This window comes from Algibacter pectinivorans, from assembly GCF_900112595.1.
Taxonomy (GTDB): domain Bacteria; phylum Bacteroidota; class Bacteroidia; order Flavobacteriales; family Flavobacteriaceae; genus Algibacter_B; species Algibacter_B pectinivorans.
Window position 1 is genome coordinate 71,749 of record NZ_FOMI01000007.1, and the last position, 57,671, is coordinate 129,419.

The 57,671-nt window shown below is 32.4% G+C and carries 37 protein-coding genes, 2 tRNA genes and 1 other RNA gene (2 of these 40 only partly in view); 15 read left to right on the forward strand and 25 right to left on the reverse strand.

Going from position 1 to position 57,671, the window contains the following annotated elements; genetic code table 11:
• From BMY96_RS11235 to lacZ, 9 genes are all read right to left on the reverse strand, one after another.
• Positions 1-1,646: the 5' portion of a SusC/RagA family TonB-linked outer membrane protein gene (locus tag BMY96_RS11235; protein ID WP_092852197.1), read on the reverse strand. The gene continues 1,555 nt to the left of window position 1, outside the view; only the first 1,646 of its 3,201 coding nucleotides appear in the window; the start codon lies at positions 1,644-1,646; its stop codon lies off the left edge, out of view.
• Between the two features lie 667 nt (positions 1,647-2,313).
• The gene (locus tag BMY96_RS11240; RefSeq protein WP_092852199.1) at positions 2,314-3,399 is read right to left on the reverse strand and encodes a T9SS type A sorting domain-containing protein; all 1,086 of its coding nucleotides are present in this window, start codon (positions 3,397-3,399) and stop codon (positions 2,314-2,316) included.
• A gap of 79 nt (positions 3,400-3,478) precedes the next feature.
• Positions 3,479-5,212 (reverse strand): RagB/SusD family nutrient uptake outer membrane protein, encoded by a 1,734-nt coding sequence (locus BMY96_RS11245; protein WP_092852201.1) that lies wholly within the window; start codon positions 5,210-5,212, stop codon positions 3,479-3,481.
• Positions 5,213-5,224: 12 nt separating this feature from the next.
• On the reverse strand, positions 5,225-8,305 hold the full coding sequence (locus tag BMY96_RS11250; protein ID WP_092852203.1) for a SusC/RagA family TonB-linked outer membrane protein: 3,081 nt from the start codon (positions 8,303-8,305) through the stop codon (positions 5,225-5,227).
• A 395-nt stretch (positions 8,306-8,700) separates the two neighbouring features.
• Complete coding sequence (locus tag BMY96_RS11255; RefSeq protein WP_092852205.1) at positions 8,701-12,708, reverse strand: hybrid sensor histidine kinase/response regulator transcription factor; 4,008 nt, start codon at positions 12,706-12,708, stop codon at positions 8,701-8,703.
• Between the two features lie 132 nt (positions 12,709-12,840).
• The gene (locus BMY96_RS11260; protein WP_092852207.1) at positions 12,841-14,679 is read right to left on the reverse strand and encodes a prenyltransferase/squalene oxidase repeat-containing protein; all 1,839 of its coding nucleotides are present in this window, start codon (positions 14,677-14,679) and stop codon (positions 12,841-12,843) included.
• Between the two features lie 16 nt (positions 14,680-14,695).
• A complete protein-coding gene (locus tag BMY96_RS11265) occupies positions 14,696-16,117 on the reverse strand; it encodes an arylsulfatase (protein WP_092852468.1) in 1,422 nt (473 codons plus the stop codon).
• A 101-nt stretch (positions 16,118-16,218) separates the two neighbouring features.
• Positions 16,219-17,694 (reverse strand): sulfatase family protein, encoded by a 1,476-nt coding sequence (locus BMY96_RS11270; protein WP_139205249.1) that lies wholly within the window; start codon positions 17,692-17,694, stop codon positions 16,219-16,221.
• A 28-nt stretch (positions 17,695-17,722) separates the two neighbouring features.
• On the reverse strand, positions 17,723-20,863 hold the full coding sequence (gene lacZ / locus BMY96_RS11275) for a beta-galactosidase, LacZ type (protein WP_092852211.1): 3,141 nt from the start codon (positions 20,861-20,863) through the stop codon (positions 17,723-17,725).
• A gap of 1,040 nt (positions 20,864-21,903) precedes the next feature.
• On the opposite strand from lacZ, the gene BMY96_RS11280 reads away from it, so the two are divergent.
• The 5 genes from BMY96_RS11280 to BMY96_RS11300 all read left to right on the forward strand — a co-directional run bounded on the left by BMY96_RS11280 (position 21,904) and on the right by BMY96_RS11300 (position 26,932).
• Positions 21,904-23,397 (forward strand): ankyrin repeat domain-containing protein, encoded by a 1,494-nt coding sequence (locus BMY96_RS11280; protein ID WP_092852213.1) that lies wholly within the window; start codon positions 21,904-21,906, stop codon positions 23,395-23,397.
• Positions 23,398-23,403: 6 nt separating this feature from the next.
• Positions 23,404-23,898 carry a DUF2271 domain-containing protein gene (locus BMY96_RS11285; protein WP_092852215.1) on the forward strand — a complete coding sequence of 165 codons (495 nt, stop codon included), beginning with the start codon at positions 23,404-23,406 and terminating at the stop codon, positions 23,896-23,898.
• A gap of 118 nt (positions 23,899-24,016) precedes the next feature.
• Positions 24,017-26,200, forward strand: a complete 2,184-nt coding sequence (locus BMY96_RS11290; protein ID WP_092852217.1) for a PepSY domain-containing protein — start codon at positions 24,017-24,019, stop codon at positions 26,198-26,200.
• A 10-nt stretch (positions 26,201-26,210) separates the two neighbouring features.
• Positions 26,211-26,567 (forward strand): DUF6686 family protein, encoded by a 357-nt coding sequence (locus BMY96_RS11295; RefSeq protein WP_092852219.1) that lies wholly within the window; start codon positions 26,211-26,213, stop codon positions 26,565-26,567.
• A 2-nt stretch (positions 26,568-26,569) separates the two neighbouring features.
• Complete coding sequence (locus BMY96_RS11300; protein WP_092852221.1) at positions 26,570-26,932, forward strand: hypothetical protein; 363 nt, start codon at positions 26,570-26,572, stop codon at positions 26,930-26,932.
• A 137-nt stretch (positions 26,933-27,069) separates the two neighbouring features.
• On the opposite strand, the gene BMY96_RS11305 is transcribed toward BMY96_RS11300, so the two are convergent.
• The 3 genes from BMY96_RS11305 to BMY96_RS11315 form a co-directional block, all read right to left on the reverse strand.
• A tRNA-Pro gene (locus tag BMY96_RS11305) sits at positions 27,070-27,144 on the reverse strand.
• A gap of 33 nt (positions 27,145-27,177) precedes the next feature.
• Positions 27,178-27,266, reverse strand: a tRNA-Ser gene (locus BMY96_RS11310).
• Positions 27,267-27,365: 99 nt separating this feature from the next.
• Positions 27,366-29,420, reverse strand: a complete 2,055-nt coding sequence (locus BMY96_RS11315; RefSeq protein ID WP_092852223.1) for an HD family phosphohydrolase — start codon at positions 29,418-29,420, stop codon at positions 27,366-27,368.
• A 380-nt stretch (positions 29,421-29,800) separates the two neighbouring features.
• Here BMY96_RS11315 and BMY96_RS11320 point away from each other — a divergent pair, with 380 nt between their 5' ends.
• On the forward strand, positions 29,801-30,979 hold the full coding sequence (locus BMY96_RS11320) for an acetyl-CoA C-acyltransferase (RefSeq protein WP_092852225.1): 1,179 nt from the start codon (positions 29,801-29,803) through the stop codon (positions 30,977-30,979).
• 90 nt (positions 30,980-31,069) lie between these two features.
• The gene (locus BMY96_RS11325; RefSeq protein WP_092852226.1) at positions 31,070-31,819 is read left to right on the forward strand and encodes a C40 family peptidase; all 750 of its coding nucleotides are present in this window, start codon (positions 31,070-31,072) and stop codon (positions 31,817-31,819) included.
• Positions 31,820-31,881: 62 nt separating this feature from the next.
• On the opposite strand, the gene BMY96_RS11330 is transcribed toward BMY96_RS11325, so the two are convergent.
• Positions 31,882-33,132, reverse strand: coding sequence for a tetratricopeptide repeat protein (locus BMY96_RS11330; protein WP_092852228.1), 1,251 nt, complete (start codon positions 33,130-33,132; stop codon positions 31,882-31,884).
• Positions 33,133-33,149: 17 nt separating this feature from the next.
• Positions 33,150-35,714, reverse strand: a complete 2,565-nt coding sequence (gyrA, locus tag BMY96_RS11335) for a DNA gyrase subunit A (protein ID WP_092852230.1) — start codon at positions 35,712-35,714, stop codon at positions 33,150-33,152.
• A gap of 411 nt (positions 35,715-36,125) precedes the next feature.
• Between gyrA and BMY96_RS11340 the strand changes: the two genes are divergently transcribed.
• Positions 36,126-38,672, forward strand: a complete 2,547-nt coding sequence (locus tag BMY96_RS11340) for an ATP-dependent Clp protease ATP-binding subunit (protein WP_092852232.1) — start codon at positions 36,126-36,128, stop codon at positions 38,670-38,672.
• Between the two features lie 157 nt (positions 38,673-38,829).
• Here BMY96_RS11340 and BMY96_RS11345 read toward each other — a convergent pair whose 3' ends face one another.
• The 3 genes from BMY96_RS11345 to BMY96_RS11355 form a co-directional block, all read right to left on the reverse strand.
• The gene (locus tag BMY96_RS11345; protein ID WP_092852234.1) at positions 38,830-39,723 is read right to left on the reverse strand and encodes a YihY/virulence factor BrkB family protein; all 894 of its coding nucleotides are present in this window, start codon (positions 39,721-39,723) and stop codon (positions 38,830-38,832) included.
• A 10-nt stretch (positions 39,724-39,733) separates the two neighbouring features.
• Positions 39,734-41,089, reverse strand: a complete 1,356-nt coding sequence (locus BMY96_RS11350; RefSeq protein WP_092852236.1) for an MFS transporter — start codon at positions 41,087-41,089, stop codon at positions 39,734-39,736.
• Between the two features lie 67 nt (positions 41,090-41,156).
• A complete protein-coding gene (locus BMY96_RS11355; protein WP_175473561.1) occupies positions 41,157-41,975 on the reverse strand; it encodes a M48 family metallopeptidase in 819 nt (272 codons plus the stop codon).
• 160 nt (positions 41,976-42,135) lie between these two features.
• On the opposite strand from BMY96_RS11355, the gene msrB reads away from it, so the two are divergent.
• Both msrB and BMY96_RS11365 read left to right on the forward strand, forming a co-directional pair.
• Positions 42,136-42,618, forward strand: coding sequence for a peptide-methionine (R)-S-oxide reductase MsrB (msrB, locus tag BMY96_RS11360; RefSeq protein ID WP_092852238.1), 483 nt, complete (start codon positions 42,136-42,138; stop codon positions 42,616-42,618).
• A gap of 89 nt (positions 42,619-42,707) precedes the next feature.
• On the forward strand, positions 42,708-43,259 hold the full coding sequence (locus BMY96_RS11365) for a DUF1572 family protein (protein ID WP_092852240.1): 552 nt from the start codon (positions 42,708-42,710) through the stop codon (positions 43,257-43,259).
• Positions 43,260-43,662: 403 nt separating this feature from the next.
• Here BMY96_RS11365 and BMY96_RS11370 read toward each other — a convergent pair whose 3' ends face one another.
• On the reverse strand, positions 43,663-44,946 hold the full coding sequence (locus BMY96_RS11370) for an NAD(P)/FAD-dependent oxidoreductase (protein WP_092852242.1): 1,284 nt from the start codon (positions 44,944-44,946) through the stop codon (positions 43,663-43,665).
• Positions 44,947-45,125: 179 nt separating this feature from the next.
• Here BMY96_RS11370 and lpdA point away from each other — a divergent pair, with 179 nt between their 5' ends.
• Positions 45,126-46,502, forward strand: a complete 1,377-nt coding sequence (gene lpdA / locus BMY96_RS11375; RefSeq protein ID WP_092852244.1) for a dihydrolipoyl dehydrogenase — start codon at positions 45,126-45,128, stop codon at positions 46,500-46,502.
• Between the two features lie 158 nt (positions 46,503-46,660).
• Here the strand turns inward: lpdA and aroQ are convergent, their stop codons facing one another.
• Positions 46,661-47,074, reverse strand: a complete 414-nt coding sequence (gene aroQ, locus BMY96_RS11380; protein WP_092852246.1) for a type II 3-dehydroquinate dehydratase — start codon at positions 47,072-47,074, stop codon at positions 46,661-46,663.
• An 83-nt stretch (positions 47,075-47,157) separates the two neighbouring features.
• Positions 47,158-47,778: an outer membrane beta-barrel protein gene (locus tag BMY96_RS11385; RefSeq protein ID WP_092852248.1), complete on the reverse strand. Its 621-nt coding sequence runs from the start codon at positions 47,776-47,778 to the stop codon at positions 47,158-47,160.
• 219 nt (positions 47,779-47,997) lie between these two features.
• Here BMY96_RS11385 and xerD point away from each other — a divergent pair, with 219 nt between their 5' ends.
• Positions 47,998-48,894 carry a site-specific tyrosine recombinase XerD gene (gene xerD / locus BMY96_RS11390; protein ID WP_092852250.1) on the forward strand — a complete coding sequence of 299 codons (897 nt, stop codon included), beginning with the start codon at positions 47,998-48,000 and terminating at the stop codon, positions 48,892-48,894.
• A gap of 144 nt (positions 48,895-49,038) precedes the next feature.
• A complete protein-coding gene (locus BMY96_RS11395; RefSeq protein ID WP_245750616.1) occupies positions 49,039-50,181 on the forward strand; it encodes a sensor histidine kinase in 1,143 nt (380 codons plus the stop codon).
• Positions 50,182-50,224: 43 nt separating this feature from the next.
• On the opposite strand, the gene rny is transcribed toward BMY96_RS11395, so the two are convergent.
• The 4 genes from rny to BMY96_RS11415 form a co-directional block, all read right to left on the reverse strand.
• Entirely contained in the window at positions 50,225-51,799 is a 1,575-nt protein-coding gene (gene rny, locus BMY96_RS11400; RefSeq protein ID WP_092852254.1) for a ribonuclease Y, read from the reverse strand.
• 102 nt (positions 51,800-51,901) lie between these two features.
• Positions 51,902-52,032: non-coding RNA, 6S RNA (gene ssrS, locus BMY96_RS11405), on the reverse strand.
• Between the two features lie 63 nt (positions 52,033-52,095).
• A complete protein-coding gene (locus BMY96_RS11410) occupies positions 52,096-52,383 on the reverse strand; it encodes a cell division protein ZapA (protein WP_092852256.1) in 288 nt (95 codons plus the stop codon).
• Positions 52,384-52,398: 15 nt separating this feature from the next.
• On the reverse strand, positions 52,399-52,689 hold the full coding sequence (locus BMY96_RS11415; RefSeq protein ID WP_092852258.1) for a hypothetical protein: 291 nt from the start codon (positions 52,687-52,689) through the stop codon (positions 52,399-52,401).
• 177 nt (positions 52,690-52,866) lie between these two features.
• Here BMY96_RS11415 and BMY96_RS11420 point away from each other — a divergent pair, with 177 nt between their 5' ends.
• Both BMY96_RS11420 and BMY96_RS11425 read left to right on the forward strand, forming a co-directional pair.
• The gene (locus BMY96_RS11420) at positions 52,867-54,552 is read left to right on the forward strand and encodes a M23 family metallopeptidase (protein ID WP_092852260.1); all 1,686 of its coding nucleotides are present in this window, start codon (positions 52,867-52,869) and stop codon (positions 54,550-54,552) included.
• Positions 54,553-54,563: 11 nt separating this feature from the next.
• A complete protein-coding gene (locus tag BMY96_RS11425) occupies positions 54,564-57,023 on the forward strand; it encodes a TonB-dependent receptor (RefSeq protein ID WP_245750618.1) in 2,460 nt (819 codons plus the stop codon).
• A gap of 4 nt (positions 57,024-57,027) precedes the next feature.
• Here BMY96_RS11425 and BMY96_RS11430 read toward each other — a convergent pair whose 3' ends face one another.
• Positions 57,028-57,671: the final stretch of a phage tail-like protein gene (locus tag BMY96_RS11430; RefSeq protein WP_092852262.1), read on the reverse strand. Its footprint extends 790 nt past the window's final position; the window shows 644 of its 1,434 coding nt (coding positions 791-1,434); the start codon falls outside the window, past its right edge; its stop codon occupies positions 57,028-57,030.

A 57,671-nucleotide genomic window follows, 5' to 3' on the forward strand; every position in this document is an offset into this window, starting at 1 on the left:
ACTCGGTATCGTTCGTTTTGAGATTTTTCAAAAGAGGTTCCTAATAAAACATTAAAATTATGTTTACCTATTTGCTTTTTGTAATTTAAAAACTGCTCTGAAGTAAGTTTTGAATAAGTAACATCTGTTAATCTTAAAGACGTTATATTATCTGGATCTGAGATTAAATTCCCATCTGTATCAAAAACATCAAATCTAGGAATTTGTCTTTCTTCTTTTGTATCTGAGAAGGTAGCTCCAAATCTTGAAGTAAATTTTAACGTTGTAATAGGTTCAAATTCTATTTGGATATTACCGGTTTGAGAATTTAAAAACCTTTCGTCTGTGGTTTTAAAAGAACGTGCTTGACTTGCAATACGTCTGGCTTCGTTTAAAAAGAAATCTTGATTTGGGTTATCTACACTAGTAGCTGCATTTTCTAAAGAATTGGTATCTAGATTTAATTGAGGAGTAAATGGCCTTAAACGATAAATCCTATTTGTTAAACCACTTAAAGGCACCAATTTTTCGTCCCTTCTAAGGTTTAAGCCCGTAATAATTTTCCATTTATTCTTTTTAAACTCTACATTAGACCTAATGTTAAATCTTTTAAAATCTGAATTATAAAAAATTCCTTCTTGCCCAAAATAATTAGCATTAAAATTATACGTTAACCCCTCTTTACCTCCTGAAACATTAATAGAATGATTTTGGATAGGTGCTAAATCATTCAATAATAAATTATCTAAAGTACTATTATTGGTAAAGTTATTAGGGTTTCTATGAATATGGCCATCTACGGTTCCCTTTGTTTTAACTTGGTTTATACTTAAGCCTGTTAATTGTACGTAGGTATACTGTTCTTTGGTCATTAGGTCGAAAGTTGGATTAATATCTTGAAACCCATACTCTGAATTTACCCGAATATCCATTTGACCAATTTTACCTTTCTTCGTGGTTATTAAGATAACTCCTCCGGCCGCACGTGTACCATAAATTGAAGCTGAAGCAGCGTCCTTTAATACATCTATAGATTCGATTTCGCTAATACTTAAACCTGGATCTTGATCGAAAGGGATACCATCTACAACATATAATGGTCCGTTTTGACCATCTATTAAAGAACTAAAACCACGAATTAATATATTGGCTTCTTCTCCTGGAGCACCCGATGAAGATGAAATATTTACACCCGCTATTTGGCCTTGTAAAGCTGTTCCTATATCCGAGGTTGTAACTTTTTCTAGTTCTTCTGCTTTTACCTGACCTACAGAACCAGTAACCTCCTTTTTTAGTTGTGTTCCATAACCAACTATTACAACTTCTTCTAGTGTAGAAAGATCTTCTTCCATAACCACGTTAATATTAAATTGGTCGCCTACCACAATAGTTTGGTTAATAAATCCTAAATAAGAAAACACTAAAGTTTGTTCTGCATTAGCACTAATAGAATAGTTACCGTCAAAATCTGTAACTACTCCATTATTAGTTCCTTTTACCACAACACTTGCTCCTGCTAATGGTAATCCGGCCCCAGTTACAACACCTGTTACATTTTTTGTTTGTGCTTGAATTACATTTGTCCATAGCAAGATTAAAAACGCAATCAAACAAGACTTTATACCCTTGGTTGAAAAAAGCTTAGTTTCACAAATTTTAATTTTCATATGTTGGTTGTTTTAGTGTTTTTAATTATTGTTGCAAATATTAATATTATTTATAAAGAGTAAAGTGCGTGTTTGTTTCCTTAATAGTTTGTTAATCTTTTATTGATACTAAATTGTTATATCCAATTATTAATGTGTTACAATTCTTGCAGTATTATTTAATCTCAAATTTTATAATGTTAGAGCTAACTAGTATTATATTTTTAATTTACTTTCTTAAAAAGTTTATTATGCCAAATCTATAACTACAATTATTTTTTTATCGGGTCAAATAATTCATTTTATAGGTTAAGTAAGTCCTTTTCCTTGTTTTTTAAGGGAAAATGCTACTTAATCATTATTGTTAATAAGTCTGCTTTGGAAATTATAATTTTTAGGAAATATCTACTTGCTATAACTTAAAACATTCTCCAATTTTGATAAATACTTATTACGGATATAATAAATAATGCTAAATACAGACTAGAGTTATAATGATGGATTATATACTAGCTTGCAAAAATTAACTTAAAAAAAACTGCTATTGGTTAATTTAAATTAACCAATAGCAGTTTTTATAGTGTTCTGATATTATTTAAACACAACAATTTGTAAATAAAAAACTAAACAATGCTTGTTCTTACAACATTAAACACACTGTTTAATTTTTGAAGACAAAATATGTAATCTATTTAATAATTAACTTTATACTCCTTACCTGACCAGCAAAATATACTTTAACAAAATAAAATCCGTTATTTAATTTAGCTGCTTCTGGGTAAATATGTACATTATCTGATATATTAAATTTATCTATAACTTTTCCGTGAATATCAAAAATTTGGCATTCTGCAGATTTTAATCCATTTGGTAGCCTTATTGTTAAACTACCTCCTTGGTTTATAGGATTTTTAATTATTAAATTGTCTACTTTACTTATGGAATTTACATTTAAAACGCAACTTGGATATTGCTCCACATCTGCTGGAGGTGGTACTTCTCCGTTTACAGCCGCTGGCATTCCAGGAACTCTGTGCCATCTTCTAAACGGGAGTGCTTGAAGTATTTTAAAGTCTGGTTCCTTAATTTTAATTGCATATTTAGGAATTGAAGTGTTTTTATCTTCTCGTGTCAAGGTTGCTGTTTCAAAGCCCACGGTTTTAATCAAATCAAATGCTTTTTGCATTTTATCTAAAGCATTGTCTCCTCTATCATCTATTATTCTTCCTCCTCGAAAACCTTCGGTATAAACAACCCCCATCATCCAAGATAAAATCTTGCTTCTAGTATCTACTACCTCTGCTGGGGCTGGGATAATAGGAGATGTACTTTTGGTATGGGTTGGATCAAAATCTTTAAAAGGGCCATCTGGATGCACCCAAAAAATGATATTATTTAATCTTTTTACTATTGCTGTTCTTTCTGCCGATGTTGGAGGCGGTGTAGTATTTAATTCATTTTTAATATCTTCATATCGTTCTAAATCCCAATAGATTCCTTCTATTCCATATCCATCACCAAAAGCTTCTACTACTTCATCTCTATACTCCTTTATGGCCCAAATTTTACCTCCATGATAGGTAACCCCATCTACTACTTTGCTATTTTCAAATCTGGTTTCGCCATCTCCAAACCATAAGCCTGTAAACAATGCTGTTTTGTTATAATCAAAACATTCTTCTTGATTTTGGGCTAACATATAATTACTAAATAATAAAAGCTGTAAAGTGACGAACACATATATTATTTGGGGTGGTAAGATACTTTTTTTCATAATTTAAATAAATTAAAGCTAATACTAAGGCGAATTTTATGCCTTATTTTAAGGTGTTATAAATAATAATTTTATGTTTTTAATTATAACCTGGGTTTTCTTTTAAGTTAGGATTATCATTAATTCTATTTACTGTAATTGGCAAATAATAATGTCTGTCTTGAAAAACTCGAGGACCTGTAGATTCGCCCCTTCTAATATCGACTTTATATTTACCCGTTGTTCCATTATAGGTGTATTTTAACCCTTTTAACTCAACTCCATCCAATATATCTTTTGCGATTCGCCATCTGCGTAAATCCCAATAAGCTTGGTCTTCGGCAAATAGTTCAACACGACGTTCTTGCTGAATGTTTTCTAATGTTAAATCCTTTCTTGCTGGCATACCTGCACGCTCTCTAATTATATTTATATTTGTTAACGCCTCATCCTCTTTACCTGGTAAGTGAAATGCAGCTTCTGCTAGATTTAGGTACATTTCACCTAAACGAAATACTATATAGTCTGTATCATCTGCTCCGGCATCTGGATTTATCTCACTTTCATCAATTCGTTTTCTAACTAGAAAACCTGTGCCATTACTAAGGTTTCTATTTTTTGCAGGCGCCCTATTTTCCCAGCCTTCTGGAGCATCTTCAGTATTAATTGTATTATCATGAAAGTATACATTACTACCCATCCAAGCTGAACCCGGATAAAAAATAGATGCTATAAACCTAGGGTCTCTAGTTCCAAAAAAGACATTGCTATCAATTTCTTTACCATCTATACTACTTCTATCTACTTTTCCTGAGGTTCCATCTACGAAATCGAATAACTCAACAGTATCATAGAACACGAAAAAATTAGATGCCCAACCAGAATCGAAAGGTTGAGGGATGGCTATAAAGCTCCAATTATGTGAATTTAATGTAGAGTCGTAAGCTTCTGAAAAAATAACTTCAGGGTTACCTTCTTCTTCAATAAATAACTGTTGGAAATTTTTTACTTTATCAGGATACTTAGTAAATAATGCATGCTCACTTTGATTGATAATTTCCTTAGAGGCATTATAAGCAATCTCCCAATATCTATCCGGATTATTAATTCCTAATACACCATCCAATTGTATTGAGCCATACTCTCCAATAGCACCAGCATATAATGCTGCTCTACTTTTGAGTGCCAAAGCTGCCCATTTTGAAGGTCTTCCTTGACTTGGGCTTAATGGGAGCACTTTAGAAATAGCTTCTGTTTCGCTAATAATAAAATCGTAAACTTCTTGTTCTGTATTTCTTGAAACAAAAAGCACTTCGTTTGAGTCATTAAGAGATTGGGGCTCCGTTATTATTGGCACACCTCCATATCGCTTTACCATTTGAAAAAACAGATAGGCTCTTAAAAAGCGTGTTTCAGCAATTTTTGAAGCTTTAAAAGTTTCATCTAATTGAGATATAGTCTCTAAATTAAAAATAATAGTATTCATATCTCTTAATGAATTATAACTCCAATATTGAAGCACTCCAGCCGGATCACCTGTTTGATCTATAACTCCCGTGGCAGCTCTAACAGGGGCTTGCCATCCTGCAAAATTTTTAAATTCGCCAGCCATATTGCCATCCAAACCAGCATTAAATCCACGATTTCCCGTATTATTTAAAAACAAAGATTCTTTATAGGCTTCATTTAATTTTAGATTTACTAAATTTTCATCTTGCCATACACTATCATCAGAAATCAATCCTAATGGTTGTTTATCAAGGACATCATCACTACAACTAAAAGTTAGTACGACTGCACCTAAAACTAAAATAATATTTAAAACTTTTTTCATGATTTTATTTTTTTATAATGTTACTTTAAGACCTAATGTTAATGTTTTCATTATAGGATAATTATTCCCGTCTTGATTCGCTGGCCCTTCTGGGTCGAAAGTATCTTTATAAATCCCAAATTTGTTAAAACTAAACAAATTGGATGCAGATGCGTAAATATCAAAACTGCTAAACCCTAACCTTTTTATAAGATCTTTATTTAATGAATAGTTTAAGTTTATTGATTTTAATCTTAAATAAGTTCCATCTAACAACCAAAAATCCGATGATTTTGAGTTATTGTTAGATGTACCCGTTTCTGTTATTCTTGGGAGTCTTACATCTGGATTTATATTAGTTCCTGGATTATCGTAATCCGGTCTCCATGAATATTTATATTGGTAATCATACGGTATAGAACCATTGTTAAATGCTCCACGTGCACCACCACCAATTTCTGTGCTAAATAAACTAGCGCCTTGAAATAATGCGGCTATTGAAAAATTCTTGTATGTAGCACTCAGGTTAAGACCATAAGATATATCTGGTGTAGCACCATAACCAATATCATCTCTATCTCTATCGTCTAAAACTCCATCTTTATTTAAATCTATATACCTAATATCTCCCGGTACTAAAGTTGTATTTCCATTACCATCTTGATCGAAAGTTAATGCATCAATATCTGCTTGAGTCATAAATAAGCCATCGCTAAGATACCCTATGTTTCTATTGGTATAATTACCTTCTCTTTTTCTCAACCTAATATCATCTGGGTCTGTAAATTCTGTTTCAGAAAATTTCACCCACTTTTGGCGAGCCCAACCTACATTTGCAGAAACGCTATAACTAAAATCTGAACCTATTCTATTTCTGTGATTAAGCACTAAATCAAAACCTCTATCATCTCTACTATTAATATTTTCTTGAGGTAGGTTCCCTCCAAAAGTACTTGGTACATCTCTTTGGTTTGTACCAAAAATTCCTTCTGTTAGTCTATAAAACACATCAAATTCAAAGCTTAATTTACCATTCCAAAAATTACCATCAACACCAATGTTGTAAAGTGTATTATCCAACCAAGTTACTCCGGGGTTTGGCAGTCCATTACTTCTAATTATTTGTCCTGCCCCACTATCAATTAAGTATACACTATCTAAAATATTATAACCTGTTAGATACCTAAAATCTCCCACGTTATCGAGTCCTGTTTGACTATAGGATAGCCTTAGTTTTAAATTGTTAATTGCTGAAAAATCTTCAAGAAAATTTTCTTCAGATATTCTCCAAGATCCCGAAACACTAGGAAAGTAGCCCCATCTACTATCTGGACTAAATTTTTCTCCTGTAGCATCTGCTCTCATAGTGGCTTCTAAATAATATTTGTCTTTATAGTTATAATTTAATCTACCTACATAACTTTTTCTACCCGACTCTCTGGCATTTGAGTTATTTTCCTGTGTGTCTTGACTTCCTGAACTTAAATAAGGAATATCTGTGGAAACTAAATCGAATCGGCTTGCTTGAATTTCATCATTAGAAAAGTCAATAGTTTCAACCAAAGCAAGCGCATCAAAACTATGGTTGCCAACTTTTTTATTATATTCTAGTGCTAAAAGCGGATACATTTGAATTCGTTTTCTATAAGTTTCGCTTATACTACTTCTAGAATTTTGTATTCCTAAATCTGTATAACTATCTGTATCATAATCATAACTATATACGTTATATGATTTTCTTAATGATTTTTCAGAATCGTTTAACGTTTCGTAATTGAAAATAGCTTTTGCAGATAGTCCAAAGTCGAATTTATATTTTAATTCAAACTTGCCTATTAAACGCTCACTAATAATCTCATCAAATCCTGCAAATTTCTTTTGGGTTGCGGCATATGGACTTCTAGTACCAAAACCGGAAAAGGCGGCTCTATTTTGGTCCGGTAAAAATGCAGAATATACTGGTTGGGCCGTTTTAAGCGCCTGATATATTGAACTTAAATCTGTCCCAGGGGACTCCCTGTTTTCTCTTCTATATGAAATATCAACACCAATTGATAATTTTTCATTAATCTGTACATCAACATTAGACCTAGCATTGTACCTTGAAAAATTTAAATCACCAGAACGAAAAGCACTTTCTTGATCTAATAATCCAATTGATGTAAAATATTTTGCATTTTCAGTACCACCACGAACACTAAGGTTGTGCTGCATCATTGGTGTCCAATTTTTAAAAACCGCGGCATCCCAGTCTTGATTTACGTAATTAGGGTTGTTTCCTGCACGAAAGTTCTCTACATCCTCTTGAGTATATGTATCATCCAAACTACCACCTCCGTTAAGATCGGATTCTCTAACTAATGTCGCATAGTCCCAAGAGTCTACTGTGTTACGTGATTGTGTAGGTTGTTGAAAACTGGTACTTGTATGAAAAGAAATTTTAGGTTTTCCTACTTTACCACGTTTTGTAGTAATTAATACAACTCCATTACCTGCTCTAGATCCATAAACCGCAGCAGCACCGTCTTTTAGTACCGAAATGGTTTCTATGTCGTTAGGGTCGATTCTATCCATAGGAGTTTGTAAACCATCTACTAAAATTAAGGCATTTCCAAACCCCCTAATATTAATAGCTGTAGCATCTGCCCCAGGAACTCCTGTAGTCTGTTTAGTAATAAGCCCAGGAATACGACCTGCTAATAACTCGGTAGCCGTACTTGTAGGAGCTTGCGTAAGCTCTTTGGACTGTACAGACGATACTGCGCCTGTAATAGAAGATTTCTTTTTAGATCCATAACCAACAATAACTATTTCGTCAAGTTTAGCAGTATCTTCCTTTAAAGTTATTAGGTAGTTGTTTTTAGAAGTCACGGTAACTGTGGTTTTTAAAAACCCTAAATATGAAATTTCTAGCACATCTCCTGGCGAGGCATTTATTGTAAAAACACCATCAAAATCGGTATACGTCCCTGTTGTTGTATTTGTTATAGCTACAGATGCAGAAGGCACTGGTTGCAAATTTTCATCTGTTACCTTACCAGTAATTGCATTTTGCGAAAATGCAACTTGCCCTAAAGATATTAGAATGATAAAATAAAATAGAAGTGTTTTCATTGCTTTGGTTTTAAAATTTAGTTAAAATTATAGTTACACAAACTAAAAGGTTTTGAAGAGAAAACATCAGGGTAAATAGAGCAAGAAAGGGTAGAAATAATTCAATTTCTTAAAAAGAGAATAGTTACAATTGTTAATAACTTATATCCGTTTAAGCTTTGTTGGTTTATTAATATTGTTAATAACTATTTGCGCTTATATAAAAATAAGAATACCAGCACGTTATATTTTAAAAAAGCTGTTTTTAGAATTGTATAATTATATTCTATTAAGAAGGAATAAAGCAAATTTATGCTTTTAAAACACTTGCTTAAAGGCAAAAATTTTAAATTGACGATACTAAATTTACTAGAATAACAGATAAATTTTTAACCCTATAATGTGTTATTAAAAAACTAAATTGTTTCCTCGTTTTGCGACTGAACAATTGATTTGTATTTAGAAGGTAAGCACCCAAACTGCTTTTTAAAAGACACCTTAAAATATTTATAGTCATTAAAACCTACCCGCATGGCAACATCTGCCATTTTAAGGTTTTCGGTAAGAATTAATTCTGCCGATTTTTTAAGCCGAATTGAACGTATAAACCCTGTTAATGAGAGACCTGTAAGTGATTTTATTTTTCTATACAGGGTAGATTGACTCATATGACAGATATCCATTAAACTATTAATACCAAAATCTTCATTTAACAGATTATTTTCCACAGCAGTAATTACCTTATTAATAAAAACACTTTCAAAATCGTCTGTATCTACTTTTGATACTGTGGGCTCAAAACGAACTTTATTTAAAAAGTACTCTCTCATTTTTGATCGGTTTTGTAATAAAGTGGCTATTCTAGCCTTTACAATTTGTGGATCAAAAGGTTTTGTTATAAAATCGTCTGCACCAGTTTTAAGTCCTTTAATTTCGTACATATTAGATGATCTTGCGGTAAGTAAAATTACAGGAATGTGAGAGGTACTTATATTTGTTTTTAAATTTTTACAAGCCGTTAAGCCATCCATAACAGGCATCATAATATCGCAAAGTATTAAATCGCAATTTTCTTTAGAGGCTATTTTTATGCCTTGTTTCCCGTTTTTAGCCTCTAAAACATTATAAATTGGAGAAAGAAACTGACTTAAATATTTTCGAATGTCTTTATTATCGTCTACAATCAAAATTGTATTTTTCTTTTGTTCTAATTCAAGGTTTTTAATGTTTAATTCCTTTAAATCTAACTTTTCATAAATTTCAATTTTATCAGTGTTCTTAAAATCGGAATCAATATGTCTCTCATTATAACTTATAGACAATGGAAATTTAATTATAATTTCGGTTCCCTTATTTACTGCGCTAACCACCTCTATTATACCATGATGAAGCTCTACAATTTTTTTAGTAAAACTTAAACCAATACCGCTACCAATAAATTGAGATGTGTTAGTTGATTGAATTTGAAAGAAACGATTAAATATTTTATCCTGAAACTCTTTGCTCATACCTGCTCCATTATCTTGAAGCCTTAATACACAAAAGTTATCTTCTGTATCGACACTTAATTTTATATTTCCACCCTTTGAAGTAAACTTAAATGCATTAGAAATTATGTTGCATAACACAATTTCTACCTTATTTCTATCAAAAGGAAAAACTATTTCATTTTTTTCCTTTTTATAGGTGTATTCTATATTATTTTCATCAGCTTGATCTTTAAAGTATAGAAATACTTCTTCTGTAAATCTCACAAAATTACCATCGCTAACATTTAGTTTTAGTAGTCCATGGTCTGCTTTTCTAAAATCCAGTAATTGATTAATTAGATTAAGTAAACGTGTTGCATTTTTATCGACAGTAATTAATTTTTCAGCAATATCGGTTTTTAAATCTTTTATGGACATAAGTTCCTTAATTGGCCCCGTTATTAGCGTAAGTGGAGTTCTAAACTCATGAGAAATGTTAGTAAAAAAAGTAAATTTGGCTTCACTTAGCTCCTGTTCTTTCTTTAATTTGTTACGTAATTTGGAGTGCCTTAATAAAACATAATAGAAGCTAGTTATTACCAAACAGAACACCAAAACATATAAGACAAATGCCCACGGACTTAGCCAAGGCGCGTAATGTATTTTTATATTTAATGATTTTGGCTCAGACCAGTTTTGTGAATCAATAGAGGAGCTTAAAAGCAGCTTATAGTTTCCGGGAGGTAAACCTACAAAATGAACTTCATTCTGTAATTTTAAATTTACCCAGTCGTTTTGGTAGCCTTCTAGTTTATAGCGATAATTATGCACTTTGTGTGAAAAATTTGAACTTGTAAAACCAATAGCGAAAGATTTTTCTTTATGAGTAAACTCTATATCTTTAACGTAACTAAAATCTTTATTTAGGTTAACAAATTCATCTTTTGGATTGTTAGGTGTTACAATTTGATTATTTACATACAAATGCGTTAACAAAATTTCACTATTAATCTCTGTTGCTTTTTTTATTTTATTTGGATGAAAATATGTTAAATTACCCAGTCCGCCGGCATAAATCCATGAACTATTATCTTTAAACAAACTTCTTATATAAAATTGCGAAGTGTAAACACCATCATTTCTACCATATTCTACAAAAGAATAATCCTTAATGTTTAATTGAACCAAATTAGTTGTTGTAGTTAACCAAAGTGTCTCATCAAAACTTGTAATACCAGAAATAAAATCGTTATAAAGGCCATCTTGCTTAGAAGTTCTTTTTATTAATTTTAAGGAGTTGTTTAAATATTTTAATTGAAAAAGCCCATCTGGAGTACCTAGCCATAAATAATCTTTATAAACATATACCAGATTTATAATTGCTGGTAAAGCCGTATTAAATAATTCTTCATGATGTACAAATTTTTTATTAGCATAATCGTATAAATAAATACCATTATAAGTACCAAGCCAAAGGTTGTTAAGGCTATCGCGAACTATAGAGGTTATACGGGTACTTCCCAGTGCATTTTTCTCATCTTTATACGTAAATCTATCCTTTATTACAGGCGCTTTAGGATTGGAAATATCTAAGAGCAATAAGCCTTCTTGTTGGGTGCCTACCCACATTAAATTGTCATTTTCTATTAAATAAGAAGTAGCTAAAGGAATTTTAATGGAGCTTATTTTTTTGCCAGACTCACTCATTAAAAAACACTCATCTGAGGTTCCTACGTAATAAATTGAGTTATTCTCATAAATAGATAATACTTTTTTATTTCCTATATCCTTAACTTGTTTAAGGCCTGATAAAGAGTCTCCTATAAACAAGCCATTACGTAAAGTTCCTAACCAAAATTTTTTCTTTTTAAAAACAGAAAGTATAACGAGGTTATCCTTTAAAACTAAATTTTGTACAACTGCATCTATGTTTTTAAAGCCTTTGCCCTCTGTTAGTTTTATTATACCTCCTAAACCAGTGGCAATCCAGAGTACATTATCTTTATCACTATGAATATTAATTATAATATCATAATTAACAGTTTTTTTTTCATTAGGGGGATAAACCAAATTAATTTTTTCAAATTCACCTAAAACATCATTATGCCTATATAAACCTTTACCCCAAGTACCAACCCATAATTTATTTGTTTTATCAAGAAAAAGTGTAGAAAAAAAATCTGTATCGATTGAAGTGTTAATTTTTTGAATATTTTGATTATCGAAATTAAGTTGAAAAATGGGCTTGTTATTTATTATTTCATCAGAAAAAGTACTAACCCATAAACAATTACGTTTAGTATCTTCAACAATACCTGTTATTATAGAAAGTTCTTCATTGAGTTTAAATGATAATACCCTCTTTTCCGAAGGATCATATTTTTTTAAAGTGTTTTTGGATCCAAACCACATATTTCCATAAGTATCTCTTATAATACTTATTACTTGTTTAAAAAGGTAATGTTCTAATAACTTATCGTAAGTATTATTTATAACAAATAGGCCATTTTCGCTAGTACCAACCCAAATATTACCATTAGAATCCTCGTTAATTGCTCTAACTCTTAATGATACTTTTTCATTACCGCTTAATATTGTATTAAAATTATCTAATTCGCCTGTTTCTAATTTTATGCGAGACAAACCTCCACTTTTAGTACCAATCCATAAATTATTCTTACTATCTATAAAAAGAGTTTCGATATTTTCGTTATGAAGCCCCGGATATTCTGGTCCAGGCTTAATGGTTGTATAATTATGTCCATCAAATTTAATAAGTCCGTTTTCTGAAGCTATCCATTTAAAATTTAATGAATCACTAACCACTTGAGAAACATAGTTATGTGAAAGACCTTGCTCTGTTGAAATATAGTCTAATAGATACTCTTGTTTAAACTCTTGAGAATATCCAATAAGCGAGCAAAAAAATAAAAAAGTCAAGATCACTTTATTCATAAATAAAAATATTTTAATTCAGAGACGGTTAACTCTGGTCGTTTTAGTTAGGTTGTTTAAAAATGCTTCCATAATCACCAATTTTTGTTTTAATTAGAATAAAACTAAGATTTTATTAAGAACTAAGCACCATTAATTAGTCCACCACTCCCACTGCGATTGGTGTTTTTTTAAATAATTAATTGCCGCTTTGCTACCATAATATCTTAAAGTTCCAGAAGGCATGCGTATTACACATACCGACCTTCCATTTAAAGAAGCCTCTATATACGATTTAAAATGGTAATCTTTGGCTATAAATATATTTCTAAATTGTAGTATGTGTTCTTGCCATTTATTAATATTACCATGTGCGTCACCGTCTGCAATAATTGGTAAAACACCTTCCCACCTTTCTTTATAAGGGAAGTGCCTAACCCAATCTATATTACCAAAATGTGCTCCTGGCACAGCATTATAACCATAACCAAAATCCAAACCTTCATCGTATACTTGGTAAGCATTAATCATAGAATAATCAAGCTCTGGATAAAAAAGTGTTTCTTTACTTAATTTCCTTATTGGCCGAATAACATTTGTTTTAAAACCAATCCAACTAAGACCTTCTTTTCCTGCATTAAATGCCTTGTTATATATTTGCGCCTGTTTATAAGATAAATTTGGTGGCACTAAAAAATTAGAGATATGGTCTGCCTTTTGATTGTTATTCCAGGTTAATTTATGGCTGTAATTTTCAGGCAATTCCAAAACTTCCAATTTATAGTTTTTTTGTTTTACATAACTTTTATTTTTAGTTACTTGAGCGCTAATTCCGTTTTTAAAATCGATATGCTTTGTATTTGTTTTTACGCCTATTAAATTTATATTCATTTTAACAATAGAATCAATCATACCATTACCTCCTACAGGGCTTTTATGGAATGCCTGATAAATAGAGTATTTACCTTCAGGTATATATTTATTTTTATTTACTCTTTTCTTTTGAGTAATTGCTGAATTTGCATTTCCTGTTAGATAATGTAATGAAGAAACAGCATAATATGTGCTGTAGATTCTAGATTTCCAACCTGGTCTATCTGCAAAACCACCATCGTAATTTTGCAAAGAATTTAACCATTTAGCACATTTTTTAGAATCTTTTGGCTTAGCCCCTAATACTTGTAAAGCCTGAAGTGCACACCAGGTATACCATACATCTGGTTTATTACTAATCTCTTTGTTATCTGGATTATATTTAAACCCGCCATTACTGGTCTGACAGGCTTGAAGCCATTGTATACATTTTTCTGAATTGGGAATATCCTTTCCTAGACTCTTTAAAACTAATATAGCATAACTGGTAATTACTAAATTAGCATCTTTATTTGTTGGGGTGGGTATTGCACTAACATCATCGACAAAAGCACCATTGTTAGCCTGACGACTTAGTAAATAGTTTTCAATACTACCCTTATTGGAAACATGGCCGTCTAATAAACTTATAGCTCCCAACATATGCCACAGGGAGGCTATATTAAAAAAAAAGCCCTTCTTATATTCACTAAATTCTAAATAACCTTTGCGAGGTTTAAATTTAATTTCCCAAGTTTGATTACGCTTAACACCACTTTCAAAATTTATATCAGATACATTATATAAATGATACAAATTTGCTTTTTGATAGAAGGACCAATACCAAGGCCCATTTTTTCGAGAATTTATTTCAATCCAAGACTTATTTCCATTTTTAAAGGCCTCTTTTTCTCGCGGTATATTAGCTCCTAAAATTTTTAACGTATAAATGGCTGGGTAATTCCATGCCAAATCAGTATATTCTTTATTTTGAGGTCCAAAGGCACCGTTTTCCTTTTGATGGTCTAATAAATAAGATACAACAGAAGAAGCGTCGACCCTTTTTTGCTGAGCAAAATTAAAAAAACCAAGAAGAAAAACAGATATAAATAGCGAACTTTTAAAAAACTTAAACCTCATAAATAATTTAATTAAATTACTCCATAACAAAGTACTCTACGTCAAAACGTGTTTTATGCATTAACTGCTCAATCTTCTTTACTATTTCTGGATACATCTTGGCTACATTATTTGTCTCTCCTTTATCTACAGTTAGATCATAAAGTTCTAATCTAGCTTTTGGATTTTTAGCTATACCTTGTCTTACTGCTTTCCACTTACCCATTCTAAGAGCCTGACTTTCAAAGGCGTTTCTTTTTTTAGGGTCGTCTCCCACTTTCCATCCATAATTATATTTAAAAAATTCCCAATAAAGAAAATCATGTTCTTTTTGCTCTTTCCCTTGTAACTCATTTACAAAAGATATACCATCTATATTTTTAGGAGTTTCTATACCGGCAATATCGCAAGCAGTAGGTAAAAAATCTGAAAAATCGGACACTAAATTACTTGTTGTACCAGGCTTAATATTACTTGGCCAACGCACAATCATTGGTGCTTTTATTCCGCCCTCGTAAAGGTCCCTTTTAAACCCTTTAGATGGTCCATTACTATCGTAATACTTATTTACATTTGGAGTAGGCCCATTGTCACTTGAAAATATTATTATAGTATTTTCATCTATATTATAAGCTTTAAGCTGGTTAATAATTTTTCCAATATCACTATCCATCCTTGTAATCATTGCTGCATAATTTTTAATAGGTTGCGGCATGTCCAAATCTGTATAAGGTGCATCATCTGGTACTTGATACTTTCCATGCGGAATGGTGTATGGCAAGTATAAAAAGAAGGGGGATTCTTTATGTTCTTTAATAAAGTTTAAGGCTTTTCCCGTAAAAAGATCATGACTATATTGTAATTCTTGATTGTTAGCATTTTTTTCTAACACGTATTTTTCTTCATTTTCCCATAAATAATTTGGATAATATTCATGTGCATTTCGTTGATCTAGATAACAAAAGGAATAATCAAAACCTTGGCTATTTGGGCCTCCTACCGATTTTGGACCTCCTAATCCCCATTTACCAATTACTCCCGTATTATACCCCCCTTTATTAAGTAATTTTGCTACGGTTATAGTGTTTTCTGGAATAGCTAAATTCCCCTCTTCTTGTATTGAAAAATTACCTCTAATATATGCATGAGCGGTATTTAACCCAGTCATTAATACGCCTCTTGATGGTGCACATACCGTACTACCAGAATAATGTTCTGTAAAACGTATGCCTTCGCTTGCCATCCTATCTAAAACAGGAGTTTTAATAATTTTTTGTCCATAAGACCCCAAATCTCCATATCCCATATCGTCGGCAAGGATATAAATAATATTTGGTTTACTTAGTGCTTGCTTATTATCCTTTTCAGAGGTAGTCATCTTACAAGACTGGCAAAAAACAACCATTAAAACTAAGATTGCATTTATGCTTTTTGTTTTATTTTTTATGTAAATATTCATTTTTGTTTTTTTGTTTGGTAATAAATTAATTATAGAAAGAATTAACTTTAAACTAAAACAAGGCAAACGCTAAGTGGATATAGGTTTACATTGTTTTAATATTACATGCCATCATCCCCTAATAAGGTCGCTTTCCAATATTCTAAATAATCTTCATCTGATATATTTTCAGATAGACCTTTGGCCTCCATTTTCTCTTTAAATTTGCCCTCCATAAGTTTAGCCGCAAAAGTTATTTCCTGGGGGTTTTCAGGATATGTTCCGAGGTCTACTTTTTCTAACCATTTATTTAGCTCTTTTTTTAGTTCATTTTTTTCAGCGCTATATTTTTTAGAATCGGCTAAGTTATTTAACTCAAAAGGATCTGCAATTAAATCATAAAATTCTTCTGAAGGTCTGTAATTGCTAAAAAACCGAGCTTGTTCCTTATTAAGTTCTCCTTTTTCAAACATAACTTGCATTAGTGTTAAAACAGGGTAAAAATTCTTTTTGTAGGCATTAAACTGAGTGTATGGCCTATCAGTATAAAAATTTCTAATATATTTAAATTTTTCACTTCTTATCATACGAATTCTATCTACTGTTTCGTCCCTACGATCTCTCATACTGTAAACAAAATTGCGTTTAAAATCATTATTTAAAAAATCATGCCCTTGAATATATTTGGGAATAGGTAGATTAGCTATTTTTAAACTAGTAGGTGCCAAATCTAAATTATTAATTAATTGATCATTTACTGTCCCTGGTTTAATTTTTTCAGGCCAGCGGACTATAAGTGGTGTATTAATACCCGAATCGTACAAAAATTGTTTTGATCTTACCATTGGTCTTCCTTGATCCCCAAGAAAAAACACTACAGTATTTTTAGAGAGTCCTTGCTTGTCTAGTCTATTTAGTATTTCGCCAACTTCTTTATCAACATATTGAACCGTTTCTAAATACATAGCCCAATCCTTCTTAGCAATGGGATGGTTAATATAATAAGGTGGCAGTTTTACATAATTGGGGTTTATAGGATGTACTGAATCCTCTAAAAATGGTCTGTGAGGGTAAGAGATTTGTATTTGAGAGAAAAACGGCTGTTCTTTTTCTCTATTTTCCCATGATGCGCCATTAAAAAGGTTTTCTTTAGAATGAATAAAATTGTAATCTGTTTTACCCTTATTGGTCACATAATACCCTGCTTGTTTAAAATATTCGCTAATTGGTTTTACTGGGTTTGGTAATGAATCTTTAAACTGCTTACGGTGTTGGTGGCAATCAATACTTACAGGGTACATACCTGTTATCATAGAGGAACGACTTACCGAGCAAACTGCAGCTACTGTAAACATATTAGTGTAACGTGCTCCTTGAGAGGCGAGTTTATCTATATTAGGAGTATGAATTAAATTGTTTCCATAACACCCTAAATCAACACCTAAATCGTCTGCAATAATCCATAAAATATTTGGTTGATTTTGCGATGTTTTATCATATTTAGTTAAGTCATTGCTACTTTTACTAGAATTTGTATTTAAGCATGAAACCATTGTAAATAAAATTCCTATTTTTAAATATTTAAATAGTTTAGGCATAATAAGTTTAGTTGATTTTAATTGAGTTTTATTTTTCACTTTTATTTGGTACTATTTCAAAACTATAAGAGTAGTTTTTATTGATTAAGCGATATTGTTGGTGTGGTTTTGATCGTTTAGTCCATGTATCATCTCCACCTAACCCCATTTGCTTATAGTCAATATTAAGAGTTATAAACTTTCTATTAGGAAGTTCATTTATATGTTTAGCTTTTGTTAAATCAAGCATGGTGTAAGGCCAAGCACTAAAACTTAAAGGTTGTAAACCTTGAATATGCCACCCACTTTTTTTATTATTTACTACACTAAACCACTTTACATCTGTACGGTTGCTGCTCTCCTGTGGCTTAACATAAGCAACAAAATCATTTTTAACATGGGCTTTATACCTTCCAAAAGCGGCGCCATTATTTCTGTCGGAATAATTTTCGTGTGGCCCCCTACCAAACCATTCAATATTTTCTAAATCTTTAGATATTTCCATCTGCACTCCAAAACGAGGAAGCTCGGGAAGATCCATAGTTCCTGCAATATAATTGCAGGTTACTCTAATATAGCCTTGAGGTTTTATTACATATAAAATACGATACTTAGAGTCCATATTTTTCATACTGTAAGAAGCTTCAATTTCTACTAAATTAGATTCACTATTAATTTTAAAATTATTTAATATCAAATTATCTGCTGCGGTTTTCCATACCCCTTGGTGCTTAGCTACTTTTGCTCCTCTCTCATCATTATCGGTAAGTGCACGCCAAAAATTTGGCTTCATTTCAGAAAGTAATATATTTTTATTGTCTATTTTATAGCCACTTAAAAACCCTGTATTTTTATTAAATTTTATGACTATATTATCACTTTTAAGTTCTAATTCCTTTTCTTTATTTAAGACCTTAATACTTGAAAAAGTAGACTTATAAATGTTTGTAGAATAACTTTGAGTACTAGGAATTTCGAATTGGTTCCAAGCTACAACATATCCTTTTTTAGCCCAAAAGGTATTGTGTTTTAACTTAAAATTAATAGTAATATAATAGGACTTACCTTTAATGAAATTAGGAAGCTTGTAAGGTAAACTTAATTCGTCTGTTTTTTGAGGGTCTAATTGTAAAGACTCGAGTATTCCTGACTGTAATACTCTACCTTCCTCTTCCAGTTTCCACTCTAAATCATATTGATTGAGGTTTAAAAAACTGTGTCTATTTTCTATCTTAAAAGTACCTTTACCAATGCTTACTGGTTTTACAAGAATGGGCTGAAAAATCTTTTTACATTCCCAAGCTGCTGGTTGTGGTGTTTGATCTGGAAAAATAACTCCGTTAATATTAAAGTTTTCAGAATTTATGGTATCTCCAAAATCGCCACCATAAGCCCAGAACTCTTCATCACTCTTATCTTTTTTAATTAAGCCTTGGTCCGTCCAGTCCCAAATAAAACCACCTATCATTCTTTTGTTATTCCAAATAGCTTCCCAAAACTCTAACAAATTCCCTGTAGAATTCCCCATAGAATGGGCGTACTCACACCACATTACGGGCCTATCATCTTTTTTATTATTTGCTATTGCAACAACCTCAGGTATGGAAGTATACATACGGCTAATTACATCAACATATTCGGGATCGATAGTATTATCGCTATACTGCGCCCCTTCGTAATGTATAAACCGAGTTGGATCGTAAGCCTTTATCCAGCCCGCCATAGCCGCATGATTTGGGCCCATACCAGATTCGTTACCTAAAGACCAACCTATAATAGATGGATGGTTTTTGTCGCGCTCCACCATACCCATAGCCCGTTGCATAAAAGAAGCATTCCAAACTGGAGCATTAGTTAATTTACCACCTAAGCCGTGCGTTTCAATATTCGCTTCATCCAAAACATATAGTCCATATTTATCACATAATTCATACCATCTAGGAGTGTTTGGGTAATGCGATGTTCTTACCGCATTAAAATTGAGTTGCTTCATTAATTTTATGTCCCTAATCATGGTTTCTTCATCTACAACCTTTCCTGTTCGTTGGTTATGCTCATGACGATTAACACCATATAAGTATATAGGCTTTCCATTTACCCATAACTTTCCTTCTTTTGTTTCTACAGTTCTAAAGCCGATTTTAGAGCTACGTGCTTCAATAACTTTATTGTTTTGATCTGTTATTTTTAAGACTAAATTATAAAGATTTGGTGTTTCCGCCGACCATTTTTTAGGGTTACTAATTTCTGCTGTAAGTAAAGAAAACGTGGTTGCACCGCTGTATGGAAATTTCTCATTAATAATAGTTTCAATACTTTTTCTTAATGGTTTTTTAAGAACAGATTTACCATCTGCGTCAAAAAGCATTGCCTCCAAATGCCACCCATTTAATTTCTTTTCAGTTTCGTTTACAATTTTCGGTCTTATTTCTAAAATAGCATTATGATAAGTACTATCTAAATTGGTACGAACAAAATAATCTTGAATATACGTTAAAGGTGTAGCTTCTAAATACACTTCTCTATGAATACCACTTAAACGCCAATGATCTTGGTCCTCCAAGTAACTTCCATTACTCCATCTAAACACTTTTACTGCCAGTTTATTGGTACCGGTGGTTAAATATTTTGTAATATCAAATTCGGCCGGTAAACGACTTCCTTCGCTATATCCAACTTTTTGGCCATTAACCCATACATAAAAGGCAGAACTAACACCTCCAAAATGTAAAACAACTCGTTCTTTCTCCCAACCCAATGGGATTTCAAAATTCTTTACATAACATCCCGTAGGATTATCGTTTGTTGGTACATAAGGTGGATTTACTGGCACAAATGGATATATGGTATTTGTATAAATAGCCGTTCCGTAGCCTTCCAATTCCCAGTTGGCCGGTACTTTTATATCCTGCCATTTCGACGTGTTAAAATCTAGCTTAAAAAAATTTGGAGACGATTCTTTAATTGTTTTGGACCATTGGAATTTCCAATTACCATTTAACGGAATGTATCTTTCGGATTCAATTTTGTTTGCATTTATAGCATTTTTGTCATTTCTAAATGATATGGAACTAGCACGAGCAGGTAACTTATTAATTCCAAAAACTGCTGGATTTTCCCAGTCATTATTTTGCGAAATGAGTAGGTTTGAGCAAATTACAATACATATAAATGAAACGATTTTTGACATCTTAATTGATTTTAAATAAAAGGATAAAAAACTCAATATAATTGCTAGATTAATTTAACTTAAATCACTGTGATTTTTTGGTTACAAATAAGGCAACAATTAGCTAAATTATATCTCTATTATGGTTTAAAAATTATAAACGTGATTTAAATTATTTTTTAAAATTAGCTTAAATCCGTATAAAGGGTTTTACTATTTGTTTAATTATTATTGCTTTTAATAAGCCCCGTAATATAAATATCAAATATATAATTAGCTTAACAAATAAATGAGGTCAAATAATGCATTTCGCAGGGGGTATAAATCAAAGTGAGACCATATTTGTTAAATTAATTTTTTCAGTTCAATAAAGAAAAATTATATGGCTTTTTCAGATAAAAACTTTAATAAAACTAAAATATATTTCTACTCACTAATAATTATGTCGTTAATTACTTTTTTTCAATTATAGCCAAAATCAATAAATATTAGATTAAATGGGTTTATGAAGTTGAATTAAAAAATAGAAATTTGTAAACTCCCTACACAGCCTTTAATATTATAACCTCTGTTATAACTTGAATATTACACCTTAATCTGTTTTTTTATAAGAACAAACAAAAGCAATTATTACCCAAACATTACTGTATTTTCGGAAATTGAAATTATGATTAGTAACACTACACTTTTACTAAGCAGTAATTATTTTATATAATTTAAATATCGCTTTGAGGCCGTTTAAATATAGTATTGAAACACCAATAAAAAGAAAGGCCAAAAAAAAAGACAAAAATAAAATCTTAAAAAATTTTTATTTAGAATGATTCTTGATAAATTTGCTGAGATTAAATTTATTTTTAATGAGTCTAAATAAAAACAAGTAGTTTTAACAACTACACTTATTACAATACAAACCATCAGTCGTGAGACAAAAAAAAAGAAAATTGCAAATTATTTTATTGTAACACAAGAGTCTAAACTTTTAATAAAAATTTAAAATAAAACATTTTACATCTAATAAATTAATAACAAAATTTTAAAAACACCCATATAATAAAAATATGACTAAATTAATCCCCCTAGTATGCTCAATATTATACACATTAAATGTGCTAGCACAAGATGACAATATATTGAGAGATAGAAAATTTTGGGCAAAAAACCCCAATTTAGAAACCATTAAACAAACGGTTAACGCTGGACACAGTCCTACACAACTAACATCTTCTGGTTTTGATGCCGTTACCAGTAGTATTTTTGCAAAGGCAAATATTGATATTGTAAAATATTTATTAAGCTTTAAAGAGAATAAACCCAATAAATTAACCCACGACGGACGTACATATCTATTTTGGGCGGCCTATTCTGGTAATTTAGAGCTTGTAAATTATTTATTAAACCATGGCGCACGTGTTGATATTATTGACGATAAAGGAAATTCACCTTTAATTTTCACCGCAGCCGCAGGAGAAACAAATACTAAAATTTACGATGCTTTAATTTCAAAAGGTGCAAATGTTAAATATGAAACTAATAAAAATGGAGCAAATGCCCTTTTATTATTAATCCCTAAATTATCAGATTTTGAAATCGTTGAATATTTTGAGTCTAAAGGCATTAGCTTAAAAAGTAAAGATAATTACGGTAATGGTGTATTTAACTATACGGCACAAACTGGTAATATTAAAATGTTAAAAAAACTAGTTGCAAAAGGCATTGCTTATAACACCGTAAATACAGAAGGTGGAAATGCCTTTATCTTTGCAAGTCAAGGCAGCCGAAGACATTCAAACGGTATAGATGTTTATAATTATTTAGAAAGCCTGGGTATTAATCCAAATATAACAACTACCGAAGGAAAAAACCCTTTAATTAATGTTGCTTCAAACACTAAAGACACCGGAATAATTGATTACTTTATAAAAAAAGGATTAAACCCTAATGCTGCAGATAAAGATGGTAACACTCCCTTTTTAAAAGCAGCACAATCTAATAACCTAGAAATATTACAATATCTATTTAAATTAACTAAAGACATCAATTTAGTTAATAATGATGGGCAATCTGCCTTAACTTTAGCTGTACAGTATAATAAACTAGAAATAGTTAATTATTTATTAGCACAGAAAGCTAATGCCCAAATAGTAGATAACAAAGGAAATAATTTAGCATACTATTTAGTAAATGCTTACGTACCTAGAGATAAAGCGAATTTTTATAAAAAAGGTAAATTACTTACCGATAATAATGTAGATTTTTCAGCCATACAATCAGGTAATAATACGCTTTATCAAATAGCCATTGAAAAATTAGATTTAGAACTACTTAAATTTTTAGAACCCTTAAAAATAGACATTAATGTTATTAACAACGACGGATTGTCTGTATTGCACCTAGCAGCCATGAAATCTAAAGATGATTCCATTTTAAAATATCTATTAGAGCAAGGTGCCAATAAAAAGGCATTAACAGAATTTGACGAATCGGTTTATGATTTAGCACAAGAAAACGAACTTATTAAAGCTAACGCTATAAATATTACTTTCTTAAAATAATTTAATATGAAAACCCTTTTTAAACAAACCAAATACATTACCATACTATCCCTTTTATTAGTTACTTTTTTAGCTTTTACAGCTAAACCTAACACCTATAAATGTATGGTACAAATGATTAATTATAATGGTGAAGGCGCTTATGTGGTTATATCACTAATAAATCCAGAAGGAACGTATGAAAAAACACTTTATGTACAAGGCGATGATGATGAATGGTACCACGATATAGCAGAATGGTGGCGTTTTTACGGTAAAACCAAAACAGACATAGATGCTATTACAGGTGCTACAATTGGCGGAGGTGAGCGCGCTATAAATGTTATTGAAATAGAACCAGATAAAATTAACACAGGTTATAGTTTAAGGTTTGAAACTGCTGTTGAAGACAAAGAATATTTCATTAAAGATGTAGAATTCCCATTAACTACCCAAAACATAAAGCTTAAACACGAAGGTAAAGGATATATAAGATACATACGTATGATGCCTCAAAATTAAGAACAAACCTCTTTAATGTCTTGCCCTTGCTTTATAATTCTAAGGCGATACATTAAAAATTTTTATTACCAAAAATCTTAAAAAACGCTTTGCTAAAAGTTATACAAATATTCCTGTAATGACGATTTCTATTTGGAGACTTAGCCACCTTATTTTAGCTATTTCCTCTTCATTATTTATAATTCTAGCTGCTTTAACCGGTACAATCTTAGCATTCGAACCAATTTCGAATAAGCTAGAGCCGTTTGCCGTAAAAAATGCTTCAGCACTTAGTCTTTCTAGCACTATAGAAAATCTAAAAAACGAATACGATGAAATTATTAATATAGAAATTGATAAAAATAATTTTATAACAGCCTCGGTAGTAACAAAACAAGGGCAAAGTGATAGTTTTTATCTTAATCCGTTTACAGCTAAAAAAATTGGAAACACAATCGAAAAGGCACCTATTTTTCGTTTTACTACCAACCTTCATAGATCGTTATTTTTAAAATCTACCGGACGTGCGATAGTTGGTATAGTTTCCTTTGTATTGTTTTTAATGGCTATAACTGGCATTATTTTAATTGCAAAACGACAAGGTAGTCTTAAGGATTTTTTTTCAAAAACTATAAAAGAAGATTTTAACCAATACTATCATGTTCTTTTAGGTAAATACACTTTAATACCAATAATAATAGTTACTCTTACCGGTGTTTTTTTGTCTTTGGAAAGGTTTTCATTTTTACCCGAAAGTAAAACCCCTCACATTAAACAACAACAAACCTCAATTAGTACACCAAACACCGAAAGTTTTAATATTTTCAACACCTTAACTTTAGGGGATATAAAAGGGGTTGAATTTCCTTTTTCTGATGATATTGAAGATTATTTCATTATAAAATTACATGATAAAGAACTTTATGTAAACCAATATAATGGACAAATAGTAAGCGAAAAACTAGATAATTTTAAAGCTCTTGCTACGCATTGGAGCTTAGTTTTACATACTGGGCAAGGGTCTATCTTATGGTCTATCTTACTACTGTTAACTAGTATTAGCATTTTATTTTTTGTGTATTCGGGGTTTTCTATGGCCTTAACAAGAAAAAATAACACTATAAAAATTAAAAATACTTTTAATAAAAATTCTGCCGAATATATAATTCTCGTAGGTTCTGAAACCGGAAGTACTTTTAAATTTGCTAAACTACTTTTTAACGCTTTATTGGCTTTAGGAAAATCTGTTTACATTTCGGAGTTAAACCAATATACTACCTATAAAAAAGCTACAAACCTATTGGTACTCACCTCAACGTATGGTGAAGGTAATGCTCCTGATAATGCTAAATATTTTGAAAAACTTATACAAGATACGCCACAAGAAAACACACTGCAATATGCTGTAGTTGGTTTTGGTTCTTTAGCGTACAAAGGTTTTTGTAAATACGCTATACTGGTAGATGGTCTGCTTCAACAACATAAAAAATGTACACCTAGCTTAACACTACATAAAATAAATAATAAATCGTTTACAGAGTTTAAAAATTGGGCAGATACTTGGGCTAAAAGTAAAAATTTAGCACTTCAAGTAAACCAGCCTAAAAACGAACCTAAACAAAAAATAACACCTTTTAAAGTAGTTACCCGCATCAACTTAAATAGTGATTATTCATTTTTACTAGAAATACAACCTTTAAAAAAAATAGCTTTTAAGTCTGGAGATTTGCTTTCCATAACTCCTAAAAACGAAACAGTAGCAAGACAATATTCCATTGGTAAAACAGGTAAAACTATTTTATTAAGTATAAAAAAACATGAGTTTGGGGTATGCTCTAACTATTTAAACAATTTAAAATTAAACGATATGTTATCTGCCAATATTGAACAAAACACAGCCTTTCATTTTCCTAAATCGGCAAAGGAAGTTATAATGATTTCTAATGGTACAGGAATTGCCCCATTTTTAGGTATGATTACAGATGAAAATTTAAAACATTCTAAAAACTATTTATTTTGGGGAGGACGAACAAATGCGTCTTACAAAATGTACTCCAAATATATAGATGATGCTTTTTATAATAAAAAGCTATCTGGTGTTTATTTAAGTTTTTCGCAAGGCGAAAGTCAAAAAAAGTATGTTCAAAATGCGTTGATGGAAAAAGAAGATTTAGTTTCTAAAGTTTTAAAAAACAACGGTATTGTAATGATTTGCGGTTCGGTTGCCATGCAAAATGGAGTTTTAAAAACATTAGAGCATATTTCAAGAGATAAACTTAATACACCGCTAAACATGAAACTTATAAAAACTGACTGCTACTAAAACCAAAAGTATGTGTACTAAAATTAAAATCATATCAAAAGTAAAAAGTGGAGAATTGTATTTATGTCGTGATTGCCATGTTTATCATCTAGAATTTAATAATATTTATTTAGAGTTTAATGCCAAAGAATTTAAACAATTTAAAAACTTTATTCTGGATCTTGAAATTGAATATTGGGAACATAAATATGCATCGGCAAGAGTAAAACGCAAAATACCCATTCCATCTATGCAACAAAACCTTGTTTTAATGTTTAACAGAGAGGAAATCAAAGAATTAAAATCCCTTTTTACGAATACCACAAACAGTACTTTTACAAGAGATTTAAAAACAAAAGATATAGATTATACACTAATATTAAATTAAACATGGACGATATTACAGTAATTTATAAAAATAATTTTGGTTTAGTTTTTTACTGGAAGCGCTGCGCTGCAAAAAATTACAAAAAATTAAACCTAGTTTTTAATAATACTGCGTTACATTTAACAGAGGTTGAAATGCTTATATTTTCCGGACATATTGAAACCGCTTTAAATAAATTAATAAAAATTAATAATACTAGCGACCAAGAACACCTTATGCATTTGGAAACTCCAACGCCTCAAGTAAGTTTTATTGTTAACTATGAAGAGTTAATTTGTGTACAAAACCTAGTAGAAGGTGCTTTATTTGAGCTCGAATTAATTACTTGTTTAGACTATATTCATAATCAAAATAAAAGTAGCTAACCATATTAACCAGAAAGTAGATTTATAATAATTTTTGTAACACTCCTATCACATTACATTAAAACCAAATTATTTTAAAAAAAAACACCATTAATCAAAGATTAACGGTGTTTTAATATTGTCTATTCCCAGACTTGTCGGGGTGGCAGGATTCGAACCTGCGACCTCCGCGTCCCAAACGCGGCGCGATAACCGGGCTACGCTACACCCCGATTTGGTTATCTAAACTTCTATAAAGAAATTTGCGGAGAGACAGGGATTCGAACCCTGGGTAAGTGTTTCCACCTACGACGATTTAGCAAACCGCTCCTTTCGGCCACTCAGGCACCTCTCCAGTATTTTAATATAAGAACGTGCATTTAATTTCAAACGCGGATGCAAATTTAGTTTTTATCTTAAATAACACAAATATTTTTTAACTTTTTTTTACTTTTTATTCAGGATATTCAATTCTTAAATGGTAAATATTTGCAAGCTTGTGTTTTAGCACTTTTTTAATAGATTGAATTTCTTTAAAAGTAATGTTAGCATTTAAAAACTGCCCTTCTTCTATTTGTTTATTTATAATTTTTTCTACAAACGCTTCAATTTTAGTTGAAGTTGGCTCTTTTAAACTTTTTGAAGCTGCTTCAATACTGTCACACATCATTAAAATAGCCGTTTCTTTACTAAACGGTTTTGGCCCCGGGTAACTAAAATCTAACTTGTCTATATCTAAATCTGGATAGTCCTTTTTCTCCTGCATATAAAAATAATACACAACACTAGTGCCGTGATGCGTGCGTATAAAATCAATTACTCGATCTGGTAAATTATTTTTTCTAGCTATTTCTATGCCATCAATAACATGGTCTGTTATTATTCTAGCACTTTCCTTTGAAGATAACTCGTCGTGCGGATTAATTCCTGTAGACTGGTTTTCTGTAAAATACGTTGGGTTTTTCATTTTACCAATATCATGATATAATGCTCCTACTCTAGCTAACATGGCATTTGCTCTTATTTCGTTTGCAGAAGCCTCTGCTAAATTAGCTACGTTTAAAGAATGATGAAATGTTCCTGGTGCTTTATTAGAAAGTTCTTTAAGCAGTTTACTATTGGTATCAGAAAGTTCTAAAAGTGATACATCTGAAACTAAACCAAAAAGCTTTTCGTAGGCATAAATTAAAGGCTGCACAAACAAGGTGGCTAAACCGCATAAAATAAACCAAATAAACGTTTCCCACTTTAAAGACTCTACACTGCCCTCATGTATTACAAAAAAAGCAAAATAAGCTATGATATATATTAGTGTTATTTGACCTACAGATATAAACAAATTAGCTCGTTTATAAAGCTCGGAAACGGTTAAAATAGTAACTATACCTGCTATAATTTGCAAAAACAAATACTCGTAACTATTAGGCACAATAAATCCTAATAAAAGCACTGTTAATACGTGAGCAAATAAACCTAAACGTGCATCAAAAAAAGCTTTAAATACTAAGGGTAAAATACAAATAGGAACTATATAAATGTATTTAGAATCGTATTTTACAACCAGTGTGGTTATAAATACCATTAATAAGATATTAAAAAATATAAACGTAACTTTTGTATTATTTTCAAAAACGGTAATTCTATACTTTCGTAAAAAAAGAAGCAGCATTAATAAAGCTAAAGCAACTAGTAACGTATAAGCAAACAAAACCCAATTATAATTAGATTCATTCCATACCTGCGACTCATATTCTAACTGTAGTGATTTTAAAATTTGATACTTATCACCTTCTATAACTTCACCTTTAGAAATAATTAAAGTTTCTTTTGCAATACTTCCTCTCGTATATGATATTCGGCTTAACTCATCATTAATAGCCTTATCGGTAAAACTTTTGTTGTACGTAATATTTGGCTCTATTAAATCAAAACAAAATGCCAAAAATTGGGCTTTAAAACTAGATAAATTACTTTTTGCCAATTGGTATTCTATAACTCGATCTAAATCATTCTGCTTTATAAGGTTGGAGTAAAAACCTTCTTGTTTTTTTTCTCTTCCATCTAAAATTACAATAGATTTATCTAAGTCAAAATTATAATTTTCACTTAAAACGCCATAACTATATAATTCTGACACAACACGTTTTCCTGCATCAAATAAACTTTTAGAAATATTAGTAGGTATTGTATCTGGAAACGAATATTTAAACTGTTTACTAAAGGACTCTGTAACTTTATTATATACAGTATTATCTATATCAAAATATAATATACTATGGTCTAATATTCGCTTTTTCTCTAAAGCAATTTCGGCATCGGTTTTTTTTATTGCGAAATCAAACGGAGCTTGTAAGCTTTCGGACTGCCATGGCTTACCTTTTTCAAAACTATATTTAAATTTTCCACTTTTAGGAAATAAATACACAATTAAAAAAGTAGTGCTTATAAACAACAATACTTTATAAATTAAAGCGTGATTTTTGTATAATTTATTTATAACGTCTTTCATGTTTCTGCTCTAAATACTCCTTTATTAAATCTAATACCCGATTACTTTCGCACTTTAATTTTTGCTTTAAACTATTAAGTTATATTTAATTTAATTAGTATAATTATCAAATGTAATAAATTTATTGTCTTTTACCTGGTTTTACAAGGTAGTCCTTCTAACAATTTTAGTTTGCTTAATGTTCTATTAAAAACGTAGCTAGGGTATAAATATTTAACGCTTTACTTAAAGTTTAAACTTAAAAAAAGTTAAAAACACGGGTTAATACACACTCTTTTAATTTAATGAAGAAGCTTAAAAACTAGTTCTATTCTAAACCTTTAAATTTCTACTAAAAAATCGTTATTTTCGCAAGTAGTATACTAAAAACGTGTTATTAAATGAATAAAGAAGTCGTTATTGTTTCTGCCGTTAGAACTCCTATAGGGAGTTTTTTAGGTTCTTTATCAACTATTTCCGCACCTAAATTAGGTGCTATAGCTATTCAAGGGGCTTTAGAAAAAATAAGTTTAAACCCAGAACTTGTTGAAGAAGTTTTAATGGGTAACGTTGTACAAGCAGGAACAGGACAGGCTCCGGCAAGACAGGCTGCAATTTTTGCGGGTATTCCAAATACAGTACCTTGTACAACTGTTAATAAAGTTTGTGCCTCTGGAATGAAAGCTGTAATGCAAGCAGCACAATCTATAGCCCTAGGAGACGCAAATATTATAGTTGCTGGCGGTATGGAAAACATGAGTTTAATCCCGCACTATTTATACGCAAGAAACGCAACAAAATTTGGGTCAACTACGTTGGTAGATGGTATGCAAAAAGATGGGTTGGTAGATGTTTACCATAAAAACGCTATGGGTGTATATGCAGATTTATGTGCTACTAAATATAAATTTTCTAGAGAAGATCAAGATGCATACGCTATAAATTCCTATAACAGGTCTGCCAAAGCTTGGGAAAATGGCAAATTTAATAACGAAATAGTACCTGTTGAAGTGCCTCAACGCCGCGGAGAACCTATTATTGTGATTAAAGATGAAGAGTACAGCAAAGTAAAAATGGATAAAATTCCGCAATTACAACCTGCTTTTTCTAAAGATGGTACAGTAACTGCTGCAAACGCTTCGACTATAAATGATGGTGCAGGTGCTATGGTTTTAATGAGTAAAGAAAAAGCCCAAGAATTAGATCTAAAAGTTTTAGCAACAATAAAAAGTTATGCTGATACTGCTCATGAACCGGAGTGGTTTACAACATCCCCATCAAAAGCTCTACCTAAAGCTTTAAATAAAATTGGAATGGAGTTAGACGATGTAGATTTTTTTGAGCTCAATGAAGCGTTTTCTGTTGTTGGTTTAGCTAACATGAAAATATTAGGTCTTTCTAATGAGCGCGTAAATGTTAATGGCGGTGCTGTTTCATTAGGACACCCTTTGGGGTGTTCTGGAGTAAGAATATTAATTACATTATTAAACGTACTAGAGCAAAATAATGCAAAAATTGGTGCCGCAGCAATTTGCAATGGTGGCGGTGGTGCATCTGCAATGATTATTGAACGCCCCTAACATATAAGTTACAAACCAATAGCATAGTAGTACTCCAAATGAACTTAAGCACTATTTTTCCTTTTAGAAATTTTATAACACTATTTTTTAATGCAGTACGGTATTTGTAATTTAAGCATTGTTCCGCTTCGAAATGAGCCAGCAGATGTTAGTGAATTAATTTCACAGGTCCTTTATGGCGATTTTTTTAAAATTTTAGAACAACGAAAGCAGTGGGCCAAAATTAGGCTAGCGTTTGATAATTATGAAGGCTGGATAGATAATAAGCAGTATATCGAAATAACAGAACAACAATACAAGGTTATCCATAAGGAAACCCCTGTATTATCTACAGACCTAGTTGAATTTATCGAGGATAAAAACCAGCAATTATTCCCTATCGTTATTGGCTCTAGCTTAAATGGACTATCATTGATAAACCATAACTACGAAGGTAATTTTGTTAACCTACAAATAGATAAAACCAATATTATTAAAACAGCATATATGTATTTAAATACACCTTACTTGTGGGGTGGAAAAACACCTTTTGGTATTGATTGCTCTGGATTTACACAAATGGTATACAAGCTTAATGGTTATAAGTTATTACGTGACGCTTCGCAGCAGGCAACTCAAGGAGAGGCCTTAAGCTTTATTGAGGAAAGTGAACCGGGTGATTTAGCTTTTTTTGATAATAGTGAAGGTATTATTACCCATGTAGGTATTATTATGAAAGATAACTATATTATACACGCTCACGGCAAAGTTAGAATTGATCGCTTAGACCATTCTGGCATCTATAACATTGACCAAAAAAGGCACACACATAAACTACGGGTTATAAAAAAGATAATATAAAAAAAGCCGCTTTAAGGCGGCTTTTTTTATATTATCTTTTTTATGTTTGGTAATCCATATTACTATTTTCCCGACACAGACGCTGCTTTATCGCTCATTTCATTAGCTTTAGCTGTTTCACCTAAAGCTAAGTAAATGTTTTTTAATTGAATATAAATATCCGATTTAGTATTTGAATTCTTACTTATAAAATCAAGTAATACATTAGCTCCGTCTTTAAACAATTGATTCTTTTCAACTTTATATTGTTCATATTTCACATCATCGGCTTTACTTGTTCCTAATTTACCCATAGTTGCAATAACCATATTTCCTTTTTCAATATAGTAATTTGAAAGATTTAGTGCTGCATCACTATAACTAGGATCTATACTTAATACCGTTTCGAAAGATTTTTTAGCTGCCTCTAAATCTCCTTTATTCATGCTAACAACACCAACGTTATAATGCAATGCGGCGTTATTTGGCTGTTTAACTAAGGCTTGCTCTATTAAATTTTTAAATTTATCTTCATCTTTCAACTGTAAATAAATATTAGCCTCGTTAATAATTAGATCTACATTGTCTGGGTTTTCTGCCCTAGCGTCCTTAATTGCAGAAAGTGCCTTTTCGTTATCGCCATTAGAAATATAAATAAGTGCAATATTTTTAACAATCTCCGGTTTTTTAGATTCCGTTTTACGCTCACCAGGCTTTATATAAGTTCCAGTTTTAACGTATAAATCACGAGTTTCTTTAGTTAAAATCTCTTCTTCGCCTGTTTCCTTATTTGTAGCAAAATACTCTTTTGTAATACCCGTATAGTTTAAATCTTTAAGCTCTTCATAAAATCCTAGAGCTCTATCGTATTCTTGTTCGTTAATTGCAGTTGCAGCAGCAAAATACAGAAACATAGTATCCTTAGTTTTTACCCTATATGCTTTTTCAAAATACTTTGAGGCTTTAGAATAGTTTTGGTCTTTATACGCCTTGTCTCCTATGGTTATTAAATTGTTAGAAATTGTTTGTTTTAATACCTTAATTTCATCCCCATATACATCTTTTGCTTTATTAAAGTTCTCCAATACAGCTCCAATATCACTAAGACTTCCTTTTCCATTAGCGTATAAAACTTGTCCTTTTAAAAAGTATAACTTAGCTTTTAACTTATCGTCCATACCGGACAATAAGCCTTCAGCCTGAGTTATGGCTGTTTTAGCTTCAGCGAAATTATTATTTTTAATAGCCTTTTCGACAAGTTTCAATTCCTTTTTCTGTGCAAATGTAAATGCACTTATTGAAAATGCTAAAGCGATGATTAATTGTTTTTTCATTTTAAATAATATTAAATTTAAGATTCAGTGTTATTATTGTCTATATTAGTATCAAGAGTTGTGCCATCATCTGAAGCCTCAATGTTTTCGCTATTTTCAGCGATTATCACATTGCCATCTTCATCTAATTCCACCTCATCTTCATCATGCATTACTTTTGCAACAGCAGCAATGGAGTCTTTACCCTTTAGGTTAATTAATTTAACACCTTGAGTGGCACGACCCATAACTCGTAAATCTTTTACAGCCATTCTAATTGCTATACCAGATTTATTGATAATCATTAAATCATCATCGTCTGTTACATTTTTAATAGACACTAAGTTACCTGTTTTTTCGGTAATTGAAATGGTTTTTACGCCTTTTCCGCCACGATTGGTAATTCTGTAGTCTTCTAAGCTTGAACGTTTACCATAACCGTTCTCTGAGACTACTAATACATTACTCTCCATATCATCGACGGCAATCATACCAATTACCTCGTCTGTTTTTTCATCTTGTAAACGAATACCTCTTACACCTGATGCTCCACGTCCCATAGGTCGTGTTTTAGCTTCTTCAAAACGAATAGCTTTACCAGATTTTAGTGCTAACATAACTTGACTTTCGCCTGTTGTTAATTTAGCTTCTAATAATACATCGTCGTCTTTAATTGTAATCGCATTAATTCCGTTTGTTCTAGGACGCGAATATTGCTCTAAAGAGGTCTTTTTTACCTGACCTTTTTTAGTAGCCATAATTACGTAATGATTATTAATATACTCTTCATCTTTTAAATCTTGAGTACAAATAAACGCCATTACCTTATCGTCCTGCTCGATATTTATAAGGTTTTGAATGGCACGCCCTTTAGATGTTTTACTACCTTCAGGTATTTCGTAAACGCGCATCCAGAAACATTTTCCTTTCTGGGTAAAGAATAACATGTATTGGTGGTTGGTACCAACAAATAGATGCTCTAAGAAATCTTCATTTCTTGTGGTAGATGCTTTTTGCCCTACACCACCTCTATTTTGAGTTTTGTATTCTGTTAATGAGGTACGTTTAATATATCCTGCATGCGAAATAGTGATTACCACTTTTTCGTTAGGAATCATATCTTCAATACTTAAATCGCCACCAGCGTATTCAATTACAGAACGACGCTCATCTCCATATTTATCTCTTACAACTTCCAACTCGCCTTTTATGATATCCATACGACGCTCTTTCTTGTCTAGAATATCTTTAAGATCGATAATGGTTTTCATTATGTCTTCGTACTCGCCACGTAACTTATCTTGCTCTAAACCTGTAAGCTGACGCAATCTCATTTCTACAATTGCCTTAGCTTGAATTTCTGAAAGTTTAAAACGTTCTATTAAGTTTGTTCTTGCTTCATCGGCGTTTGAAGATGCTCTAATTATTTTTATTACTTCATCAATATTATCAGAAGCTATAATTAAACCTTCTAAAATATGAGCACGCTCTTCTGCTTTACGCAATTCGTAAGTGGTACGTCTAACAACTACCTCATGTCTATGCTCAACAAAATAATGGATTAATTCTTTTAAGTTTAATAATTGCGGACGCCCATTAACTAATGCAATATTATTTACACTAAATGAAGATTGTAGCGCCGTATATTTAAATAACTTATTTAAAACGATATTTGGGATAGCATCGCGTTTTAAAACGTAAACAATGCGCATTCCGTTTCTATCAGACTCATCTCTAATAAGCGAGATACCTTCTAGCTTTTTATCGTTAACTAAGTCGGCAGTTTTCTTAATCATATCTGCCTTATTCACTTGGTACGGAATCTCGTCAACAATAATACATTCACGACCATTTACCTCTTCAATATTGGTTTTAGCACGCATTACAATACGCCCTCTACCCGTATGAAAAGCTTCTTTTACACCATCGTAACCATAAATTGTTCCTCCTGTTGGAAAATCTGGTGCTTTTATGTGTGTAATTAGCTCGTCAATTTCAATATCATTATTTTCAATGTATGCTATTGTACCATTAACAACTTCGGTTAAATTGTGAGGTGGCATATTTGTAGCCATACCTACTGCAATACCAGAAGCTCCGTTAACCAATAATCCTGGAATACGAGTTGGTAAAACTGTTGGTTCCTGTAAGGTATCATCAAAATTTAATTTATGATCTACAGTTTCCTTATCAATATCTGCCAACATGTCCTCAGAAATTTTGCGCATACGCGCTTCTGTATAACGCATTGCTGCAGGACTATCTCCATCAATTGACCCAAAGTTACCTTGACCATCTACCAGCATATAACGCAAACTCCATTCCTGAGCCATACGCACCATAGCATCGTATACTGAGGTATCACCGTGTGGGTGATACTTACCTAAAACCTCTCCAACTATTCTTGCGGACTTTTTATGTGCTGTGTTAGCTCTAACACCCAGTTCGTGCATACCGTAAAGTACACGTCTATGAACCGGTTTTAAACCATCTCTTACATCTGGTAAAGCACGTGACACAATGACCGACATTGAATAATCAATGTAAGCCGATTTCATCTCATCCTCAATATTAATAGGGATCAATTTTTCTCCTTCTGCCATATATAAATTAATTTAGTTATATGTAAATTTCTTAACACGCTAATATAAGAATTCCAATAGTTACAGAACGACTATAAAGGCTCCTTTTTCACGTAATTTATTAACAATTTAAACGACTTATTTCGTTAATAAGTATGAGCGTTAAAATTTTGATTTAATAAAGATTTTTTCGTCAATTAGCACTAAGTAGACAAAACATTTAGATTTTTAGGTTTCTTACTTTTTTTAGCCGTATAAAATTTTACTACCGCAAATTACGCGTATCTATTTTATTTGCTTTAACAGATGTTAATTTTAAGACTTAAAATCTTGTTAAAACCATAATGTTTTTACTATTAACACATTTTTAGGTATAGTTTTTGACTTTAGTTAAAATGTTTTACTATTTTTAATGCAGAAAGGACACGATTTATGGATGATAATTTTTCCCCAAGAGTAAAAAATGTAATTGCGTACAGCAAAGAAGAAGCATTGCGATTAGGCCATGATTTTATTGGTACTGAACATCTCATGCTTGGTCTTTTGCGCGATGGCGATGGCAAAGCAATAAATATTTTAAATGCTTTAGATATAGATTTAAATCATTTAAGACGAAAAGTTGAAATATTAAGTCCTGCAAACCCCAATATTATTATAGCTTCTAATCAAAAAAAGAATCTACACCTTACAAGGCAAGCAGAACGAGCTCTAAAAACCACTTTCTTAGAAGCTAAATTATTTCAAAGCACCTCTATTAACACGGCGCATTTATTACTTTGTATTTTAAGAAACGAAAACGACCCCACTACCAAGCTTTTAAATAAGCTGAAAGTAGATTACGATAATGTTAAAGAACAATTTAAACTTATGATTACAAACGACAACGACTATATAGAGCCTAAGTCTGAATTTCAAGATGACGACAATGCACCAGAAGAAGAATCTACCAAGGATAACATTTTTAATGCTCCAACAGGTAAGACGAATAAAAAGTCAAAAACTCCTGTTTTAGATAATTTTGGACGTGATTTAACAGCGATGGCTGAAGAAGGTAAACTTGACCCTGTTGTAGGTAGAGAAAAAGAAATACAACGCGTGTCTCAAGTTTTAAGTAGAAGAAAGAAAAACAACCCGCTTTTAATTGGAGAACCTGGAGTTGGTAAATCTGCCATAGCCGAAGGTTTAGCACTTAGAATTGTTAAGCGTAAAGTATCGCGTATATTATTTAACAAACGTGTTGTAACTCTAGATTTGGCAAGTTTAGTTGCCGGAACAAAATACAGAGGCCAGTTTGAAGAGCGCATGAAAGCCGTAATGAACGAGCTTGAAAAAAATGATGATGTTATTTTATTTATTGATGAAATACACACCATTGTTGGTGCTGGAGGAGCCACAGGTAGCTTAGATGCTTCAAACATGTTTAAACCCGCTTTAGCAAGAGGCGAAATACAATGTATTGGTGCTACAACCTTAGATGAATACAGACAATATATCGAGAAGGATGGTGCTTTAGAGCGTCGTTTTCAAAAGGTTATTGTAGAACCTACATCGGTTGAAGAAACTATAGAGATTCTTAATAACATAAAAGGAAAATACGAAGAACATCATAATGTTGATTATACACCAGAAGCTATTGAAGCTTGTGTAAAATTAACCAACAGATACATGACCGAACGCTTTTTACCCGACAAAGCTATTGATGCTTTAGATGAAGCAGGGTCGCGCGTACACATAACAAACATTGAAGTTCCTAAGCAAATTATTGAGTTTGAAAAACAACTTGAAGATATTAAGGAATTAAAAAATGCGGTGGTAAGAAAGCAAAAATACGAGGAGGCTGCAAAACTTAGAGATGATGAGAAACGCATTGAAAAGGATTTGGCTATAGCTCAAGAAAAATGGGAAGAAGACACCAAACAACATAGAGAAATTGTTACTGAAGATAATGTAGCCGACGTTGTTTCAATGATGACAGGTGTACCTGTAAACAGAATTGCGCAAACCGAAATTAACAAATTAGCAGAATTACCCAACCTTATAAAAGGAAAAGTAATTGGTCAAGATGATGCGGTTGCCAAGGTTGTTAAAGCTATTCAACGTAACAGAGCTGGACTTAAAGACCCAAACAAGCCAATTGGTTCGTTTATATTTTTAGGACAAACAGGTGTTGGAAAAACGCAACTAGCAAAAGTACTATCTCGCGAATTATTTGATAGTGAAGATTCTCTAGTAAGAATCGACATGAGTGAATACATGGAAAAATTCGCTATTTCTAGATTAATTGGAGCACCTCCAGGATACGTAGGCTACGAAGAAGGTGGACAATTAACCGAGAAAGTTAGAAGAAAACCTTACGCCGTAATTCTTTTAGATGAAATTGAAAAAGCACACCCAGATGTATTTAACATGCTACTTCAAGTGCTTGACGATGGCTATTTAACAGATAGTTTAGGTAGAAAGATTGATTTTAGAAATACTATTATCATCATGACGTCTAACATTGGTGCACGTAAACTAAAAGATTTTGGTACCGGAATTGGTTTTGGTACAGCGTCTCAAAAAGCACAAGAAGATGCCAATGCAAGAAGCGTTATTGAAAACGCCCTTAAAAAATCGTTTGCACCAGAATTCTTAAATAGAATTGACGATGTTGTTGTATTTAATGCTTTAGAAAAAGAAGACATCAATAAAATTATTGATATTGAACTTGAAAAATTATTATTCAGAATTAAAGGATTGGGCTACCTACTAACCCTTACTGAAGCTGCTAAAGATTACATAGCAGAAAAAGGTTTCGATAAGCAATATGGCGCAAGACCGCTTAAAAGAGCGATTCAAAAATATGTTGAAGATGCGTTAGCTGAAGAAATTGTAGCATCAAATCTACAAGAAGGAGACAAGATTAAAATTGATTTAACCAATGACTCTGATGAACTTGTAATATCTATTGAAAAAGCTGAAAAACCAGCCGAATCATAATATTAAAAAGCAAACATTAAAAAAAGCTCGAATGGAAACATTCGGGCTTTTTTTATACTTTATAAATACAATTAATATTAGTAAAAACTATACGCTTATATTTTTACATTAAACCGAGAAGCTCATAAAGGCCACTATCTAGCAAATCCATTTTATATTACGGAATAATTTGCTCGGGTTCTTCTTGTAAATAATGCTCCGAATAAATTTTAGTAAAATGAGCCCCGTAAAATAAAATTAAGCTAGAATAAGACACCCATAGCATAACCAAAATAATAGCTCCAGCGGCACCGTATGTAGAACCTGGTTCCATTTCGCTAAAATATAATGCCAATAAATATTTCCCTAAAACAAACAAAACAGACGTAAGAGCAGCACCAATACGGACAGCACGCCATGGTATTCTGGCATTTGGCAGTATTTTAAACATAGTTGCAAAAAGCACATAGATCATTAACAAGGAAAGAATCACATCTAAATAATAAACATAGTCAACAAAATCTATTGGTATATAATGTTTTAAATTTTCACCAAAAGCGCTTAAAGCCGACGTTAATACAAAACTAATTAAAAGCAAAAAGCCAATAACAAGAATAAACCCAAAGCTTTTAATTCTGCCAAAAACAGTCTCGATTAATCCATTTTTAAATCTTGGTTTTGCTTTCCATATTTTGTCTAAAACATTCTGGATTTGAAAAAACACTCCCGTAGAACCATAAATTAAAGTTCCAACGCCAATTAATGTAGTAAAAATTGATGTTGAGGCTTCTCCTCTATCAACCATCATAAGTCTTATCGATTCTGCAGTCTGAGTTCCCAATGCTTTAGAAATTTGGGCTAACAATTCTCCTTGCACAATCTCCTTGCCCCAAATAGAACCTACTAAATTCACTATAATTACCATTAATGCTGGTAAAGATAAAATAGCGTAATAGGCCACCACAGCACTTCTTTCAAAAGGATCACCGCTAAACCAAGATTTACCTGCCTTAATTATCAACTTAGGCAAATCAACAATTTTAAATTTGATTTTTACGTCTTGGGTTTTCATTTTAAACTATTTATTTAATACGCTCGTTAGGCACTCTAAAAAGTAAAATAATACCAGCTAAAAAGAAAACAAATAAAAACAAAATACCATTTCGCATACTACCAGTTAATTGGTCTATAAATGCAAAAATAACCATCCCTATAACAATCCCTATTTTTTCGGCAACATCATAAAAACTAAAATAAGACGTAGTGTCTTCCGTTTCTGGTAAAAATTTAGAATAAGTAGAACGTGCCAAGGCTTGTATTCCGCCCATTACTAAACCTACCAAACCAGCAGCAATATAAAATTCTGTAGGTGTATGCATCGTATAAGCATAAAAACACAACCCCATCCATGTTATGTTAACAGCAATTAGGGTTTTAATATTTCCAAATTTTGATGACGCAATAGAGGTTAAAAACGCCCCTAAAATAGCAACCAACTGTATTATTAGAATACTACCTATTAGGCCAAATGTTTTGGCATCATCATCGCCCCACAAAATTTCTTCTTCTCCAAAATAAACAGCTACCAACATAATGGTTTGTACCGCCATACTAAACACAAAAAAGGCATGCAAATAGCGTTTTAATCTTAAATTTTCGTTTAAATCGTTCCATACCAAACGTAATTCTTTAAAGCCGTTAAATATAATAGCCCTGGTAACTTTATGCCCGCTAGAAGTTCCTTTTGGCAACCAGTAAAAACTATACTGACTAAAGCCTATCCACCATAAGCCAACAAGTACAAATGAATAACGCATACCTACTTGTGCTGCAGATTCAATTACTTCGCCGTTTTCTGAAATTTTATCGGCAATAAAAAAAGTAGATGGATACATAACCATGGCTAAATTTAAAACCAATAGCAAAACACTGCCCAAATACCCTAACGAAAATCCTTTGGCGCTAATACTATCTTGTTGCTCTGAAAATGCTATATCTGGCAAATACGAATTATAAAACACCAAACTTCCCCAATATCCAATTAATCCCATAAAGTAAAACAGTAAGCTTAAATGAATCTTATCTGGAGTAATATCAAACCAATATAAACCAATACAACCAGCACCACCAACATAGCAGAAAAATTTTAAGAAATTCTTTTTGTTTCCTACGTAATCGGCAATACCAGATAAAATGGGCGATGTAATGGCTACAACCAAAAATGTAAAAGCAGTAACAAAAGTTATAAGCGCTGTACTTTTAAACTCGAAACCAAATGCAAAAACTGTTTTAACTTCCGAAGTACTTTTAAGAAACAATGCCGAGTAAAAAATAGGAAATATAGACGACGCAATTGTTAGTGTGTACACAGAATTTGCCCAATCGTAAAAGGCCCAAGCATTTAATAACTTTTTACTTCCTTTCTCTAAAACTGCCATAATAAAAAAGCTGCCCTTTTATGAGCAGCTTCGAAAATAAGCAAATATTTTATTTATATGGCTATTACTAATTTCTAAATGTAGTAACGCCAAATTTCTTAGCCTCAGCTTTTGCATTTGGTGCCCAATTAGTAAGATTCGCAATTCTTGTATCGTTTGATGGATGCGTACTCATAAACTCTGCAGGCGCTTCTCCTCCACTATTCGCTTTCATACGTTTCCACAATTCGGCTGCTTCATCTGGGTTATAACCAGCAATAGCCATTAAATAAATACCAATTTGATCGGACTCTGTTTCATGACTTCTACTAAAAGGTAACATAACACCTAACTGCGATCCAATACCGTAATATTGATTAAAAGCATTTCTTGCATTCTCATCTTTAATGGCAATATTTCCTGCTACAGCAATGCCTTGTTGTAAATATCCAGCACTCATACGTTGCTGTCCGTGATTTGCTAAAGCGTGAGCTACCTCATGCCCCATAATAGCAGCAACACCAGCCTCATTTTCTGCTATTGGTAATATTCCTGTATAAAATACAATTTTACCACCTGGCATACACCATGCATTTACAGTAGCATCATCTACTAAATTGTACTCCCATTTATAATCATTTAAATATCCTTCATTACCATTTGCATTTAACCAACGCTCGGCAGCAACTGCTATACGTTGTCCTACTCTTTTAATCATTTCGGCATCTTGGGTTCCTGTAATGACTTTGTTTTCGTTTAAAAACTGACTGTATTGAGAGAATGCAGTTGGGAATAACTGAGAGTTAGGCACTAATGCCATTGTTTTCTTTCCTGTAAAAGGATTTGTAGCGCAAGAAAACACTAAAGCAGATAAAGCCATTATACAAAGGGTGTGTTTCATTTTCATAATTCGATGGTTTAATTTCAATTCTTAAAAATACGTAAAAAATGTATTGTTATTTTAATTGGACACTTAAATAATATATTTGTCACACATAAAAAATTAATCGTTCTTTTGTTATAATTTGATTTTTTTTTCGACCTAAGTAGCATAAAAATTTAAACAAATGAACAAGATAATAATTGCTTTTGTCCTAGTATTATTTTTTAATTGCAACTCTGCGGCCCAAAAAAAAACAAACAACAAAGAAGAGCCTTTTAAAATAACCAAAACTGAAGCCGAGTGGAAAGCAGAACTAAGCGCTAAAGAATTTTATGTTTTAAGGCAAGCTGGTACAGAGCGTGCTTTTTCTAGCCCTTTAAACAAAAACGAAGTAGATGGTGTTTATGTTTGTAAAGGATGCGACACACCGTTATTTAAAAGTGATCACAAGTTTGATTCTGGTACAGGTTGGCCAAGTTTTGATAGAGAGATAAAAGGTCATGTTAGTTTTTCTACAGATTACAATTTAGGCTATGCCAGAACCGAAGAGCATTGTGCTACATGTGGCGGCCATTTAGGTCATGTTTTTAATGATGGCCCCAAACACACCACAGGTAAGCGTCATTGTATAAATGGGGTGTCGTTAAAATTTATTCCTAATAACTAAAAGTCAATAAGTGACTATATAATTTTTATAAAATTCTTGAAATGTATTAAAAGCTTGCTATTTAAAAATTGACGCTTTACCTTTATTATATGGAAAGTTATTTAGAGAGCGTAATTAAACAATTTGAGTATTACAAAAGCTTAGGCGATAAAACGTTTAAACAGTTAAGTTTTGATGATATGCTTTGGCAAAGTGATGAAGATGCCAATAGTATTGCTATACTTGTTAAGCACACGGCAGGCAATATGCGAAGCAGATGGACCAATTTTTTAACTGATGATGGCGAGAAAACCTGGCGAAACAGAGATGATGAATTTGTTAGTGACTTTACTTCCGAAGTAGCTGTAATAGCTGCTTGGGAAAGCGGATGGTTTTGTTTATTTAACGCTATTAAAGCTTTAAAACCTGAGGATTTAGAACGCATTATTTACATTAGAAACGGCGGACACACAGTTACAGAGGCCATAAACAGGCAACTAGCCCATTATGCTTACCACGTGGGACAAATTGTTTTTTTAGGAAAACTATTAAAAGGAAAGGCATGGAAATCGTTATCCATTCCAAAAGGTGATTCTGAAGTGTATAATAAGGACAAGTTTAATAATGATAAGGAACGCAAACATTTTACTGATGATCTTTAAATAAGTCGCAGTATACAGTCGCAGTATGCCATTTGTTTGGTTATGGTGATAAGCTTTAATTCATAAAAAAAAGTTGCAAGTATTTTGTCTTGTGAAGATCTGGAGTCTTAGCATTATTTAAGAAGTTTACCAGACCTGCGAGGTTTTAAAAACCTTGTAGGTCTTATTACTTACAATAAAACTAAATCTTAAAACCATTATTTAGTAAGTATGCCCAGCCATAAGAATTTAAGCCTATATTGAAGGTCTTTTTGTGTTATTACACCCCGGTCTGCCAACATGCAAATATGCAACACAAAAAAGCGACTGCTTAAATATTTATAGTCACGATTTCATATAATAAAAATATAAAGCGATGAGTAAAGCTTGACCCGATTTTTCTTCGGGAATCGCCCAAAGAATTTTATACTTTATGTTTGTTTTTAAAGGGACGAATTATTAATCGGGCTTCCCTATCGAAACGGACATAATTATACACCCAGTTTACAAACACCACCATTCGGTTTCTGAACCCTATTAGGAAAAACAGGTGCACGAACATCCAAACATACCAAGCAAATACGCCTTGAAATTTCCATCGTTTTAAATCGACTACAGCTTTATTTCGTCCAATGGTTGCCATAGCACCTTTGTCGGTATAGCTAAAGGGGGTCATAGGTTGATTTTCAATAAGTTTTAAAATATTATCGCCTAATTGGTCGCCTTGTTGTATGGCAGGTTGTGCCATCATTGGGAAACCATGCGGAAACTCATCACTTACCAAGCAAGCAATATCGCCAATAGCAAATATGTGGTTGTAGCCTTTTACTTGGTTAAACTCGTTTACTAAAAGCCTGTTGCCACGACTAACAAGATCTTGCGCATCTAGACCTTTTATGGTGGCTCCTTTTACACCTGCCGCCCAAACCAGAGTAGCAGTTTCAAAGGTTAAATCGGTATTTGTGGTAACCGTTTTACCATCGTAATTGGTTACTCTAACGTTTTTCCATACGTTAACACCTAGTTTTTCTAGAAAATCTTCGGCCTTTGCCGAGGCTTGGGCGCTCATACCCTTTAATATACAATTACTTGATTGCACGATATGAATTTGAGCCAAACGCGTATCTAAATCTGGATAGTCTTTTGGTAGAATGCCTTTTTTTATTTCGGCCAATGCACCGGCAAGTTCTACGCCTGTTGGTCCGCCACCTACAATTACAAAATTCATTAAGGCATTACGCTCATTTAAATCTGAGGTTAACAGAGCATCTTCAAAATTTTCGAGAATTAAACTTCTTAAATCCAAAGACTGCGGTATGGTTTTCATGGCCATACTGTGCTTTTCGACTTCGGTATTGCCAAAAAAATTTGTTGTAGAGCCCGAAGCCACTACTAAATAATCGAACTTTAATTCACCTATATTGGTTTTTACCTTGTTTTTCTGCGTATCTATCTCCTCTACAATAGCCAATCGGAAATAAAAATTTGGAAAGTCTTTTAAAATTTTACGAATAGGATAAGCTATAGAGTCTGGCTCTAAACCACCTGTAGACACTTGATAGAGTAATGGCTGAAACGTGTGATAGTTGTTTTTATCCAAAAGTACAACTTGTACTTCTTGTTTCGATAATTTTTTTGCTAAAGCTACGCCAGCAAAACCGCCTCCAATAATTACAATGCGAGGAAAACTCGTTCTAGGTATGTTCATAAATAAAAACTTGCAACGCAAAGGTAATAAAACAAGGATATATACTATTCCCTATTACAAGGCTATAAAACAACTATTATATAATGGATATTACATAACATTTTTTTCAGGATTTAATAAGCTCTCTATTCTTTTTTAAAAATCGATTTCGTAAATTCGCAATCTAAACTTTTTAACAAATGAGTAAATACGATATTATAGTTCTTGGAAGTGGTCCTGGTGGTTATGTAACAGCTATTAGAGCATCACAATTAGGTTTTAAAACCGCAATTGTTGAAAAAGAAAATCTTGGTGGCGTTTGCTTAAACTGGGGTTGTATTCCAACAAAAGCCTTATTAAAATCGGCTCAGGTTTTTGAATACCTAAAGCATGCTGAGGACTATGGTTTAAAAGTAAAAGATGCAGAACATGATTTTGATGCTGTTGTAAAACGTAGCCGTGGGGTTGCAGATGGCATGAGCAAAGGTGTTCAGTTTTTAATGAAGAAGAATAAAATTGATGTTATAGAAGGTTACGGAACACTAAAACCAGGTAAAAAGGTTGAAGTTGATGGTACCGAATATAGCGCTAACAACATTATAATTGCCACTGGTGCCCGTTCTCGTGAATTACCAAGTTTACCACAAGATGGCGAAAAGGTAATTGGATACAGACAAGCCATGACCTTAAAGAAACAACCAAAGAAGATGATTGTGGTTGGATCTGGTGCTATTGGTGTTGAATTTGCATATTTTTATAACTCTATTGGAACAGAGGTTACTATAGTAGAATATTTACCGAAAATTGTGCCTGTTGAAGATGATGATGTATCTAAACAATTAGAACGTTCTTTTACAAAATTTGGAATTAAAGTTATGACATCGGCCGAAGTAACATCGGTTGATACTTCTGGAAAAGGTGTTAAAGCCACTGTAAAAACAAGTAAAGGTGAAGAAGTACTTGAAGCAGATATTATTTTAAGTGCCGTTGGTATTAAGTCTAATATTGAAAACATTGGTTTAGAAGATGTAGGTATTGTTGTTGATAGAGATAAAATTATTGTCAACGATTATTACCAAACTAATATTCCTGGTTACTATGCTATTGGCGATGTAACTCCGGGTCAAGCTTTAGCTCACGTTGCTTCTGCTGAAGGTATACTTTGTGTAGAAAAACTTGCAGGCATGCACGTTGAAGCTATTGACTACGGAAACATACCTGGATGTACATACTGTTCTCCGGAAATTGCATCGGTTGGATTAACCGAAAAGCAAGCCAAAGATAAAGGGTTAGATATTAAGGTTGGTAAATTCCCATTCTCTGCTTCTGGTAAAGCCAGTGCTGGTGGAAATAAAGAAGGCTTTGTAAAAGTTATTTTTGATGCCAAATATGGCGAATGGTTAGGTTGCCACATGATTGGTGCTGGAGTTACCGATATGATTGCTGAAGCTGTTTTAGGTAGAAAACTTGAAACTACAGGTCATGAGGTACTAAAAGCAATTCACCCACACCCAACTATGAGTGAAGCGGTAATGGAAGCCGTTGCAGCGGCTTATGATGAGGTAATACATTTGTAATGCCCTCCACCTCCCAAAGGGGAGAAACTCTTACTCAGATAAATAAAACAAAAAAAATGCGATTCTTAAATTTAAGAATCGCATTTTTTATAAGAATACATTTTTTTCAGCACAGTGAAAGTTCCTCCCCTTTGGGGAGACTAAGAGGGGCTCTTTTCTTAAAAGCTCTGAATAGCCAACTCGTAACTTTGTAAGCCAAAGCCAAGAATAACGCCCTTAGCATTAGGCGAAATAAAGGATTGATGCCTAAATTCTTCGCGATTAAAAGTATTTGAAATATGTACTTCTACAACTGGCGTTTCAATACCCTTAATAGCATCTCCAATACCAATAGACGTATGTGTGTATGCGCCCGCATTTAATATAATACCATCAAAACTAAATCCAACGTGGTGTAATTTATCTATTAACTCCCCTTCTATATTAGATTGATAATACTCCAACTGAACATTTGGATATTTTGTTTTAATCTTGTCGAAAAACTCAGTAAAAGTTAAACTTCCGTAAATATTAGGTTCTCTTTTTCCTAATAAATTAAGATTAGGCCCGTTAATAATCATGATTTTTTTCATGATGTAAAGATATTTAAAAATTGAGCATAAAAAAAACCGAAGCATTCTGCTTCGGTTTTTTCACCAATTACTTTGGCGTTTTATTATAATTTGAATAATAAACCAAAAGAAGCATTACCACTAAAAGGGTTAGCAACATCTCCAAAACCTAAGTTAAAATTAGATTCTGCCTTAGCACCGTCTTCATCTGCTTTTGTAGAAGTGAAACCTAATACGTTTCTTAGTCCAAAAGTTAAAGCAATTTTTTCTGTTACAAAATAGTTAATACCTAAATCTAAACTAGCACCAAAAGAGTTAACTTTAAAGTCACTAATTTTATTATCACTGGTAGCATAAGCGATACCAAACTCAGTAAACGTTTTAAAACGTTGTCCTAAATCTAAAAAATAGTAACGAGCAAACGCCCCAGCACCAAACGTAGAATTATCAACAGTATCAGTTCCTGAAACTTCTCCTTTAAATGAATTAAAAGTTAATTGCCCCCCAATAGCTAAATCTTCACTTAAAAAGAAACCAACTTTAGGAGCTAATGTAAAACTGTTTGTTTTTTCCTCTAAGTTTTTGTCATTAGTACTATTAAATCCGATGTTACCCTCTATAAAGACATCACCTTGATTAAATCCATAAGTTTTTGCATCATCTTGTGCATTAACGTTTAAAAATCCGAAAACTGCAACTGCAGTAATAATTAATAATTTTTTCATAATTTAAAATGTTTTTAGTTTGATAACGGCAAATTAAAGCTAAATTTTTGAAAAATACTACAAACACATCAAGTTATAAATAATTTTACCAATAACACCTCACAACTCAATGTAATTCAATGTTTTAAAATCAAAAAAATCAACAATTCCACCTAAGGATTTAACTTCATTGTTTAAAAAAACTACACTTTGTCCCTATAAATAGTTAATTTTACAGCTATGAAATGGCAGCACGCTTTAAACGATTATCAATTATATTTAAAGATAGAACGCGGGTTATCTCAAAACTCTATTGATAACTATGCTTTGGATGTTACGAAACTCATAAACTTTGTAGAAACTAATAACATAAACCACACACCTGTTAACATTACCGCGGAGCATATTCAACAGTTTATTTATGAGATTGCAAAAATTTTAAATGCCAGATCGCAATCCAGAATAATATCCGGCTTACGCAGCTTTTTTAATTATTTAGTGTTTGAAGATTACCGAAAGGACAACCCTTTAGAGTTAATTGAATCGCCAAAAATAGGCAGAAAACTTCCAGACACCTTATCGGAAGCCGAAATAGACGACATAATAAAAGCTATTGATTTAAGCAAGCCTGAAGGCGAACGTAACAGAGCCATGTTAGAAACCTTGTACGGTTGTGGCTTACGCGTTAGCGAGTTAATAAACCTAAAAATATCAGACCTTTTTTTTGATGATGGCTTTATAAAAGTTACCGGTAAAGGCGACAAACAGCGTTTTGTTCCTATTATAGATGTTACTAAAAAGTACATAAATATGTATCGATCTAGTATCCGGGTTCACTTAAATATTAAACCTGGACATGAGGACATTTTATTTTTAAACAGACGAGGCAAACAGTTAACTCGTGCCATGATTTTTACCATAATTAAACAATTAGCCGTTAAAATTGGCCTAGAAAAAAACATTTCGCCACATACTTTTAGACATTCTTTTGCTACCCATTTGTTACAAAACAATGCCGATTTGCGGTCCATTCAACTTATGCTAGGTCATGAAAGCATTACTACAACCGAAATATATGTACATCTAGATAAAAGTTACTTAAGTAAGGTTGTAGAAAAATATCACCCAAGAAAATAGAAAAAAGTAAACTCTAACGCAGCTATTTCTTTTATTTCAAACTAATTATTTGTAAATTTATAAAAACCCATCCTCCAAAAAACATATTTAAACTAACGTATTAACCACGTATCCATGCTAATATTTAACAAAATTAAAAGATTATTGAAGTTAGATAAAGCTAACATTTCCTCTACGACTATTGGAGAAGACAATTCGAAATGGGAATTAGCTGTAGATATTACTAATATTGGTGTTTGGGAGTTTGATGCCATAATTAATAAAGTGTATTTCTCTGAATCTTCTAAAAGAATTATTGGATTTGAGAATGATACCACATTTGGTGCTAATGTAAACGACTGGAACAACCGAGTACACCCAGAGGATAGAGATAAATATTACAAAGACTACCAAGACCATTTAGAAGGTATAAAACCCCTATATATAAATGAACACCGCGTAAAATGTAAAGATGGCACTTACAAATGGATTCTAGACAAAGGTAAAGTAATAAAACGAAATCATAATGGTACACCTACACGCTTTTTAGGTACACATATAGATATAACAAGGCTAATTGAAAACGAAATTAAAATATCGAATACACTAAACCTTGTTAGTAAGCAAAACAATAGGCTTAAAAATTTCGCACATATTGTGACTCATAATTTAAAGCAACATGCCAGTAATTTTGAAAGTTTATTAAAACTCCATGAAGAATCTAAGTGCGAAAAAGAAAAAGAAGACTTATTACAATACCTTAAAACACTGTCAACTTCACTATCAAAAACCATTAATAATTTAAACGAAATCGTATCGATTCAAAAACACAAACCTACAACATTTAAAAAATTGTATTTGGCCGAAGAAACAAATAAAATTTTAAGAATGTTAAACCTTGTAATTACAAAAAGTAAGGCTACAATAATTAACAACATACACCCTCGGCTATACATTTATTATAACGCTATTTACTTAGAAAGTATTATACAAAACCTGTTAACAAACGCCATAAAATACAAACATCCAGAGCGAGCTCCAGTAGCTACGGTTAGTACAGTCATTAAAAATAAAAATTTACAAGTTATAGTATCTGATAATGGTATTGGAATTGATTTAGAGAAATATGGCGATTCCATTTTTGGCTTATATAAAACATTTCATAACAATAAAGACTCGGAAGGTGTTGGTTTATACTTAATTAAAAACCAAATAGAAACCTATGGTGGGAAAATAACCGTAGAAAGTACTGTTAATGTTGGTACTACGTTTACGGTAACTATACCAAACAAAAAAAGTCCAGATTAAATCCGGACTTTTTTTACATATTAAATAAATCTTAATTTCTTTTCTACTTAGCTATATTAACTGCTCTTGTTTCTCTAATAACAGTTACTTTAACTTGACCTGGATACGTCATATCCGTTTGTACTTTTTGGGAAATACTAAATGATAAATCTGCCGCTTTTTGGTCGTCTACTTTTTCGCTTTCAACAATAACACGTAGTTCTCTACCCGCTTGAATTGCGTAAGCTTTTTTAACTCCATTAAATCCAAAAGCAATATCTTCTAAATCTTTTAAACGTTGTATGTAACTGTCTAAAACTTGTCGTCTTGCTCCTGGTCTTGCTCCCGAAATAGCATCACAAACTTGAACAATAGGTGCTAATAACGATTTCATTTCTATTTCGTCGTGGTGCGCTCCAATGGCATTACAAACATCTGGTTTCTCACCAAACTTCTCAGCCCATTGCATACCTAAAATAGCGTGTGGAGTTTCCATATCTGCTTCGGCATCTGGCACTTTTCCTATATCGTGTAATAAACCTGCTCTTTTAGCCATTTTAGGATTTAAACCTAATTCTGCTGCCATTACGCCACAAAGCTTAGCCACTTCACGCGAGTGTTGTAACAAGTTCTGTCCGTAAGACGAACGGTATTTCATTCTACCTACCATTTTAATTAACTCAGGATTTAAATTATGAATCCCTAAGTCTATAACAGTACGCTTACCAACTTCTATAATTTCCTGCTCGATTTGCTTTTGCGTTTTCTTAACAATCTCTTCAATTCTAGCTGGGTGAATTCTACCATCGGTAACTAATTTGTGCAACGATAAACGAGCTACCTCTCTTCGCACGGAATCAAAACATGATAAAATGATAGCTTCTGGCGTATCATCAACAATAATTTCAACACCTGTTGCGGCCTCAATAGCTCTAATATTACGACCTTCTCGTCCTATAATACGTCCTTTAACATCATCAGATTCAATATTAAAAACAGACACACAGTTATCTACCGCCTCTTCTGTTCCAATACGTTGTATGGTGTTTATAATAATTTTTTTAGCATCTTGTTCGGCTGTAAGTTTAGCTTCTTCTAGAGCGCTTTGTATAAATGCCATGGCATCATTTTTAGCCTCCCCTTTTAAAGATTCCACTAATTGCTCTTTAGCTTCTTCGGCCGACAGGCTAGATATAACCTCTAACTGCTGTACTTGGCTTTTATGCAATCTATCAACCTCTTCTTGCTTTTTATCTAGCACATCAAGTCTGTGATTGTAATCGTTAATTTTACTCTCTAAACTTTCGTTATGCTTTTTACTTTTTGCTAATTCGCTAGACACTTGCGACTCTTTATCGCGCGTTCTTTTTTCAGCTTCGGCAATTTTTTTATCGCGTGCTAAAATGACCTTTTCATGCTCAGATTTTAGTTCGATAAATTTTTCTTTAGCCTGAAGAATTTTATCTTTTTTAAGGTTTTCACCTTCACTTTTTGCTTCTTTAAGAATTAAAGTCGCATTTTTTTTAGCCTCTTTAACAAGTTTAGAAGCATTATTTTTTTCTAGTGTTTTTGCTATTATAAAGCCAATTATTAGCCCTAATATAACACCACCTACTGCAAATATAATTGAGTTATCCATCGTTAATTTAGTTGATTATAATATAAAATGCCCTTTTGACTATTTAATCATTTCAGTCAAATTGGTATATAAAAAAGCCTACACCAGTATAAAATTTTGTATAAACTCCTTAAAAACAAGTTTAGGGCTAACAAGCTGATCAAGGATCTGCTCGAGTAACCAAAAATAAATCTGGTACTAGCAGCATGCTTTTACAACTTAAACTCACCCTTTTTAAAGAATTAACGTTGAGTTTATCAAAAAAAATAACCAATGTAGGCAGTAACTTTTAGTTTATTTTAAAGAACGTATAGAGACTATATGTGCGATTGTAATACATCGTTTAAAGCATTTAGTTTTTCTTCTACATGCTCACTTACAGTTGCTTTATCTATAGACTTCTGCTCTACTTGAGATGCAAACTGTAAGGCACACATAGCCAAAACATCTTGTTTATCTCGAACAGAATAACTTTGCTCAAATTGCTTTATCATTACTTCAATGTTCTTAGCCGCTTTACGCAATCCTTCCTCTTGACTTGCATCAATCGTTAATGGATATACTCGGTTAGCTATAGACAGCTTTATTTTAAGCTTTTCTGACATTGCATGTAATTAACTTTAATCAGCGAGTTGAGCAATACAATGATCAATATCTCTAATTAATGCGTTTATTTTAAGCTTAGTTTCTCTTTTATTTTCGTCACTACCAAGTATTGTATTTGCCATTTTAAGCGCTTCGTACTTTTCTTCCCAACTAGCAATATGCTTTTGTTGCGTTAAAATTTCTTGCTTTGAAATCTCTAATTCTTCATTTAATTTCAAATTAGCACGTTTTAAAAGCTCAAGTTTGTGTAATACTTTACTAATCTTGTTTTCTAAAGAATCTACAATATCCTCAATATTACTCATTTACAAATTTCAATACTTACCTTACAAAGTTAACATTCTTAGCCATAAATTACAATTGTTTTGTCATAAAATTTCAGTTTCATTATTTATCGTGGTATCAAAAAACTCATGGCTTGATTATTGTATTATTTTTTGAACTTTCATATCAAATTAATATTTTAGCCATAATACTCATATATGCGAATTATACTGTCCCTCATTCTGTTTTTTTCATTATTCTGTAATGCTCAAAACAACTACCCACAAGATTATTTTAGTTCACCACTAGAAATACCATTAGTTTTGGCTGGCACCTTTGCCGAGTTACGTTCCAATCATTTTCACTCGGGTGTAGATATTAAAACCCAGCAGCGCGTGGGCTTAAAAGTTAAGACTGTAGCCGATGGTTTTGTTAGCAGAATAAAAGTATCGCATTATGGTTACGGAAAAGCCTTGTATATAACCCATCCAAATGGTTATACCTCGGTGTATGCGCATCTTCAAAAATTCTCGCCAGATATTGAAGCCTTCATCAAAAAGCAGCAATACGAGCAAGAATCTTATGAAATTGAGTTATTCCCTAAAGCCGAAGATTTACCGGTTTTAAAAGACAGCTTAGTTGCTTACAGCGGAAACACAGGAAGTTCTGGCGGTCCACATTTACATTTCGAAATTAGAGATAAAGAGGAACGCCCAATTAACCCAATGCTTTTTGGCATGGATATAAAAGATACAACTTACCCAACGGTTAAATCCATTTACGCTTATCCTTTAGACGACCAATCGTTTATTAACAAGTTGAATACCAAACAGAAATTACGATTAACTCCGCTTAAAAATGGCGATTACACCACCGAAAATATTGAAGCCTTTGGTAATATTGGTTTTGCAATAAATACTATTGACAGGCAAGATTTGGCTGCAAACTCTAATGGTGTTTACAATATTCAAACCTTTATAAATGGAAATAGAAATTTTGAAATAGACTTTGGACGCTTCTCGTTTGACGAAACTAAACATATTAATCAGTTAATAGATTATGAACATTATACTACCGAAAAGCAACGGGTGCAAAAGTTATTCAAGAAAAACAACCCACTAAGTCTATATAAATCGGTGTTAAATGATGGCGTTATTAAAGTGGAAGACAGCACTTATTTGGTATATAAAATTAGAGTAGCCGATTTTAAAAACAATGAATCTTGGATAACCGTACATATTAAAGGCAGCAAACAAAGCATTACTAAGCCCAAAGAAAAACGTATTACACCTTATTTTATTAAAGCTAACCAAGCTACAAACTTAAAAGCAGGTAATGTAACTGTCGATTTTTACAAAGACACTTTTTACGAAGATTTCTATTTAGATTTTGAAGTGAAAAGTGACACGCTAAAACTTCATAAAGATATTAAACCTACTAAAAAGAATTTTAATATTACCTATGATGTAAGTAGGTTTACAAACGAAGACAAAAACAAACTATACATAGCCAAATTAATAGGATACAAAAATTATCCAGCCTACACGTCAACAAAAAGAAAAGGCGATTTACTTACTGCTAGTACAAAAAAACTAGGCACTTTTGCATTAACCATGGATACAATACGTCCTAAAATTTCGGCTGTAAACTTTAAAGAAAAACAGTGGTTAAGTAAGTATCGCTATTTAAAAATTAAAATTACAGATGAAGGCTCCGGGGTATCAAATTTTAGAGCATCTATAAACGGCAAATGGATTTTAATGGAGTATGAATACAAGAAGAATATGCTAACTTACGATTTTAATGATAGCATAATTACCGACACCAAAAACAATTTAAAAGTAATTGTTACCGATAATGTTGGAAATAATTCTACTTTTGAAACGTTCTTTTATAGAAAATAAACTTTAGACACTTGAAGGCAAAACAACTACTAACCACTACCCTGTTTTTTTTAACCATTACTTTTAGTTTTGCCCAAAGCGCAACGCTTCGAGGTGTTATTTTAGATGAAAAAAATCAGCCCATTGAAAATGTTAATATAAAAACCGAAACCTCTGGTGCCCAAACGAACGCCAATGGTTTTTATACCTTAACAATTCCTGCAAGCAAAGATGTTACAGTAGCTTTCACTCATATTTCTCATAAAAAGATTGTAAGTACCTTTAATTTAAAAAATGGGGAAAGCTTAGAGTTTAACCCCGTAATGAGTACTACTATTGAGCAAATAGCAACCGTAATTGTAAATAGTAACAGACGTAAAGAAGTAGAAGGTATTATAACCATAAAGCCCGATGTAATTAGAAAAATCCCTGGGGCGAATGCTGGTGTAGAAAACTTGCTATTAACCTTACCAGGAGTTAGCAACAACAACGAACTTAGTACACAATATTCTGTTCGTGGTGGAAATTATGACGAAAACTTAGTGTATGTAAATGGTATTGAAGTGTATCGTCCGTTTTTAGTACGTTCGGGGCAGCAAGAAGGACTTAGTTTTGTAAACACAAATTTAGTACAGAATGTAGATTTTTCTGCCGGTGGTTTTCAAGCGAAGTATGGCGATAAGCTATCCTCGGTATTAGATATTACCTATAAAAACCCGTATCAATTTGAAGTTAACGCAGATTTAAGTTTACTAGGTGGAGGTCTTTCAGTTGAAAACATTAGTAAAAACTCAAAATTCACGAGTATCGTTGGTGTGCGTTACCGCGATAACAGTTTACTTGTAAATGCCAAAGAAACCGAAACCAATTTTAAACCCACTTTTGCAGATGCGCAAGGCTATTTTACATATAAATTTTCGAATAAATTTCATTTAAGTTTTTTAGGTAGTGCTTCTATAAACAAATATGATTTTGAACCGCAAACGCGCCAAACCAACTTTGGAACTTTAAGTGAACCCGTGGCTTTATTGGTGTTTTATGATGGGCAAGAAAAAGACAGGTACCAAACCCTTTTTGGTGCCTTTAAAGGATCTTACTTTGTAAATGATGATTTAACACTAAAATTAATAGCGTCCACTTACCATACTACCGAGGAGGAGTATTTCGACATTTTAGCGCAATATAGCTTAGGCGATGTTAATAGTAATATTGGAGATGAAAATTTAGGTGAAGTTGAATTTAGCCAAGGTATTGGTAGCCAATTAAATCATGGTAGAAATGACTTAGATGCCCTAATAACGACTATTGAACACAAAGGTGATTTTAAAGTAAACGATAACCGTTTTGAGTGGTCTGTAAAATACACCAATGAAGATATTAGAGACCGTTTGGTAGAATGGGAAACCATAGATTCGGCAGGATTTTCATTACGTCCACCAAAAACAACTACCAACGAGCAACCTTACGCGCCTTTTACAGGGCCGTTAGTACCTTTTCAAAATGTAAGAGCTACAAATAACACCCAAATTAACCGCATACAAGCTTATGGCCAATGGAGTAAACGTAGTACTTTAGGAAGTAGTGATGTTTGGTATAATGCTGGTATTCGGGCTCATAACTGGTCTGTTAGTGGCGATGGTATTTCAACATCAAATCAAGTGGTTTTTAGTCCGCGTGCGCAATTTGCCATAAAACCAACTTGGGAAAAAGACATGCTATTTAGAGTAGCAGGAGGTTTATATTACCAACCCCCTTTTTATAGAGAACTTCGCGATGCTAATGGTGTAGTACAACCAGAAGTGAAGGCACAAAAATCTTTTCACTTAGTTTTAGGAAACGATTATAGCTTTAAAATGTGGAATCGTCCTTTTAAATTAACATCTGAAGCTTATTATAAAAATCTTAGCGATGTTAATCCGTATACCCTAGAAAATGTGCGTATTCGTTATGCCGCCAACAATAATGCTAAGGCCTATGCTTATGGTTTAGACTTGCGTTTAAATGGCGAATTTGTTCCTGGAACAGAATCGTGGCTTAGTTTTGGGTATTTAAAAACCGAAGAAAACATTGATGGTAGAGGTTACATTTCAAGACCAACAGACCAACGTTTAAAATTCGCTGCCCTTTTTCAAGATTATGTGCCTAATATGCCAAACTTAAAAATGTATTTAAATATGGTGTTTAATACTGGGTTACCTGGTGGTTCTCCTAGTTATGCAGACCCCTATTTATATCAAAGTAGATTGCCATCTTACAAACGTGGAGATTTTGGACTTCAATATGTATTGGTAGATGCAAATAAACGTTTTAATCAAGGCTGGAAGAAACCATTTAAAGACTTATCTTTTGGCTTTGAAATTTTCAACCTTTTTGATGTTCAAAATTCTATAACAAACACATGGGTTAGAGATGTTAGTAGTAAATCGCAAATTGCCATTCCTAACTACTTAACACCACGGGTTTTTAATGTAAGAACAACTATGAAGTTTTAATACATTACTTAATACTTAAATTTTCAGAAAATACAATAAGGCTATCAGTGCCAGTTCCAGTTAATCTTTGCGTAAACACTTCAATATAATCGCCATTAGCTAAATCGATATTAGCATTTATAGAAACATTTTGAATTTGAGTATCATTATCAATATAAACAATAGAATTAGACTCTGTAATTACAACCCCATTTTTTGCAATAACAAAAGCATAAAAATTTCCAGCAGCACCAGTTACACGTATAGATAGCGATGCGTTAATTTGGAACTCTCTAGGCTTTAATCCATCATAGTATAACCTATTATTATCACCGGAGTCTACAATAAACCTAAACAAACTGTTAGCTTCAAAAGTACCGTTACCTTGTATTTCTACAGCAGTACCATTAGTAATACTTTGGGTAAATCCTGTAGTTAAATTGCCATTATAATAAAAGTTGCCAGATGCTACGCCATCGGTTTCTACTGCAATTCCTGGACTATTAACATCCCAATCGTTAGTAAAATCATATCCTGTATATGGAGACGTTCCATTTATATAATTACCTCCACCTAAAAACGACACATTACGTATAGATGCACCTCCAGCTACAGAAGTAACCCCTAAAACATCCATTCCCGCTGTAGCAGTAGTTACTTCACTAAAAC

Bases quoted from the DNA above. Each gene is read 5' to 3' on its own strand.
- BMY96_RS11240 (WP_092852199.1), bottom strand. From the start codon at position 3,399: ATGAAAAAAAGTATCTTACCACCCCAAATAATATATGTGTTCGTCACT.
- BMY96_RS11245 (WP_092852201.1), bottom strand. From the start codon at position 5,212: ATGAAAAAAGTTTTAAATATTATTTTAGTTTTAGGTGCAGTCGTACTA.
- BMY96_RS11250 (WP_092852203.1), bottom strand. From the start codon at position 8,305: ATGAAAACACTTCTATTTTATTTTATCATTCTAATATCTTTAGGGCAA.
- BMY96_RS11255 (WP_092852205.1), bottom strand. From the start codon at position 12,708: ATGAATAAAGTGATCTTGACTTTTTTATTTTTTTGCTCGCTTATTGGA.
- BMY96_RS11260 (WP_092852207.1), bottom strand. From the start codon at position 14,679: ATGAGGTTTAAGTTTTTTAAAAGTTCGCTATTTATATCTGTTTTTCTT.
- BMY96_RS11265 (WP_092852468.1), bottom strand. From the start codon at position 16,117: ATGAATATTTACATAAAAAATAAAACAAAAAGCATAAATGCAATCTTA.
- BMY96_RS11270 (WP_139205249.1), bottom strand. From the start codon at position 17,694: ATGCCTAAACTATTTAAATATTTAAAAATAGGAATTTTATTTACAATG.
- lacZ (WP_092852211.1), bottom strand. From the start codon at position 20,863: ATGTCAAAAATCGTTTCATTTATATGTATTGTAATTTGCTCAAACCTA.
- BMY96_RS11280 (WP_092852213.1), top strand. From the start codon at position 21,904: ATGACTAAATTAATCCCCCTAGTATGCTCAATATTATACACATTAAAT.
- BMY96_RS11285 (WP_092852215.1), top strand. From the start codon at position 23,404: ATGAAAACCCTTTTTAAACAAACCAAATACATTACCATACTATCCCTT.
- BMY96_RS11290 (WP_092852217.1), top strand. From the start codon at position 24,017: ATGACGATTTCTATTTGGAGACTTAGCCACCTTATTTTAGCTATTTCC.
- BMY96_RS11295 (WP_092852219.1), top strand. From the start codon at position 26,211: ATGTGTACTAAAATTAAAATCATATCAAAAGTAAAAAGTGGAGAATTG.
- BMY96_RS11300 (WP_092852221.1), top strand. From the start codon at position 26,570: ATGGACGATATTACAGTAATTTATAAAAATAATTTTGGTTTAGTTTTT.
- BMY96_RS11315 (WP_092852223.1), bottom strand. From the start codon at position 29,420: ATGAAAGACGTTATAAATAAATTATACAAAAATCACGCTTTAATTTAT.
- BMY96_RS11320 (WP_092852225.1), top strand. From the start codon at position 29,801: ATGAATAAAGAAGTCGTTATTGTTTCTGCCGTTAGAACTCCTATAGGG.
- BMY96_RS11325 (WP_092852226.1), top strand. From the start codon at position 31,070: ATGCAGTACGGTATTTGTAATTTAAGCATTGTTCCGCTTCGAAATGAG.
- BMY96_RS11330 (WP_092852228.1), bottom strand. From the start codon at position 33,132: ATGAAAAAACAATTAATCATCGCTTTAGCATTTTCAATAAGTGCATTT.
- gyrA (WP_092852230.1), bottom strand. From the start codon at position 35,714: ATGGCAGAAGGAGAAAAATTGATCCCTATTAATATTGAGGATGAGATG.
- BMY96_RS11340 (WP_092852232.1), top strand. From the start codon at position 36,126: ATGGATGATAATTTTTCCCCAAGAGTAAAAAATGTAATTGCGTACAGC.
- BMY96_RS11345 (WP_092852234.1), bottom strand. From the start codon at position 39,723: ATGAAAACCCAAGACGTAAAAATCAAATTTAAAATTGTTGATTTGCCT.
- BMY96_RS11350 (WP_092852236.1), bottom strand. From the start codon at position 41,089: ATGGCAGTTTTAGAGAAAGGAAGTAAAAAGTTATTAAATGCTTGGGCC.
- BMY96_RS11355 (WP_175473561.1), bottom strand. From the start codon at position 41,975: ATGAAAATGAAACACACCCTTTGTATAATGGCTTTATCTGCTTTAGTG.
- msrB (WP_092852238.1), top strand. From the start codon at position 42,136: ATGAACAAGATAATAATTGCTTTTGTCCTAGTATTATTTTTTAATTGC.
- BMY96_RS11365 (WP_092852240.1), top strand. From the start codon at position 42,708: ATGGAAAGTTATTTAGAGAGCGTAATTAAACAATTTGAGTATTACAAA.
- BMY96_RS11370 (WP_092852242.1), bottom strand. From the start codon at position 44,946: ATGAACATACCTAGAACGAGTTTTCCTCGCATTGTAATTATTGGAGGC.
- lpdA (WP_092852244.1), top strand. From the start codon at position 45,126: ATGAGTAAATACGATATTATAGTTCTTGGAAGTGGTCCTGGTGGTTAT.
- aroQ (WP_092852246.1), bottom strand. From the start codon at position 47,074: ATGAAAAAAATCATGATTATTAACGGGCCTAATCTTAATTTATTAGGA.
- BMY96_RS11385 (WP_092852248.1), bottom strand. From the start codon at position 47,778: ATGAAAAAATTATTAATTATTACTGCAGTTGCAGTTTTCGGATTTTTA.
- xerD (WP_092852250.1), top strand. From the start codon at position 47,998: ATGAAATGGCAGCACGCTTTAAACGATTATCAATTATATTTAAAGATA.
- rny (WP_092852254.1), bottom strand. From the start codon at position 51,799: ATGGATAACTCAATTATATTTGCAGTAGGTGGTGTTATATTAGGGCTA.
- BMY96_RS11410 (WP_092852256.1), bottom strand. From the start codon at position 52,383: ATGTCAGAAAAGCTTAAAATAAAGCTGTCTATAGCTAACCGAGTATAT.
- BMY96_RS11415 (WP_092852258.1), bottom strand. From the start codon at position 52,689: ATGAGTAATATTGAGGATATTGTAGATTCTTTAGAAAACAAGATTAGT.
- BMY96_RS11420 (WP_092852260.1), top strand. From the start codon at position 52,867: ATGCGAATTATACTGTCCCTCATTCTGTTTTTTTCATTATTCTGTAAT.